This window comes from Micromonospora sp. S-DT3-3-22 (assembly GCF_015354745.1).
Lineage (GTDB): Bacteria > Actinomycetota > Actinomycetes > Mycobacteriales > Micromonosporaceae > Micromonospora > Micromonospora wenchangensis.
Map to the genome: position 1 here is coordinate 1 of NZ_JACGMO010000002.1, position 57,671 is coordinate 57,671.

Annotated in this window: 40 protein-coding genes, 1 tRNA gene and 1 pseudogene; 23 read left to right on the forward strand and 19 right to left on the reverse strand. The window is 69.4% G+C overall.

Translation table 11 applies throughout. The annotated features are described in order from the left end of the window. Positions 1–412: 412 nt before the first annotated feature. The 3 genes from H1A17_RS00595 to H1A17_RS00605 all read left to right on the forward strand — a co-directional run bounded on the left by H1A17_RS00595 (position 413) and on the right by H1A17_RS00605 (position 3,373). On the forward strand, positions 413–823 hold the full coding sequence (locus H1A17_RS00595; RefSeq protein WP_194820733.1) for a hypothetical protein: 411 nt from the start codon (positions 413–415) through the stop codon (positions 821–823). Continuing rightward, entirely contained in the window at positions 820–3,183 is a 2,364-nt protein-coding gene (fxsT, locus tag H1A17_RS00600) for an FxSxx-COOH system tetratricopeptide repeat protein (protein WP_194820734.1), read from the forward strand. Before H1A17_RS00595 ends, fxsT begins: the two co-directional genes overlap by 4 nt. 87 nt (positions 3,184–3,270) lie before the next feature. Next, positions 3,271–3,373: transfer RNA gene (locus H1A17_RS00605), tRNA-Asn, on the forward strand. A gap of 124 nt (positions 3,374–3,497) precedes the next feature. On the opposite strand, the gene H1A17_RS00610 is transcribed toward H1A17_RS00605, so the two are convergent. Then, positions 3,498–4,736, reverse strand: coding sequence for an FAD-dependent monooxygenase (locus H1A17_RS00610; protein WP_194820735.1), 1,239 nt, complete (start codon positions 4,734–4,736; stop codon positions 3,498–3,500). A 70-nt stretch (positions 4,737–4,806) separates the two neighbouring features. On the opposite strand from H1A17_RS00610, the gene H1A17_RS00615 reads away from it, so the two are divergent. Continuing rightward, entirely contained in the window at positions 4,807–5,430 is a 624-nt protein-coding gene (locus H1A17_RS00615; RefSeq protein WP_194820736.1) for a TetR/AcrR family transcriptional regulator C-terminal domain-containing protein, read from the forward strand. A 280-nt stretch (positions 5,431–5,710) separates the two neighbouring features. On the opposite strand, the gene H1A17_RS00620 is transcribed toward H1A17_RS00615, so the two are convergent. From H1A17_RS00620 to H1A17_RS00655, 10 genes and pseudogenes are all read right to left on the reverse strand, one after another. Continuing rightward, positions 5,711–5,920 (reverse strand): hypothetical protein, encoded by a 210-nt coding sequence (locus tag H1A17_RS00620; RefSeq protein WP_194820737.1) that lies wholly within the window; start codon positions 5,918–5,920, stop codon positions 5,711–5,713. A gap of 611 nt (positions 5,921–6,531) precedes the next feature. Beyond that, positions 6,532–6,792: a hypothetical protein gene (locus H1A17_RS00625; RefSeq protein ID WP_194820738.1), complete on the reverse strand. Its 261-nt coding sequence runs from the start codon at positions 6,790–6,792 to the stop codon at positions 6,532–6,534. 104 nt (positions 6,793–6,896) lie between these two features. Next, entirely contained in the window at positions 6,897–8,138 is a 1,242-nt protein-coding gene (locus H1A17_RS00630) for a cellulose binding domain-containing protein (protein WP_194820739.1), read from the reverse strand. A gap of 191 nt (positions 8,139–8,329) precedes the next feature. Next, positions 8,330–8,995, reverse strand: coding sequence for an RICIN domain-containing protein (locus H1A17_RS35390; RefSeq protein WP_309236657.1), 666 nt, complete (start codon positions 8,993–8,995; stop codon positions 8,330–8,332). After that, a pseudogene (locus H1A17_RS35750) lies at positions 8,978–9,229 on the reverse strand (prolyl oligopeptidase family serine peptidase); the annotation flags it as partial. The pseudogene H1A17_RS35750 and the gene H1A17_RS35390, both read right to left, overlap by 18 nt. A 15-nt stretch (positions 9,230–9,244) precedes the next feature. Next, a complete protein-coding gene (locus tag H1A17_RS35755; RefSeq protein WP_375372777.1) occupies positions 9,245–9,664 on the reverse strand; it encodes a PHB depolymerase family esterase in 420 nt (139 codons plus the stop codon). After that, positions 9,664–10,644, reverse strand: coding sequence for a carbohydrate-binding domain-containing protein (locus H1A17_RS00640; protein WP_309236650.1), 981 nt, complete (start codon positions 10,642–10,644; stop codon positions 9,664–9,666). Before H1A17_RS00640 ends, H1A17_RS35755 begins: the two co-directional genes overlap by 1 nt. Positions 10,645–10,813: 169 nt before the next feature. Continuing rightward, a complete protein-coding gene (locus H1A17_RS00645) occupies positions 10,814–11,932 on the reverse strand; it encodes a cellulose binding domain-containing protein (RefSeq protein ID WP_194820740.1) in 1,119 nt (372 codons plus the stop codon). Positions 11,933–12,369: 437 nt separating this feature from the next. Continuing rightward, positions 12,370–14,526, reverse strand: coding sequence for an alpha-galactosidase (locus H1A17_RS00650; protein WP_194820741.1), 2,157 nt, complete (start codon positions 14,524–14,526; stop codon positions 12,370–12,372). Between the two features lie 50 nt (positions 14,527–14,576). After that, positions 14,577–15,788, reverse strand: a complete 1,212-nt coding sequence (locus H1A17_RS00655; RefSeq protein ID WP_194820742.1) for an ROK family transcriptional regulator — start codon at positions 15,786–15,788, stop codon at positions 14,577–14,579. A 482-nt stretch (positions 15,789–16,270) separates the two neighbouring features. On the opposite strand from H1A17_RS00655, the gene H1A17_RS00660 reads away from it, so the two are divergent. Genes H1A17_RS00660 through H1A17_RS00695 form a run of 8 tightly spaced genes read left to right on the forward strand, consistent with a single transcriptional unit; the run spans position 16,271 to position 26,791 of the window. Next, positions 16,271–17,929, forward strand: a complete 1,659-nt coding sequence (locus tag H1A17_RS00660; RefSeq protein WP_228542666.1) for an ABC transporter substrate-binding protein — start codon at positions 16,271–16,273, stop codon at positions 17,927–17,929. A 37-nt stretch (positions 17,930–17,966) separates the two neighbouring features. Further along, positions 17,967–18,956: an ABC transporter permease gene (locus H1A17_RS00665; protein ID WP_194820744.1), complete on the forward strand. Its 990-nt coding sequence runs from the start codon at positions 17,967–17,969 to the stop codon at positions 18,954–18,956. Positions 18,957–18,970: 14 nt separating this feature from the next. Further along, positions 18,971–20,026: an ABC transporter permease gene (locus H1A17_RS00670; RefSeq protein ID WP_194820745.1), complete on the forward strand. Its 1,056-nt coding sequence runs from the start codon at positions 18,971–18,973 to the stop codon at positions 20,024–20,026. Further along, the gene (locus tag H1A17_RS00675; protein WP_194820746.1) at positions 20,023–20,946 is read left to right on the forward strand and encodes an ABC transporter ATP-binding protein; all 924 of its coding nucleotides are present in this window, start codon (positions 20,023–20,025) and stop codon (positions 20,944–20,946) included. The genes H1A17_RS00670 and H1A17_RS00675 overlap by 4 nt, the downstream gene beginning before the upstream one ends. Beyond that, positions 20,943–21,854, forward strand: coding sequence for an ABC transporter ATP-binding protein (locus H1A17_RS00680; RefSeq protein WP_194820747.1), 912 nt, complete (start codon positions 20,943–20,945; stop codon positions 21,852–21,854). The genes H1A17_RS00675 and H1A17_RS00680 overlap by 4 nt, the downstream gene beginning before the upstream one ends. 55 nt (positions 21,855–21,909) lie before the next feature. Next, positions 21,910–24,501, forward strand: coding sequence for a glycoside hydrolase family 2 protein (locus tag H1A17_RS00685; protein ID WP_194820748.1), 2,592 nt, complete (start codon positions 21,910–21,912; stop codon positions 24,499–24,501). Continuing rightward, the gene (locus H1A17_RS00690) at positions 24,498–25,811 is read left to right on the forward strand and encodes an AGE family epimerase/isomerase (RefSeq protein WP_194820749.1); all 1,314 of its coding nucleotides are present in this window, start codon (positions 24,498–24,500) and stop codon (positions 25,809–25,811) included. Before H1A17_RS00685 ends, H1A17_RS00690 begins: the two co-directional genes overlap by 4 nt. Continuing rightward, positions 25,808–26,791 (forward strand): carbohydrate kinase, encoded by a 984-nt coding sequence (locus tag H1A17_RS00695; RefSeq protein WP_194820750.1) that lies wholly within the window; start codon positions 25,808–25,810, stop codon positions 26,789–26,791. Before H1A17_RS00690 ends, H1A17_RS00695 begins: the two co-directional genes overlap by 4 nt. 76 nt (positions 26,792–26,867) lie before the next feature. Here the strand turns inward: H1A17_RS00695 and H1A17_RS00700 are convergent, their stop codons facing one another. Further along, positions 26,868–29,330: a glycoside hydrolase family 2 protein gene (locus H1A17_RS00700; RefSeq protein ID WP_194820751.1), complete on the reverse strand. Its 2,463-nt coding sequence runs from the start codon at positions 29,328–29,330 to the stop codon at positions 26,868–26,870. A 99-nt stretch (positions 29,331–29,429) separates the two neighbouring features. Then, positions 29,430–30,797 carry an ROK family protein gene (locus H1A17_RS00705; RefSeq protein ID WP_194820752.1) on the reverse strand — a complete coding sequence of 456 codons (1,368 nt, stop codon included), beginning with the start codon at positions 30,795–30,797 and terminating at the stop codon, positions 29,430–29,432. A gap of 59 nt (positions 30,798–30,856) precedes the next feature. On the opposite strand from H1A17_RS00705, the gene H1A17_RS00710 reads away from it, so the two are divergent. Together H1A17_RS00710 and H1A17_RS00715 are read left to right on the forward strand one after the other, a co-directional pair. After that, positions 30,857–32,341 carry a cellulase family glycosylhydrolase gene (locus H1A17_RS00710; protein ID WP_194820753.1) on the forward strand — a complete coding sequence of 495 codons (1,485 nt, stop codon included), beginning with the start codon at positions 30,857–30,859 and terminating at the stop codon, positions 32,339–32,341. Positions 32,342–32,520: 179 nt separating this feature from the next. Then, entirely contained in the window at positions 32,521–34,605 is a 2,085-nt protein-coding gene (locus H1A17_RS00715; RefSeq protein WP_194820754.1) for a beta-galactosidase, read from the forward strand. A 299-nt stretch (positions 34,606–34,904) separates the two neighbouring features. Here H1A17_RS00715 and H1A17_RS00720 read toward each other — a convergent pair whose 3' ends face one another. The 5 genes from H1A17_RS00720 to H1A17_RS00740 all read right to left on the reverse strand — a co-directional run bounded on the left by H1A17_RS00720 (position 34,905) and on the right by H1A17_RS00740 (position 42,755). Continuing rightward, complete coding sequence (locus H1A17_RS00720) at positions 34,905–36,356, reverse strand: ricin-type beta-trefoil lectin domain protein (RefSeq protein WP_228542667.1); 1,452 nt, start codon at positions 36,354–36,356, stop codon at positions 34,905–34,907. A 67-nt stretch (positions 36,357–36,423) separates the two neighbouring features. After that, positions 36,424–37,845 carry a ricin-type beta-trefoil lectin domain protein gene (locus H1A17_RS00725; RefSeq protein ID WP_307826171.1) on the reverse strand — a complete coding sequence of 474 codons (1,422 nt, stop codon included), beginning with the start codon at positions 37,843–37,845 and terminating at the stop codon, positions 36,424–36,426. Between the two features lie 430 nt (positions 37,846–38,275). Next, entirely contained in the window at positions 38,276–39,757 is a 1,482-nt protein-coding gene (locus H1A17_RS00730; protein ID WP_228542668.1) for a lectin, read from the reverse strand. A 47-nt stretch (positions 39,758–39,804) separates the two neighbouring features. Further along, a complete protein-coding gene (locus tag H1A17_RS00735) occupies positions 39,805–41,193 on the reverse strand; it encodes a glycosyl hydrolase (protein ID WP_228542669.1) in 1,389 nt (462 codons plus the stop codon). Between the two features lie 470 nt (positions 41,194–41,663). Then, the gene (locus H1A17_RS00740; RefSeq protein ID WP_309236651.1) at positions 41,664–42,755 is read right to left on the reverse strand and encodes an ROK family transcriptional regulator; all 1,092 of its coding nucleotides are present in this window, start codon (positions 42,753–42,755) and stop codon (positions 41,664–41,666) included. A 147-nt stretch (positions 42,756–42,902) separates the two neighbouring features. Between H1A17_RS00740 and H1A17_RS00745 the strand changes: the two genes are divergently transcribed. Further along, positions 42,903–45,152 (forward strand): alpha-galactosidase, encoded by a 2,250-nt coding sequence (locus tag H1A17_RS00745; RefSeq protein WP_194820757.1) that lies wholly within the window; start codon positions 42,903–42,905, stop codon positions 45,150–45,152. Here H1A17_RS00745 and H1A17_RS00750 read toward each other — a convergent pair. Next, entirely contained in the window at positions 45,135–46,157 is a 1,023-nt protein-coding gene (locus H1A17_RS00750) for a LacI family DNA-binding transcriptional regulator (protein ID WP_194820758.1), read from the reverse strand. The two genes, H1A17_RS00745 and H1A17_RS00750, sit on opposite strands and share 18 nt — an antisense overlap. A 294-nt stretch (positions 46,158–46,451) precedes the next feature. Here H1A17_RS00750 and H1A17_RS00755 point away from each other — a divergent pair, with 294 nt between their 5' ends. The 8 genes from H1A17_RS00755 (at position 46,452) to H1A17_RS00790 (ending at position 57,335) form a co-directional block, all read left to right on the forward strand. Then, positions 46,452–47,813, forward strand: a complete 1,362-nt coding sequence (locus tag H1A17_RS00755) for an ABC transporter substrate-binding protein (protein WP_194820759.1) — start codon at positions 46,452–46,454, stop codon at positions 47,811–47,813. A gap of 69 nt (positions 47,814–47,882) precedes the next feature. Then, positions 47,883–48,842, forward strand: a complete 960-nt coding sequence (locus tag H1A17_RS00760; protein WP_194820760.1) for a carbohydrate ABC transporter permease — start codon at positions 47,883–47,885, stop codon at positions 48,840–48,842. Next, entirely contained in the window at positions 48,839–49,699 is an 861-nt protein-coding gene (locus tag H1A17_RS00765; protein WP_309236652.1) for a carbohydrate ABC transporter permease, read from the forward strand. Before H1A17_RS00760 ends, H1A17_RS00765 begins: the two co-directional genes overlap by 4 nt. 23 nt (positions 49,700–49,722) lie before the next feature. Continuing rightward, positions 49,723–51,246 (forward strand): alpha-N-arabinofuranosidase, encoded by a 1,524-nt coding sequence (locus tag H1A17_RS00770; protein ID WP_309236653.1) that lies wholly within the window; start codon positions 49,723–49,725, stop codon positions 51,244–51,246. Positions 51,247–51,459: 213 nt separating this feature from the next. Then, entirely contained in the window at positions 51,460–52,851 is a 1,392-nt protein-coding gene (locus H1A17_RS00775; protein ID WP_194820761.1) for a glycoside hydrolase family 43 protein, read from the forward strand. A 21-nt stretch (positions 52,852–52,872) separates the two neighbouring features. Further along, the gene (locus H1A17_RS00780) at positions 52,873–54,513 is read left to right on the forward strand and encodes a ricin-type beta-trefoil lectin domain protein (RefSeq protein WP_309236654.1); all 1,641 of its coding nucleotides are present in this window, start codon (positions 52,873–52,875) and stop codon (positions 54,511–54,513) included. A 274-nt stretch (positions 54,514–54,787) separates the two neighbouring features. Continuing rightward, on the forward strand, positions 54,788–55,843 hold the full coding sequence (locus tag H1A17_RS00785; RefSeq protein ID WP_194820762.1) for an arabinan endo-1,5-alpha-L-arabinosidase: 1,056 nt from the start codon (positions 54,788–54,790) through the stop codon (positions 55,841–55,843). Positions 55,844–55,859: 16 nt separating this feature from the next. Further along, positions 55,860–57,335 carry a family 43 glycosylhydrolase gene (locus H1A17_RS00790; RefSeq protein WP_375372778.1) on the forward strand — a complete coding sequence of 492 codons (1,476 nt, stop codon included), beginning with the start codon at positions 55,860–55,862 and terminating at the stop codon, positions 57,333–57,335. The last annotated feature ends 336 nt before the right edge of the window (positions 57,336–57,671 follow it).

Sequence of the window (57,671 nt, forward strand, 5' to 3'; positions counted from 1 at the left end):
CGGCCGGGCCGCGCGGCCAGCAGCCCGCGCGGCGCAGGAGAGCGCACGGCGGGTCCGTCGGCGGCCGGCGGGCCGGTAGCGGGGTTGCGGTTACTGCGCCTCCGGCGGGGGCGCTCCGGCTCCAGGATGGCCGGGGCTCCGTCGGCGGCTTGCGGGCCGTGGGTGGTGGCGGTGGGGAGCCATCCCGCCCACCGTCGACCCGGGCGAGCCGAGCAGACCACCGCCCGACCCGCCAGCGTCCGACCGTGCGTCAAGGCCGTCTTGACGTGGCGGGCCGGGCGGAGGCCCGCTCCACAGGAGTGCGGGTCGACGGCAGACGGGATGGCGGTGGTTGTGGTTGTGCCGTGACGCTGTGTGCGTTGGTGTGGTACTGATCAGGGTCGCTGACAGAGGGCTTGGAGGGTGAGGGTTGATGGAGCCGGATGTGACTGCGTTGGCTGGTGTAGTGGTGCCGTACGTGGCGGCGGCTGCGGGAGCGTATGGGGCGGGTGTGGTGGCGCGGGTGCAGGAGGTGGCAGCGGACGCGACGGTGGGTCTGGGCGGGCGGTTGTTGCGTCGGTTGCTGGGGCGGAAGGAGTCCGCGCCGCTGGTGGAGGCGGCGGTGATGGATGTGGCCGAGGATCCGGCTGATGAGGATCGGTTGGCGGCGTTGCGGTTGCAGATCCGTAAGTTGGTGGCTGCCGATGCGCAGTTGGCTGCGGAGTTGTCGCAGTTGTTGGTGTCGGCGGGGGTGACGGTCACGGCGTCGGGTGAGCGGTCCGTTGCCGCGCAGACGATCAGTGGGGTGGTGATCACCGGGGATGGCGGCCAGGTGACTCGGTGACCGATCGCGATGCTGCCGGCCTTGGTGGGGTGAGCGCTGAGGGTGGCCGGTCGGTTGCGGCGGGTGAGATCAGCGGGTTTGCTATCACCGGGGATGACGCGAAGGTTGATGCGCGGAGGATCGAGCTGCATCGGCCCTCGACGGTACCCGATTTGGGGAGGCGGTTGCATAATCTGCCCAAGCCTCCGACTCGGTTGTTTGTGGGTCGTCAGGAGGAGTTCGCTGAGCTGGAGGAGGTGATGTCGGCCGGTAGTGGGGTGATCTGTCAGGCGGTGCATGGCCTAGGTGGGGTGGGTAAGACCGAGCTGGCGTTGCAGTACGCCCACCGGGGGCGTGATCGGTATCTGGTGCGGTGGTGGGTGACTGCTGATAGCCCGGGGGCGATCGAGAGCGGTTTGGCGACGTTGACGGCCCGAGTGAACCCGGAGTTGGTGTTGACGGCGACCACGGCGGAGGCTGCGGGGTGGGCGGTCGGTTGGTTGCAGAACCAGTCGGGTTGGTTGCTGGTGTTGGACAACGTGGAGCAGCGTTCGGATGTCGAGCCGTTGTTGGCGCAGTTGGACACGGGGCACCTTTTGATCACGACGCGGCGTGACGTGAACTGGGAGTCGCTGGTTGACGGGTGTCTGCGTCTGGACATGCTGGATCGTGAGTCGGCGGTGCGACTGTTGTTAGAGAGTGGCCAGCAGCAGGATTCCTTGTCGGCGGCGGTGTTGGCTGACGAGTTGGGGTATCTGCCGTTGGCGTTGCAGCAGGCGGCCGGCTATCTGAGGCAGACCCGCCTGCCGGTGTCGGTCTATCTGGATCGGCTTCGGGCGCAGCCTGCCGAGGTGTTGAACACGATCGCGGAGGGGGACCAGGCGGAGCGGGCGGTGGCGCAGGTGTGGCTGCTGACCCTCGACCGACTGCGCGAGGTCCGGCCGGCAGCGATCGACCTGCTACGGATTCTGTCGTGCTACGCGCCGGACGACGTGCCGCGCTCGATCCTGGCCGGATTTGCCGAGCAGCCGGGTGCTGTCGACCAGCTGCTGTCGGCGTTGGCCTCGTACAACCTGGTCACGCTCACGCAGACGACAGTCAGCACTCACCGGCTCCTTCAGACGGTGGTTCGCGGTCAGGCGCAGATGCGGGCCGAGGGCGACTACCGCGACGAGCACAGCGAGGTACCCGAGTCGTTGTGGCAGCAAGTCCTTGATCGCTCGTTGGCTCTGCTCGACCAAGCCAGTCCACGAGGCAATCCATCAGAGGACGTAGACATCTGGCCGCAGTGGAGGGCACTCGCCTCACACGTGGAAGCGTTTGCTCAACACATGCCCGAGGACACCGTAGATCTGACCTTCGCTTCCCTGCTAGGCCAGGTTGGTTTTTATCACTACACGCAGGCCAGGTACGGCCAGGCTCTCCAAGCTGATAAGCGGGCGTTGGAGATCAGCGAGGCAGCGTTGCCGGCGGGACACCCCACCATCGCGCTCCGGTTGGACAACCTGGCGGGCACGTTGGGGGATCTGGGGCGGGCGGAGGAGGCGTTGCCGTTGCAGCGGCGGGCGTTGGAGATCAGCGAGGCAGCGTTGCCGGCGGGACACCCGGACATCGCGACCCGGTTGGACAACCTGGCGGGCACGTTGGTGGGTCTGGGGCGGGCGGAGGAGGCGTTGCCGTTGCGGCGGCGGGCGTTGGAGATCAGCGAGGCAGCGTTGCCGGCGGGACACCCGGACATCGCGACCCGGTTGAACAACCTGGCGCACACGTTGGGGGATCTGGGGCGGGCGGAGGAGGCGTTGCCGTTGCAGCGGCGGGCGTTGGAGATCAGCGAGGCAGCGTTGCCGGCGGGACACCCCACCATCGCGCTCCGGTTGGACAACCTGGCGTACACGTTGGTGGGTCTGGGGCGGGCGGAGGAGGCGTTGCCGTTGCAGCGGCGGGCGTTGGAGATCAGCGAGGCAGCGTTGCCGGCGGGACACCCGGACATCGCGCTCCGGTTGGACAACCTGGCGTACACGTTGGGGGATCTGGGGCGGGCGGAGGAGGCGTTGCCGTTGCAGCGGCGGGCGTTGGAGATCAGCGAGGCAGCGTTGCCGGCGGGACACCCCACCATCGCGACCCGGTTGAACAACCTGGCGCACACGTTGGGGGATCTGGGGCGGGCGGAGGAGGCGTTGCCGTTGCAGCGGCGGGCGTTGGAGATCAGCGAGGCAGCGTTGCCGGCGGGACACCCCGACATCGCGATCCGGTTGGACAACCTGGCGTACACGTTGGGGGATCTGGGGCGGGCGGAGGAGGCGTTGCCGTTGCAGCGGCGGGCGTTGGAGATCGAGGCAGAAATTCAGCGTAGACGGTCTGCTTCGAATCATGCGGGCTGATTGCAGCAACTTGCCCAGCCCTGGCTCCGGCGAGTGACTAACTGAGTGACGACCAGGTCGCACCCTGGTGGACAACTACGGACTTCGAGGGACGTTCGGATCCAGCTCGATGATGTGTAATGGCTGGTGGGAGTGGCTTGGTTGTTGCCTGGGGGTCAAGGGGTCGTCGGTTCGAATCCGGCCGTCCCGACAGCACGAAAAGAGGCCGTCGACCGGGATATTCTCCCTGGTCAACGGCCTCTAATTCGTACTACAGCAGTAGGGATTCCGTGACCTAGACGGCGCGTAGCTGGGGACCACCTGGGGGCGGTCGCTCAGGCGGCGTGGATTGGTACCGGGTTCGCGGGGAGCTGCCAGCCGCCGCCGCGGTCTTCCTTCGCGAAGCGGGCGGTCAGGTCGGGGATGTGCAGGAAGCAGGCCAGCGCGGTGGTGGCCTGGAAGGCGTCGATCGCGGCCTGGCTCGTCGGCATGCCCAGGCGCAGCAGGCGCGGATTGACCTCTGCCTGGATCTGGTTGATGAACGGCCGCAGCGTGGTCTCGTAGTTGGCCAGGGCGGTGGTCAGGTCGTGCGGGCGTCGGTTGATCTCGCCGGCCAGGACGTAGGCGCCGACCAGGCCGCCGGAGATGCCCATGCCGCTGTAGGGGGAGGCGCAGTGGGCGGCGTCTCCGGCCAGGACGACCCGGCCGCGGGACCACGAGTCGATGCGGACCTGGGCGATCTCCTGGGAGTAGAAGAACGGGCTGGTCGTCATGCCGTCGATGAACCGTTCGGTCTGCCACCCCGCGTCGCGGAACCGGCCGGCCCAGAACTCCTGCTGGACCTCGACCGGCTGCCGGTGGATTGCCGAGGCTTCGGCGGACTCCTCCCGCATCACGAAGTACACCTGGGTCTCGGCCGGGTTGTGGCTGCGGCGCATGATCTGCCGGCCGCCCGGGACCATGTACGTGTCGCGGATGTTGCTGTCGGAGGCGATGCGCGGGACGAACCAGTAGGCCATGTGGATGCCGACCCGCCAGTACGGGTCGGCGCCGTCCGGGAGGATGGCCCGCCGCAGACGCGAGCCCTGACCGTCGGCGGCGATGAGAAGGTCGAACTCGCCGGTGGATCCGTCGGAGAAGTGTGCGACGACGCGGTGTTCGTCCTGTTCGAAGCCGTCCACGCTACGGTCGAAGAGGTATTCGGTGTCGTCCTTCGTCGCGTCGTGCAGGATACGCACCAGGTCACCGCGCATGATCTCGTACTCCGAGGTGAGGGTCTGCCGGCCCCGGCCGGAGGTGTTTGCCATGATCGTGGCTTTGGCCCGGCCGTGTGCGTCGATGAAGGCGACGCCCGCCTCGTCGACCAGCTTGCCGCGTACGGCTTCGAGCAGTCCCATCCGGCGGATGGCCTCGATGCCCTGACCGCGCAGGTCGACCTGAGCCCCGCTGGCCCGCAGGGCGGGGAAGCGTTCGGCGACGGTGACCCGGTGTCCGCCGCGCGTGAGCCAGAAGGCCAGGGCCTGCCCGGCGACGCCACCACCGGCCACGAGGATGCGCAGAGAGTGGTTGGTCATGTCCCTCACCCCGAATTCTATCGGTGAATGATTCTCTTCGAGGTTATCTATCGGCGATAGACTTGGCAACGTGACAAAAATCCGCCGCGAGATCGTGGTCGCCGAGGCACTCGCCCTACTGGACGAGGCCGGGCTGGACGGCGTCAGCACGAGGCAGTTGGCGAAGCGGCTGGGCGTCGAACAGCCCACGCTCTACCACTACTTCCGCACCAAGAAGGACCTGCTCGCCGCCCTGGCGCAGGCGGCGATGGCGCCGCACGCCACCGCACCGCTGCCGGCACCCGGTGACGACTGGCGCGCCTGGTTCCTGGAAAACACCCGAAGCTTCAGGCGCACCCTGCTGCTGCACCGCGACGGCGCGCGGCTGCACGCCGGCAGCGCACCCACCGGCGACCTCGACCGGATCCGTCACAAGATGGCATTCCTGGTCGCCTCCGGCCTCCCCGAACGCGACGCGCAGATGGCGATGCTGACGGCAAGCCGTTTCACCGTCGGCAGCGTGCTGGAGGAGCAGGCCGACACAGGATCAGGTGCGGACCTACCGCCCGACATCCCCACGATCGATCACGAGTCAGCCTTTGAGGCCGGTCTGTCCCTCATCCTGGTCGGCCTGAGCGACACCAGCCGACCCGCCGGACCCATTCCGTGTGAAATCCGGCGCAGCGACCTACGTAGCGCCACGAGCATTCCCTAGCGGGCTATACGGCCGGTGAGCCTGCGATCGATGCGCCGCAACGCGTGTACGCCGACAGCCGACTTCTGACCCCTAAGCACCCCTGAGTTCGTTCACAAACCCCCAGAGAAGCGACGAACTCCGGGGAAGTGACGGCGAGCGTGTGTTCGGTAGCCGATCCGATGCTGCGGAAGGGGATCCGGCTGCGGCCGGCGACGAGTAGACCCTCGCCCCTGGGCGCAGACAGCAGTAGCCGTGATTCCCCGGCGGTCAGGCCGAACGCCTCGCTGACCGCGTCGATCTACTGGGTGGACTGGCACCGCGCCTGTACGAACGTGACCGCCTCGGTGGTCGGTGCGGACACCCCGACCATCGACGCCGTCAGCGCATTCGCGACGTCGATGAGTGCCCCCGTCGCCGGGACCGCGAACGCCGACAGAACGAACCCGACCACCAGCCGGGGCAGCAGTTGCTTCACCTGGTAGCGGGTCTCCACCGCGTCACCGACCATCACGGTGACGCGCGCCGACCGTGCCGAACCGTGGACCTCGCCGCCCCGAAGGTGGTCCCCACCGGGCGGGCATGCCGTGGATGACATGCACCACCCAGATCTCGGCTGTCAGGCCGATCGAACCCGCCGCAGGCCTGTCACGCCCTGACCGAACCGATCAACAGGGGGTTCCCGGGCCCGCGCACCGCACAGACCGGCGGGTCCTCGACGCCCCTGCGGTGGTCTCTCGACTCACCGGCGGTCCCGCTTCGCCGCACGCAAATGAGACCGGTGCGGCGCATCCGGTACGCCGAAAACAGTTGTCTATCGAACCTCTGTGGTAGCTGCTCGGTGAGGGGAAGGTAAAGAGCAGCAGTTCAGGGCCTTGATTTACTTCGATGGGTCGAGGCTTCTCTGCTATCCCGTCTCACAATCCGGCGCGTACGCTTGTACTGCTGATTTTCGAGGTGTGGGAGTCACCCGAGGATGCCTGATTCGAGGTGCTCGGCTGCCGCCTTCGAGTGGCTGCTGTCGGGGTGGGCATAAACGCGTTTGGCGAGCGTGCCGCCGTCCGCGTGACCGGCCCACGCCCACCAGCACGACGTCGGGGACTCCGGTGCCGGCCAGGTAAGTCAGGCAGGCGTGCCGAGCAACCTTTCGGCCCCGACCTTGGAGTGCCTCAGGGCCTTCGTGACTGTCGTGGGCATCGGTAGGCCGCCTTTGCCGGCCGCCGACTCCCCGATCTCACCGTCGAAGAGCGTCCCGGTGTTGTCTCCGGCCGCGATCGTTTCGGCCGCGAAGTCGATATCGGACCAGCGCAGCCCGCACACCTCGGCTGGCCGCAGGTCCATCAGCGACGGCAAGCAGGGGGGCGTAGAGGCGTTCGGCAGCACCCCCGGCATCCTGATCGACCGCGCGTAGGACGGACACCGGGGGTCACGCCGGCTTTCTGAAATTCGTTTGGTGAGCGTCCCACTCGGATGCCCTGATCGCCGTGCTACGGCGTCGTGACGGTCAGCGGGGGCGTCGCCGGTGCGCCGTCGACGAGGAATCCGAACGTGGTCGAGGCGTCAGCGGCCAGCGATCCGTTGTAGCCGGCATTTCGGACCGTCACCGACGAACCGCTGGTGCTCAGCGTGCCGTTCCACAGTTGGCTGATGGTGGCGCCGCCGGCCATGGTCCACCGCACGGTCCACCCGTTGATCGGTGCGCTGCCCGCCGTCACGGTCACTTCGGCCTGGTACCCGCCCGACCACGTGTTGACGATCCGGTACGTCGCGCCGACCTGCCCGGTGGGTGCCGGGGTGGTACCCGTGGGTGACGGCGTCGCCGGCCCGGTTGTCGGAATGGCCGGGCCCGGGACGAACTCCCACCTGGTGCCGGATGAAGTAGCGTCGGTGGCGAGGCGGTCGCGGGCGGTGGTGTCGCCGTACAGGCTCCACCGCATCCAGTCGAGGTAGGTCCTGATGGCCCGGTTGTCGGAGAAGTAGCTGCTGTGGTCCCCGCCGATGAAGGTGAGGAACGCCTTGGGCGTGGGCATCTCGGCGTACGACTGGCGGGCCGAGGAGTACGTCGTCAGGGTGTCCCGGTCGCCGTGGACGAACAGCACGTTGGCGCGAACCACCGGGCTCGGACCGCCCATCCTGATGCTGGACATGGCGACCGCTGCCTTGATCCGCGCGTCGGGGAACGCGGTGAGCAGCGCGTTGGTGGTCATGCCGCCCATGGAGTAGCCGGACACGCCGACGTTGGCCGTGTCGATGTGGCCGGCCAACGGGTCACTGCCGGTGTTCAGGGCGAGTGTCCGGGTGATGGCTTCGGAGACGTCCCGGGGCAGCTCGCCGTTGTAGGTGTCACCGATGCTGGCCTTGGTGAAGACGGGGGCCGGGACGATGAAGCCGGCTGCGGCCATCGGTCGGATGTGTGCCAGGGCGCCCTGTGGGCTGGCGCCACTGCCGTGCGTGTACTGGCAGACGGGGAAGACGCCCGGGGCGACCGGTGCGTTGGTGGTGGGGCCGCTGCCGGATGGGCCCGTGGAGGGGTAGTACACGAAGGTGGTCACCTGACGGTTGCCGCGCATCCAGTTGTACTGGCGTACGCCCACCGCGAGCGGTGTGGTCGGTGCGGTCCGTAGCGGGCCGACCGTGTCGGCCTCTGCCTGCCAGGGGCCGAGCAGGGACGCCGCGCCCAGGCTTGCCGCGCCGGCAGCGCTCAGCCGCAGAAGGTTCCGTCGTCGCATGAGTGTCACTCCAGTTCCGTGAGAAGTCGTCACCGTGGGGTCCGCGTACCCGGGCAGGCCGGCCTGCCGGGAAGGCGGTCGGACGCCGTCGCCGGGCTGCCGCCACGTCCGGCCCGTGGGCGTGGACGTGGCGGCGTGGGCCGGCGTCGACGAATCGTCGTCGCGGCGGGTCCGCCGGCCCTACCTCGATCTCAGCGGATGCTCCATCGCTGGTTCGACCCGCCGGCGCAGGTCCACAGGATCACCCGGGTGCCGTTGGCGGTCCCGCCCGACTCGGCGTCCAGGCACAGGCCGGACTGGGCGCCGCTGATCGTGCCGTTGGGGTTGACGTTCCACCGTTGGTTGGCACCGCCGGTACAGTCCCAGATGATGGCTCTCGTGCCGGGGGACGTGCCGCCGCCCTCAGCGTCGAGGCACTTGTTGCCGTACACCCGCAGTTGTCCCGCGCCGGTGCGTTCCCAGCGCTGATTGGATCCGCCGTTGCAGTCCCAGAGCGCCACCGCGGTGCCGTTCGCCTGGGCCGCGTTGATCACGTCCACGCAGCGGCCGGAGGCGGTGCCGACGATCGCACCGGCCGTCGAGGGCGGCGACGAGGGCGGCGGGGTGGTCGAGGCGTCAAGACCGAAGAAGTGGATGGTTTCGTCCGCGAGAATTTGCAGGTTGTGTGGTTGGCCGGTTTCCTGGATCGCTTCGACCCCATTGCCGTAGCGAGTGCGGACCCAGCCGGAGCGGGGTTGGTTCTGTTCTGTGGATGTCGGCGTCTGGCTGACGCCGAGCACGTTGGTCCACTGCTTGATCTCTTCGCCGAAGTTGGGGAAGCGCAGGGTGTCGTCGTTGGTGCCGTGCCACAGTTGCATCCGTGGCCGGGCGCCGGAGTAGCCGGGATATGCGGCCCGCACCGCGTCACCCCACTGCTGGGCCGACCGGATGATCTGTCCGTTGGCGCAGGCGGTGTTCCACGAACTGGGGCCGGCGAAACATCCGAACGGCACGCCGGCGTACGCCGATCCCGAACGGAATACGTCAGGATAGGCGCCGAGCAACACATTGGTCATCATGCCGCCGGACGAGTGACCCGTCACGAAGATGCGCCCCGGATCCGCGGCTTACCGTTGTTTGACATAGTTCACCATCGACACGATTCCGAGGGAGTCGCCGCCACCGTTGTGGCTCAGCGAGGCGGTCGAGTGGACGTCCCAACATCCGTCACTGCTGGGGGCCGACGGGTAGATGACGACGAATCCGTACCGGTCGGCCAGCGATGCGTAGCTGGTGCCGCCATAGAAGTCCTGTGCGGTGCCGTGACACCAGTGCACGCCCACCACGACTGCCGGATTCGGTTTGACGCTCGCCGGGACGTACAGGAACATCCGCGCCCCGCTCGGATTGGCTCCGAAGTTGGTGATCTCCTGGAGCGAGGCGGCAGCCGCAGGCGGTGCCACCGTCAGCGCGCCGAGTACGACTGCGACGATGCTAGCGGCCCCGACGGCGATGGCACGGAGCCGGTTCACGGTTCGCCGGCTCATCAGTGATCCGCCTGGCTGCCCCGGACGACGCACGAGCGGTTGTTCTCCCAGCCCCAGCCGTCGCCGTCCGGGTCGCTGCCGGCGCTGGCGCAGTACGGGTAGCCGTTCGGGGCGGTGGCGCTGGGAGTCGGCGCGCCGCTGTCCGCGCGGCCACCCCGCACCACGCAGGACCGGTTGTTCTCCCAGCCCCAGCCGTCGCCGTCCGGGTCGCTGCCGGCACTGGCGCAGTACGGGTACCCGTTGGGCGCGGTCGGCGGCGGGGAGGTCGGGGTGGAGGTGCCCAGCAGCGTCGTCAACGCCGGGAAGAACCTCGCTTCGATCTTGCGAATGCCGGTGGTGTCGTTGGGGTGCACGCCGTCGACGGTGTCCTGCGCCGTGTTGAAGCCGGTGTACTGGTCCACCACCCGCACCGGTGACCTGCTGGTGCTGTTGGTCGCGGCCCACCCCGGAATACCGGCGTTCAGGCTCTGCACGTTGGCGTTGCAGGTGCCGCACCCCGCCGGGGTCATCGGCAGGATCTGCGCGACCAGCACCTTGACGTCCGGGTTGTTGGCCCGCATCTGCGCCAGCAATTTCGAGTACGCGCTCAGGATCGCCGGAGTTCCCTTGTTGCTCCAGACGTCGTTGGTGCCGAGCATCATCACGACGACATTCGGTCTGGTGGCGGACAGCCACCCGGGAAGGAGATTGCCATCGGCGATTCCCGTCGCGAGGAAGCCGCCGTGGCCCTCGTTGTCGACGTCGAAGGTGCCGGAGCAGTACGGGTTCCGCAACGTTCCGACAAAGTCGACGTTGGAGTATCCGGAGGACTGGAGGTGTTGCCAGAGCAGCGAACGCCAACAGCCGTTCGATCCGGTGATCGAGTCACCGAGGAGCATGACCCGGGTGGATGCCGCCGCGCTCGCCGACGGCTGAACGAGGAGGTACGGGGCCAGGATCGCCAGGAATGCGACGAGGGCGTAACACCATTTCTTCTTCACGGTAGCTCTCCTTGAGGATCGTTTTCGCCGCGTCCGGCCTACGGGTCGACGGGGGCCTGACCGGCCTTCTCCGGCGTCGACCACGGCCAGGGCGGTCCGGGTACGGGCATGGCTGATCGTTTGATCGGGTGGCGTGGGCGCGTCCGGGGTCTCGGCCACCCGCTGGTGGTCAGCTGACCGCGCAGTTGACCACCGGTGTCGGGTTGCTGCCGGTCGAGGACGCCAGGAAGCCGAAGCTGGTCGTGCCACCCGGTGCCAGGCCGCCGTTCCAGCTCACGTTCCGTGCGGTGACCGTCGCCCCGGCCTGCGTGACCGTGGCGTTCCATGCCTGCGAGACCTGCTGGCCGCTGCCGAGGCTGACCGTTGCGGTCCACGTCGATGTGGCCGCCGTCGAGCCGTTGCGGACGCTCACCTCGCCCTGGAATCCTCCGGACCACTGGGAGACCACCTGGTACGTCGCCGTGCATCGCCCGTTGCCGGGCGGGGGTGTCGACGGTGGCGGGGTCGGGGTGGCGGAGGGGGCCGGGCCCGGCGGCGAGGTGGGCGGTGGGGTACCGCCGAGCACCCGGGCGAGCGCGGGGTGGAAACGGTTGGCCATTTTGCGGAAACCCGATTCGTTCGGGTGCACCCCGTCGCCGGTGTCCGTGGCTGCGTCGAAGCCGGTCCACTGGTCCACGACGACGATAGGTGACTGGATGGTGGTGAGACCGGCGGCCCAGCCTGGAATCCGGTTGTTGAGCGTGATGGTGTCGGCGGGGCAGGTGGTGCAGCCGTGGTGCGGGATGATCTGCGAGACGATGATCTTCATGCTGGGGTTGTTCGCCCGCATCTGCCCGACCAGTTTGGTGAACGCGGCGAGGATCGTGTCCATGGACTGCCAGCCGCCCCAGAGGTCGTTCGTGCCCAGGTGCATCACGACCACATCCGGCCGTGCCGCGCTCAACCAGGGCGGGAGCTGGTTGTTGTCGGCGATGCCGACTGCGGAGAAGCCGCCGTGGCCCTCGTGGTCCGCGTCGTAGGAGAAGCCGTAGTTGCAGCTTCCGCCATCCGAGGCGCTGCCGACGAAGTCGATGTTCGAGAAGCCGGCGGTCTGCAACTGGTTCCAGAGCAGGGCGCGCCAGCAGCCGGGGCCCGCGGTGATCGAGTCGCCGAGCGGCATGATCCTGGTCGGCACCGCCGCCGACTGGCGGGGGGCCGACCGTACAGGGGTGCCGGGAAGCACCATGGTGAGCGCCAGGGTCGTAATGATCGCGGCGAGCACCGCGTGACGAAGGGGTTTCCGCGACATCGGGGACTCCCTATCGCGTCGCAGTGAGCAGGTGGTCGCGGCCGAGGCGGGCAAGCGTGGCCGCGGTCAGGCTGGCGGCCATCGGCGAGTCGGCTGGAGCCGACGCCGGCAGGGCATGGTGACGTGTCATGGATGCTCTCCTGAACTGGAGGGGAGCGTCGATGGGAGCGCATCTAGGAGCTTTATTCATTAACATGATTAAGTCAAGCGGGTCGATGTGTGAAGCGTCGTCGAGGCGGTGACGCTCAGCTGCGGCGAGCGAGAAGGAGTTCGGTAGTCGGCCGTGCCACGCGGCGGCGGGTCACGCCGCCCGTGCTCCAGCACGCCTCACGTACTCTCCGGCATGCAGGATCTCCCATGCCGGCGACCACCGCCGTGAGTTGACCGGCACGGCGATGCGGCAGAGCCCACCACAGAACGCACTACCGCTGCGGTCGTCAGGCTGCGGTGAGGTGCAGCACGAGCGCCTGTACCGGCCAGAGGGCGGGCAGCTGCAGGCCGACCTCGGTGAGCACCCGGCCCGGGACGACGACCGGTGTCTTGCCCACCCACGCCGGGGTTGCCCATCCCCACTGCGGCGCGCCGATCTCGTCGCGGAGGCGCACCGAGTAGCGGCGCTCCGGGTCCAGACCGTCCAGCCGCAGCCGTTCGACCAACGCCTCCTCGAACGAGCTGACCGTGCACACGGTGAATAGTGCCTCGTCCCGGCCGGGGGCGACCACGCCGCGCACCCGCAGCGCCGGATCGCGCACGTCCGGGTGCACCACGGTGCCGGTGTGCAACAACCCGCGGAGTTCCTTGTAGAGGTCGGCGAACGCGGTGATCGCGTCGACCTCCTCGTCGGTACACCCCACGATGTCCCACTCGAACCCTGCCGAGCCCTGCAGGGCGGTGGCCATGCGGTAGGACAGCGTGGTGGCGCGACCCGACGAGTGTGCGGGCGAGGGGCCCACATGAGCGCCGACAAGCTCCGGTGGCAGCAGGAGTTCCGTCCAGCGTTGGATGTCCTGCCGCTCGACGGGGTCGTTGGAGTCCGACGCCCACACCCGGTCGGTACGTTCGAGGATGCCGAGGTCGGCGCGGGCCCCGCCCGAGGAGCACGACTCGATTTCGAGGCCCGGGTGGTCGGTTCTGAGGCGCTCGATCAGCCGGTACGTGGCGAGCGTCTGCGCGTGCGTGCCGGGTACCCCGTCGTGCACCGGCTCGACCAGGTCCCGATTGTGGTCCCACTTGATGAAGTCGATGCCGAGCCGGCCGATCAGCGCGGACATGTGGGCTTGCACATGCTGCCAGGCCTCGGGATGGGCCAGGTCGAGCACGTACTGGGTGCGGAAGGACAGCCCCGCGGGCGACGGGACCGACGCCGGGTTGGCGAGCAGCCAGTCCGGGTGCGCGCGGGCCAACTCCGAGTCGAGGTTGACCATTTCGGGCTCGAACCACAGCCCGAACTGCATGCCGAGTGAGTGGACGAGGTCCGCCAGGGGTTCGAGGCCCTGTGGCCACACGGTCGGGTCGACCTGCCAGTCGCCCAGCCCTGCGGTGTCGTCGCGGCGGCCGAGAAACCAGCCGTCGTCGAGCACGAAGCGCTCCACGCCCACGGCGGCGGCCCGGCGTGCGAGCTGCTCCAGGCGCGCGGGGTCGTGCCGGAAGTAGACCGCCTCCCACGTGTTGAGCACGAGCGGCCGGGGGGTACGGGGATGCTGGGGCCGCGCCCGTGCCCAGGTGTGAAAGCGGTCCGTGACGCCGTCGAGACCTGCGGCGGACCACGCGAAGTACGCCGTGGGGGTGCGGTACGACTCGCCGGGCGTCAGGCGCACCTCCCCGCGACGCAACAGCTCGCCGACGCCGAGCAGTGTGACGTGCTCCGTGACCCGGTCGGTCCGGTGACGGACGTCGGCACTCCAACCGAGGTGGACCGCCCACGCCTCACCCCGGCGGTTGCGCGGCGCCCCGATCGACGCGATCGTCACCCAGGGTGCGTCGTGCCCCCCACGGCCGCGGCGCGACTCACGGGTGGTCGTCCCCCGGGGCATGGCCGTGGTGAGCGGCGCCTTCTCCCGGGTCCAACGCCCGGAGAAGGCGGTGAGGTGGTCGGCGGTCTTCGGCACCGGGAGCGTCGCCTCCAGCCATTCCACCTCGACCTCCCCGGCACCGTCGTTGATCAGCTCGTGCTGCAGGAGCGCCAGCCCGCCGGCACCGAGTTCCACCTGGATGCGCAGGGTCAGGCCGGCGTCGGTGTCGGTCGCGGTGACACGCACGGACCCGGAGTCCTCGTGCTCTACCTGCGACGACCAGCGCGGATAGAGGGGACGGCCGTCGCGGGTGGCGAGCAGACCCGGTCGGCCTGACCAGCCGTTCGCTTCCTCGGGCACGACCGGTAGCCGCCAGGCGGCGTCCAGCGTGCCGGGCGTCGTCTGCCGGCTGGTGGCCAGGTCCAGGGCGTCGAGGTCGCCGGCCTCCAGCGGGCCGAGGTCGGCGCCCCAGTGCAGGACGGCGGGCAGGCCGCTGGCGGTATGGGCGAGGATGATGGCCACGCCGTCGCGGCGCAGTGTTGTCCAGGCGGTGTGCGGTACGGGGGTGTGTGGAGACGACATCTCTCTCCTGGATCTCGTCGGGCGGGGACCGGGCGGGGTGGGTGGGGACGTCAGGCGGGCGTCCTGGCCATGTGCTCCACGGTGACGCTGCGCAGGACGTGGAGGGCGCCGCCGATGGCGGCAGCGGTGTCCACGTTGGCGGACAGCAGGACGCGGGGCCGGCTGAGCTCCCGGCTGAGCGCGTGGCGGGTCAGCTCCGCCTCGATGAACTGCTGGTAGAGCGGGCCGGCGCTGATGAGGGCGGGTCCGGCCAGCACGACGGTGTCGAGATCGAAGAGATTCACCATGGTCACCGCCGTGCGGCCGATCCAACGGGCGGACTGCTGGAGGATCGTCGTGGCGTCCGGGTCGCCCGCCTGCCAGCCGCGCACGACGCGTCCGAAGTCGGCGAGGGTGTCCTCCTCGTGGGCCCTGATGCCGAGGCGTTCGGCGAGGTCGGGGCGGGCGAGCACCTGCGCGACGACCGTGCGCGGGCCCGCCTCGGCCTCGGCGCAGCCGCGGTTGCCGCAGACGCAGGGGGCGCTGGCGCCCATGAGCCCCACGTGCCCTATCTCGACGGCGTTCGAGGCGCGACCGCGGTAGGCGTTGCCGTCCGCCACGATGCCGCCGCCCAGGCCGGAACCCAGGTAGATGAGCCCGAACGTGTCGGTCGGCACCGTGCCGGACCACTGCTCGCCGGTGGCCGCCGCCGTCGCGTCGTTCTCCAGCAGGACGGGTAGCCCGAGCCGGTTCGACAGTGTCGACGTCAGGGGGTACTGGAGCCAGTCGGGCGTGGGGTGGGCCATCAGCAGCATGCCGCGCTCGCGGTCCTGAGGCCCGTGGGTGACCAGGCTGACGCCGAGGACCCGCCCGCGCGGCACGCCCGCGCGGTGTACCAGGTCGTCGACCTGGTCGGCCAGGGTGGAGACGGCCGCATCCGGCCCGCTGGTCCCGGTGCCGCGGAAACCGGCGGTCGCAACCCGCCGGCCGGCGAAGTCGATCACAACTATCGTCGTCGTGGTGCGGTCGAACTGGACGCCGACGGCGTACCAGGCATCGGCCTCCAGCTCCAGCAGACGTCGGGGCTGGCCCCGGCCCTGCTGCTCACGACCCACCTCGCGCACGAGGCCCCCGTCGAGCAGGCGGCGGACCACATGGGTGATCCTGGCCTGCGTGAGGCCGGAGAGTTCGGCGAGCTCCACCCGGCTGAGCGTGCCGCGGGTGCGCAGGAGATCGAGCATTCGCCCGGCCGTGGTGACGCGGCCATCGTCGTTGCGGAGCATGCCGGGAGCCCTCCTGGATCCGATCGGGAGCTGGAGCCGGGTTGATCACTCCCGCTCATATGTTCATCCGATCAACTAAATAGCGCAAGGGTCGACGAGGGTGACCTCGTTGGCCCGGCGAGGCCGATGGGTCGAGATCGGCGCGGTGGGGTCGGGCTGGACGACGGCGGCATGCCAGGTGACGGCGTCCAGCTCGGACGGACGCCGGCGATGATCCAGGTGTATCCGCTGTTCATGGCCCGTTTAGGGTGTTGCGAATCCTCGGCGGGGTGGCCCGTCCCTGATGGTGGTCGGGGCGGGGCTGGGCGGCTGTGACCAGCTGCCCGCCGGTTCCGGAGCGAGAACTTATCGAGATCAATCCGCCCCATGCATTGACTGAGTAAATTTAGTCGCTTAAGAATACATGTCAGGCCCGTCCTGGGCCATGGCGGGCGAGCATCGCCCCCGCGCGTGAAAGGACCAAGATGTCTCTTCTCACCGGCATGTCGCGTCGCACCGCGGCGCTCGCCGGCGCAGCCGCGCTCGGCCTCGTGCTGACCGGCTGCTCCGGCGGGACCACGTCCGCCGGCTCGGAGGCCACGCTCGTGGCCTACACCGGTCAATCGGGCGACTACCAGATCAACTTCAACCCGTTCTCGCCGTCCCGGATCGGGGGTCTCGGCACCATCTACGAGACACTGTTCTTCGTCAACAAGGCCAAGGTGTCCGACCTCGTACCGCTGCTCGGCACGCAGCAGTCCTGGAACACCGACGGCACCGTCCTGTCGGTGACCCTGCGCGACGGGGTGACGTGGAGCGACGGTCAGCCCTTCACCGCGAAGGACGTCGCGTTCACCTTCAGCCTGTTGAAGAACAACGCGGCCATCAACAACATCGGTTTCGACGGCACCGCCACCGCGGTGGACGACACCCACGTCACCTTCACGTTCAAGGCACCCGCCTTCGTCAAGGGCCCCGACCTGCTCGGTGCCGTACCGATCGTTCCGGAACACCTGTGGAAGACCATCAGCCCCACCGAGGACGTCGTCGAGAAGCCGGTCGGCACCGGTGCCTACCTGATCGGCGAGTTCAAGCCGCAGGCCTTCACCTATGCGGCGAACCCCAAGTACTGGGGCGGCGAACCGAAGGTCAAGAAGATCCGTTTCGTCGCGCTGTCCGGCAACCAGGCCGGCGCCGACGGCATCGCGGCCGGCACGGTCGACTGGTTCACCGGACCGATCCCCGACATCAAGAACACCAAGAAGAACTTCCCGAAGTACGACGCGTACACCCAGTGGCAGAACCAGATGGTGCTCGCCACCTGCTCCAGCGTGCAGATGGGCTGTAAGGGCCCGCAGACCGACCCTGCCGTCCGGCACGCCCTCTACTCCGCCCTCAACCGGACGCAGCTCAACAAGCTGGCGTTCCAGGACACCGCCAGTGCCATCTCCCCTGCCTTCACGCTCACCCCCAGCCAGGACCGCTTCGCCGCCGCCAGCCTGGCGGAGAAGGTGGCACCGATGGCCGCCGAACCGCAGAAGAGCGCGCAGGTTCTGGAGCAGGCCGGCTGGGTCAAGGGCTCCGACGGCATCTACGCCAAGGGCGGCCAACGGCTGTCCCTGACAGTCGAGGTGGTCACTGGTTGGACGGACTACATCACCGCGATCGACACGATGGCCTCGCAGGCCAAGGCCGCCGGGATCGAACTGCAAGCCGCCCAGTCCTCGTGGAACGAGTGGACGGAGAAGAAGGGTTCCGGCAACTTCCAGCTCGTCATCGACTCGTTGGGGCAGGGCCCCGCGCCGGATCCGTTCTACCTCTACACCTACTTCTACGATTCCGGCACCGGGGCCAAGGTGGGTAAGTCCGCCGGAAACAACTTCTCCCGCTACGCCAACCCCGAGGTCGACAAGGCGCTCGACGACCTGGCCGCGCTCCCGCTCGACGACCAGGCGGCCCGGCAGCCCTACTTCGACACCATCCAGCAGGCGATCGTGCGGGACATGCCGTACGTCCCCGTCCTGACCGGTGGGACGACGAGTGTGTGGAACACCGCGAAGTTCAGCGGCTGGCCCTCGGACCAGGACCTGTACGCCTTCCCCGCGGTGTGGTCGTCCCTCGACGCTGCGGAGATTTTCAAGCGGCTCAAGTCCCAGAGCTGACCGCCCCGGACGTCGCCCCCGAGGAAAGAGCGCTGCCGTGAGTTATTTCCTTCGCAAGCTGGGTTTCTACGCGGTGGCCCTGTGGGCCGCCCTGACCCTCAACTTCGCCATCCCGCGACTCCTGCCCGGCAATCCCGTCGACATCCTGCTGGCCAAGCTGCAGCAGCGGGGCGGCACGGTCAGCCCGGAGACGCGCAAGGCGTACGCGCTCCTCCTCGGGGGCGACGACACCGGCCCCCTGTGGAGCCAGTACCTGGACTACCTCAAGAACCTCGCGCGCGGGGACCTCGGGGTCTCGGTGAGCTACTACCCGGCCAAGGTCTCCGACGTGATCCTGGGGTCGCTGCCCTGGACCCTGGTGCTCGTCGGGGTCGCCACCGTCCTCGCCGCGCTGCTCGGGGTGCTCCTCGGCGCGATCGTGGGGTGGCGCCCCGGCACCTGGCTCGACTCGTTGGTCCCGGCCACGACGCTGCTGGCGGCCATCCCGTACTTCTGGCTCGCCCTGATCCTCACCTACCTGCTGGCCCGGGTACTCGGCTGGTTGCCGCTGCAGGGCGGCTACGACGTCGCACTCACCCCCGGCTGGAATGCGGAGTTCATCCTCTCGGCGGTGCGGTACGCGATCCTGCCCGCCCTGACCATCGTCCTGGCGTCGATCGGCGGATGGCTGCTCGGCATGCGGAACATGATGGTCTCCACCCTGTCGGAGGACTATGTCCTGACGGCGGAGGCCAAGGGCCTGTCGCCGAGGAAGATCCGACGTTCCTACGCGGCGCGCAACGCCGCCCTTCCCTCCGTGGCGGGGTTCGCCATCTCCCTCGGGTTCGTGGTCTCCGGCTCGGTCATCACGGAGCAGGTCTTCTCCTATCCCGGGATCGGCGGGCGTCTGCTCGGCGCCGTGACGAACAACGACTATGCGCTCATGCAGGGGGTCTTTCTCTTCATCACGCTGGCCGTGCTCGGCGCCAACCTGATCGTCGACCTGCTCTACGGCCTGATCGACCCGCGCACCCGCGCCCGGCACTGACGGGGGACACCACGATGACGAACCTCACCCCCGCCAGCGCGCCGACCATGGCCGACGCCGCCGACACGCTGATCCAGCCGCCCGGCTCGACGGGCCGTCCCGTCCGGGCAGGCTGGCGCATGCTCCTGCCCTCCATGACGCCCTGGCTGGCCATCGGTCTCGCACTGGTCGTCGGAATCACGCTCTTCGGAATCCTTGCCGTCTATGTCGTGGGCGACCCCAAACAGATCCGGGACCAAGGGCTCACGCCGCCGTCGGCGCAGTTCCTGCTCGGCACCACCCAGACCGGACAGGATGTGCTCGCACAGCTCGCCTACGCCACCCGCGGCTCGCTGCAGATCGGCGTGCTCGTCGGCATCCTCGCCACCGTCCTGTCGGCGTTCTTCGGCATCTACGGCGCCTACCGGGGCGGGATCGTCGACGAGGCGTTCTCCCTGTTGTCGAACGTCTTTCTCGTGATCCCCGGTCTGCCCCTGGTCATCGTGATCTCGGGCTTCGTGCCCCGCGAGAGCCGTGGCGTGTGGACCATCGTCGTGGTGCTCGCCCTGACCAGTTGGGCCGCGTCGGCGCGGGTGCTGCGCGCGCAGACGCTCTCGGTGCGAAACCGCGACTACGTCGCCGCGTCGAGGGTCGCTGGCGAGAGACCCTGGCGGGTCATCGTCGTGGAGATCCTGCCGAACCTCCTGCCCGTCATCGCGTCCCAGTTCGTGTTCGCGATCATCGCCGCGATCCTCGGCGAGGCCGGTCTGGCCTTCATCGGCCTCGGCGCCTCGAACTCCGCAACGCTCGGCACGATGCTCTTCTACGCGCAGAACGGGTTCGCGCTGTCGCTCGGCGCCTGGTGGTGGTTCGTGCCCCCGGGCCTGATCATCGCGCTCTTCGGCATGGGCCTGTCCCTGGTGAACTTCTCGATCGACGAGACCATCAACCCCAAGCTCAGGAACCTCCGCCTGCACCGCAGGCGCGCGCGGCAGGCCGCGCGTAGGCAGCGGCGGCTGGCCCGACGCGGCCCGGCCGCCGCAGGCACCCCGGCCGCCCGCTCGACCGTCTCGGAGGTGCCCCCGCGATGAACACGGTGCTCCTGAACGACAACACTCCCGCTGGCGGCGTGCCGAGGGCCGACGCCGTTCTGACGGTCGAGCACCTCACCGTCGTGTACGAGGCGGACGCGCCGGTCACGGCCGTCCGGGACGCGAGCCTGACTCTGCACCGGGGGGAGATCCTCGGCCTGGCCGGTGAGTCCGGGTGCGGCAAGACCACCCTGGCGTACGCGATCAACCGTCTGCACCGCCCGCCCGCCCGGATCGCGTCCGGCCGTGTGACGTTCCACGACGGCGGTGGCGAAGACATCGACGTGCTCGCGCTGACGGACGCCGAGCTGCGCGCGTTCCGCTGGGAGAAGCTCTCCATGGTGTTCCAGGGGGCGATGAACGCCCTCAACCCCGTCACCACCGTGCGGGCGCAGCTGCGTGACACCCTGTTGGCCCATCGGCCCGGCCTGTCGCGGGCGCAGGTGCGCGAGCGATCCGAAGAGGTGCTGCGACGCGTCGGGGTGGACCCCCGGCGGCTGGGCTCCTACCCGCACGAGCTGTCGGGAGGGATGCGCCAACGAGTCATGATCGCGATGGCGATGCTGCTCCAACCGAAGGTCATGATCATGGATGAGCCCACGACGGCTCTGGATGTGGTCGTCCAACGCGAGATCCTGGGCGAGATCATGCGGCTCCGCGACGAACTGGACTTCGCCGTCGTCTTCATCACGCACGACCTGCCGCTCCTGCTGGAGATCAGCGACCGCATCGCCGTCATGCTGGCAGGCGAGATCGTCGAGCTCGGTGCGGCCGGCCTGCTGTACCGGCATGCGCGGCATCCGTACACCCGCCGGCTCCTCGGCTCGTTCCCCAGCCTGTCCGGAGCGCGCGGGGCGTTCATCCGGTCCGGCGTCGACGAGACGACCGTGGCCGACGGCACCATCGAGGAGCGGGCATGACCCTCGTCCACGTGACCGACCTCGTCAAGGACTACGGACTCCGTACGGGCCTACGTCGCACGCGGCTACGCGCCGTCGACCACGTCAGCTTCGACCTGATCCCCGGGCGCACCGTCGCCCTCGTGGGGGAGTCGGGGTCGGGGAAATCCACCATCGCCAAGATCCTCACGCGGATGGAGAAACCTACGTCCGGCATCGTCGACGTGCGCCTCGACGACGGCACCCCGGTGCACGGGTCGCTGTACCGGCGGCAGGTGCAGATGGTCTTCCAGGACCCGTTCGCCTCCCTCAACCCGTTCCACTCGATCGAGCACCACATCGCCCGTCCGCTGCGCATCCACCGGCGCACCCGCACCGCCGCCGAGACACACGCGCGCGTGCTGGAGATGCTCGAACGGGTCAACCTCACACCTGCCGAGACCATCGCGCCGCGCCGCCCGCACGAACTCTCCGGCGGCCAGCGGCAGCGCGTCGCGATCGCCCGCGCGCTGGCACCGGGGGCGCAGGTGCTCATCGCGGACGAACCGGTGTCCATGCTCGACGTGTCGATCCGCCTCGGGGTGCTCAACCTCATGGGTCGCCTGCAGCGGGAGGACCGGCTGGCTGTCCTGTACATCACCCACGACCTGGCCACCGCACGGCATTTCTCGGACGAGATTCTCGTGCTCTACCGCGGTCGGATCGTGGAGCGCGGGCCGTCTGACGCGGTGATCCTGGACCCGCACCACGACTACACCAAGTTGTTGGCGAGTTCGGCACCAGATCCCGAGCGCCTCGACCGGGTCACGGCCGCGGTCACGGTCGACCGCGACGCGATCGACAACGGCGTCTGCTACGACCACCGCACCCGCCGGTGGGTGGAGGCCGGGGTGCCCTCGGTCACGGCGACCGGCATGCCCGCAGGCTGACGCTGGCGGGCACGCCCCAGCACGTCGTATTCGCTTTCGGACCCGAGGACACCGCATGGCTCACCTCCCTTCCACCTTCCGCGCCCTGCACCACGGTTGGACCCTCACCGCCCCCGACCTCCCCGACGACGTCCCCGCGACCGCCGCCGCGACCCTCGTCGACGGCGTAGCCGCCGTCGTGCCCGGCGAGGCACACCTGGATCTGCGGCGCGCTGGTCTGATCGATGACCTGTTCGACGGTGCCAACGAGGCCACCCAACAGTGGATCGGCGACACGACGTGGCGTTTCTCGACGACGTTCACGTGGTTTGACGACGCCTCGGCGCGCCACGACCTCGTGGCTCATGGGCTGGACACCGTGGCCACCGTGGAGCTCAACGGTGAGGTGACAGGGCGGACGCAGAACATGCACCGCTCCTATCGCTGGGACGTGCGTGGGGCACTGCGCCAGGGGGAGAACACCCTCACGGTGACGTTCGCCGCTCCGGTGCCCGAGGCGACGGCGCGGGCCCAGCGCGACGGCGCCCTGCCGCGCGTGAACCACCACGACTACAACCAGCTGCGCAAGATGGCGTGCTCGTTCGGCTGGGACTGGGGCATCGACGTCGCCGGTGCCGGCATCTGGAAGCCGATCGGGCTCGACTCGTGGTCCGGGGTACGCATCGCCTCGGTGCGGCCGCTGGTCGACGTGGTGGCGGCCGGGGGCACCGACGGTGCCGGCCGCCGCGACGACGGTCTGCTGAGGGTGCACGTGGACGTGGAGCGCGACGGCAGACGCGCCGACCAGGACGTCTCGCTCACCGTCACCGTTACCGCCCCCGATGGCGGGACGCTGCACACCGACTGCACCGTGCCCGCTGACGAGACGTCCGCCGTCGTCCTCGTCACGGTGCGCGACGTGCGGCGCTGGTGGCCCGTCGGACACGGCGACCAGCCGTTGTACGGCGTGCAGGTCGAGGCGAGGGCCGCGGGTGACGTCGCGTCCTGGTACGGGCGGGTCGGCTTCCGCACCGTGGAACTCGACACGACGCCCGACGAGGCCGGGGCCCCGTTCCTGCTCCGGGTCAATGGCGAGCGGGTACTCGTGCGGGGCGCCAACTGGATCCCGGATCACGCGTTCCTCACCATGATCGACCGTGAGCGGTACGCCCGCCGGGTGGCCGACGCGCTGCAGGCCAACATCAACCTGCTGCGCGTGTGGGGCGGCGGCATCTACGAGTCCGACGACCTGTACGACCTCGCCGACGAGTACGGCCTGCTGATGTGGCAGGACTTCCCGTTCGCCTGCGCCGCGTACAGCGAGGACGCACCGATGCGGACGGAGATCGACGCCGAGGCCCGCGAGAACGTGACGCGGCTCAGCCCGCACCCGTCCCTCGTGCTGTGGAACGGCAACAACGAGAACACCTGGGGCTCGGTGGACTGGGGGTGGCCCGGCCGCCTGGACGGTCGGGGCTGGGGCGACCTCTACTACCGCCACCTGCTGCCGCGCGTGCTCGCCGAGCTCGACCCGACGCGCCCGTACTCACCGGCGAGCCCGTACTCGTTCGGCGACTACCGGCACCCCAACGACGAGCGGTACGGCACCATGCACGTCTGGGACGTGTGGAACCGGGCGGACTACACAAGCTACGCCCGGTACAAGCCGCGCTTCGTCGCGGAGTTCGGCTTCCAGGCGCCGCCTGCCTGGTCCACTCTCACCGCCGTGGTGCACGACGAGCCGCTCGACCCGTTCGGCCCGCAGATGCTGGTGCACCAGAAGGCCAACCTCGGCAACGCGAAGCTCGAGCGCGGATGGCAGGGCCACCTGCCCGACCCCGTCACCATCGAGGACTGGCACTGGACCACCCAGCTCAACCAGGCGCACGCCATCCGGTTCGGCGTCGAGCACTTCCGCTCCCTGACGCCCCACAACACCGGGACGATCCTGTGGCAGCTCAACGACAACTGGCCGGTGGTGTCCTGGGCCGCCGTCGACTTCGCCGAGCGCCGAAAGCCCCTCTGGTACGCCCTGCGGGCCGCATACGCCCCACGGCTGGCCACCCTTCAGCCGCGCGCGTCGGCCGAGGCGTGGGCCGCCGCGTGGGAAGGTCTCGAACCGGACCCGGACACTCTCGCGCTGGTGCTCGTCAACGACACCGCCGGGGCGTTCCGCGGCACCTTCACGGTGACGCGGGAGACATTCGACGGCACGCTCCTGGCCAAGGCCACGATCGAGGCGTCGGTGCCCGCGCGCGGCGCGGTGTCGGTCACGGTTCCGGACGACGTCGCCGCGTTCGGGGATCCCACCGCCGAGGTGATCGTGGCCGAGTCGGACGATGGCACCGCAGGGTTCGCACCGGCTTTCCGGCACGGCGTCGAGGTGGTCGACCAGCGCCTCGACCCCCGGCCGCTGCGGGTCGAGGCCGTACCCACGGATGACGGCTGCCTGCTGCACGTGGCCGCCACCTCATACGCCCGCGACGTGTTCTGCCCTGCCGACGTGGTGAATCCCCTGGCCTCGGTGAACGACGGCATGGTGAACCTTCGGGCCGGTCGGTCCGTCACCATCCGTGTGACGTCGCCGGCAGGTGATCCACAGGCCTTCGCCGCGGCCGTGCGCTGTGCCAACACCCTCCTGGACCCGGCAGAGAGGATCTTTCCATGACCGCCGTCCCGGCTGTCCCCAGGCAGTTGCCCGCCCACCACGCGTGGCTCGATGCCGAGTGCCGTCGGCTGATCGCCTTCGGCGCGCGGTCCGCGCTGCCCGACGGCGGCGCGGCCTACCTGGACACCACTGGCGTGCCGGATCCCACCCACGGCGTGCTCACCTGGATCACCGCCCGCACCACGCACGCGTACTCGCTCGGCGTGCTGCTCGGCGTGCCCGGTAGCGCCGCCGTCGCCGACGCCGCACTCAAGGCGCTGACCGGCCGGCTGCGCGACGCCGAGCACGGTGGGTGGTTCCACGCGCTCACGCCGGACGGCACTCCTGACCGCGCCGCCGGCAAATCCTGCTACAACCATGCCTTCGTGCTGCTGGCTGCGTCGTCCGCGGCGCTCGCCGGCCGGCCCGGCGGTGCCACGCTGCTCGCCGAGGCCGCCGATGTCTATCTCACGTGGTTCTGGGACGACGCCGTCGGTCGCCCGGTGGACACCTGGGACGCCGGCTTCACCAGGGCCGACGACTACCGCGGTCTCAACGCCACGATGCACTCCGTCGAAGCGTTGCTCGCCGTGGCCGACGCCGTCGAGGTGCTCGATGCTTCGGACGCGCCCGGCGTCGGCGGGGAAGCGTCTGCCTGGCGGGACCGGGCCGCGCGGGCGGCACGATTCGTCGTCGAGCTCGCCGCCGCACACGACGGACGCCTGCCGGAACACTTCGGGCCGGACTGGGCCCCGGTTCTCGGCTTCAACCGCAACCAGCCGGACGACCCCTTCAAGCCGTACGGCGCCACACCCGGACACGGCCTGGAGTGGTCGCGGCTGCTGTTGAACGTCGAGGCCACGATCGGCACCGACGAAGCCCTCGCCGCAGCAGCGGTGCGGCTGTTCGACCGGGCCGTCGACGACGGCTGGGCTGCGGACGGTGCGGAGGGGTTCGTCTACACCACCGACTGGGACGGCACGCCGTTGGTGCGCCAGCGGATGCACTGGGTGGTGGCCGAGGCGATCGCCGCCGCCGCGGCACTGCACCGGCGCACCGGCGAGCGGCGGTTCGCCGACAGCTACGCCGCCTGGTGGGACTACGCCGAGCGTCATCTGCTCGACCGCACAGGCGGCTCGTGGTGGCACGAGCTCGACCCGCACAATATTCCCGCCACGACCGTGTGGCCCGGTAAACCCGACGTCTACCACGCGTTGCAGGCCACGTTGCTGCCGCGCCTGCCGCTCGCGCCCACGCTCGCCCGGGCGCTTCGGGCGGGGCTGCTCGTCTCGTCGCCGGAGGGCACCGACGGTCGAGGGCAGCCGGCATGAGCGGGCACGGACCGTCGGTGGGGGCGGTGACGGTGATCGGCGAGACGCTGATCGACGTGCTGCCGGCCAGCCGCGGCGACGGTGCCGATCTCGGCGTACGCGAGCTACCCGGCGGCAGTCCCGCGAACGTGGCGGTGACTCTCGGGCGGCTGGGCCGGGGGCCGGTGCTCGTCACCACCCTCGCCGACGACGCGCGCGGCGCCGCCGCGCGGGACTGGCTCGAGGCGTCGGACGTCACCGTCGTGGCGCAGCCGCCGGCCACCGGGCGGACGTCGGCTGCCGCCGTCCGGCTCGCCGCCGACGGGTCCGCGACCTACGACTTCGACCTCACCTGGGACCTTTCGCCCGAGATTCTCGCCCGCGCCACCGCGGCGGGCGGGATCGCGGTCCTGCACGCCGGCTCGATCGCCACCGTGCTCGACCCGGGGGCCGACACGGTCGAGGCCGCGCTGCACGGGGCCCGCGGGCGCTCCCTGGTGACGTTCGATCCCAATGCGCGCCCGGCGGTCACGCCGCACGTCGCGCGAGTGCTGCCGCGCGTCGAGCGGTTGGTGGGCCTCAGCGATGTCGTCAAGGCCTCCGACGAGGACCTCGCCTGGTACCACCCCGGCGTCAACCCGGTGGAGGTGGCCCGTACCTGGGCTGGGTCGGGGCCGGTCCTGGTCGTCGTCACCCGGGGCGCGGACGGCAGCGTGTTCGTGCGCGGCGACGACGTCGTCACCGTGCCGGGCAGGCCGGTGACCGTGGCCGACACGATCGGCGCCGGCGACACCTTCATGGGGGCGCTCATCGACGCGCTCGTCGGCGTCGGGGTGCACGGGCCGACCGCACGCGGGGCGCTCGCCGCGCTCAGCAGGGAGAAGTTACGCCAGGTGGGATCTCGGGCGGCGAGCGCTGCCGCGATCACGGTCTCCAGGCCGGGTGCCGATCCACCGACGCCGGCCGAGCTCGACGCGATGGCGCGGGCGGCCACCGGCTGAGGTGGCAGCCTCACCACGACGACTGCGGGCGCAGAGGCGGGCCCGCAGCCGTTCCGGCGGTGGAGGAGGGACGCGGTCAGTCCTTGTCGGGCCGCTCCTCGGCCCGAGCTGCCGCATTGGCGGAGCGCAGCACGCGGGGATGCTGTAGAGCGGACGAGTCGGCCAGGGACGCCGCAGTGCGTACGGTGAAGGTGTGGGTCTCGCCCGCGAGCAGTGAGACGAGCATGTCGTCCACGACCGCGTCGGGGGCCACCTTGTCAGCGAGCAGAGCGAGGTCGCGGACGTACGACGTGGCCCGCACCTCCACCCGGTAGCCGCCGGTCACGCGCGTGACCTCGGCCGTGAAGGGGGTCGGGTCGTAGGCGAGGTCGCGGTCCTCGGCGAACTGGTGGTGGACGCGGATGCCACCGGCGGCGACGGTCAACACCTCGCTTCGCGGATCGACCGGGGTGAGCAGATCGTCGGTCAGGTCGAGCAGGGCGACAGACCGGGGCGCGACATCGAGCGGCATCTCGACGGTCGCCAGCAGGTCGCCGGTGAGGGTCTGCCGCGCGGCGCGGACCGTACCCGTCCACGGCCGGTCGTGATCGTTGACCGCGACCAGGGTGGGCCTTCCGTGGCGGGGCTGCACGGTCAGCAGCCGTGGCGCGAACGCGTGCTTGAGCGCGTAGTAGAGGGGCTTGGGTCGTTCGTCGCTGTCCACGGCGGCCCAGGAGGTGACCGGCCAGCAGTCGTTGAGTTGCCAGACGAGGGCCCCGGCGGTGTAGGGCCACCAGGAGCGGAAGTGCTCGACGCCGAACGCCACCGCCCGTGCCTGGTTGAGCTGTGTCGCCCAGTGCCACTGCTCGAAGTCGTCCGGGACCGGCAGGTGGGGTGCGAGGCCGCGGTCCAGCTTGCCGTTGCCGTCGCCGGCCTTCTGGTGCAGCAGAAACGCGGGTGAGGTGGGTGTCAGTGGCTGGTCACGGATCCAGCGGGTGAGGGTCGCCCAGGTGGGTGGGCCCTGGAAGCCGAACTCCGCGCAGAACCGCGGGATGTGATCGCGGTAGTGGGTGTAGTCGAGCATGTTCCAGACGTCCCACTCGTGGCGGGTGCCGTGGAGGGCGTCGTTGGGCGGGAGATCGCCGGGGCTGTACGGGCTGCCGGGCGCGTACGGGCGGGTGGGGTCCAGTGCGGCGACGAGTGCGGGCAGCAGTTCGGTGTAGTAGCCGAGCCCCCAACTGCGTCCGTCGAGGGCCTCCCGCCAGCCCTCCCAGTCGGTGTAGGCGGGCAGGTTCTCGTTGTTGCCGTTCCACAGCACCAGCGACGGGCGGGCGACCAACCGGGTGATGTTCTCCCGCGCCTCGGCCTCGACCTCGCTCCGCAGGGGCTCTTCCTCGGCATAGAAGGCACACGCGAAGGGGAAGTCCTGCCACACCAGCACGCCCCGTTCGTCGCAGGCGGCATAGAAGTCGTCGGTTTCGTAGATGCCGCCACCCCAGATCCGCAACATGTTCATGTTCGCCCCGACGGCCTGGTCGATCCGGCGGGCGAGCCGTTCGGGGGTGACCCGGGTGAGGAGGTGGTCGTCCGGGATCCAGTTGGCGCCCTTGGCGAAGACCCGGGTGCCGTTGACGACGAACACGAACGGCGTGCCGGTCCCGTCGGGCTCGGTGTCCACGGCAACGGTGCGGAAGCCGATCCGACGTCGGTCGGTGTCCACCGGCTCGGCGTCGGCCAGGAGCGTGACGGTCAACTCGTAGAGCGGCTGCTCGCCGTAGCCGACCGGCCACCACAGCCGGGCGTCCGGCACGAGGACGGTGACGTGGGCGGCGTTGCCGGAGACAGCCGTCCGTTCCTCGCGGCCGGCTACGGTCACCACCGCGGTGTAGTCGCGGTCCGCGGCGCGCTCCACGTCCAGGTGTACGTCGACGCGACCGGTGCCGTCGGCGTCGACGGTGACCAGCGGCCGCACCTGGGCCAGCCGGGCGGTGTCCCAGCGTTCCAGCCGTACCGGCTTCCAGATGCCGGCGGTCTGCAGGTCCGGTCCCCAGTCCCAGCCGAAGGAGCAGGCCATCTTGCGGATCGCGTTGTACGGGTGCGGGTAGGCGCGCTGCCGCCAACCGAGCTGGCTCTCTGCCTGTTCGGCGTAGGGGAGCGCCGCTGCCAACGTCACGGTCAGCTCGTTGTGTCCCTCCCGCAGGGACTCGCGGACGTCGAACCGGTAGCCGCGGTGCATGTTGGCGGTCCGGCCGAGCGTGACGCCGTTGAGCTCGATCGTGGCGATCGTGTCGATGCCGTCGAAGACCAGATCCACCCGCTCACCCACGCCGGGCGCGGACGCCTGGAAAGCCGTCGCGTACTGCCAGTCGACGCGGTGCATCCAGGTCAGCGACGCCTCGTTGCTGTCCAGGTAGGGGTCGGGGATGAGCCCGGCGGCCATCAGGTCGAGGTGGGTGCTGCCCGGCACCTGTGCGGGGATGTCCCGTCCGGCGAGGGCGTCCGGCGCGGGGCCTCCGTTGGCGCGTAGCCGCCAACCCTCGTGCAGGGTGGTGCGCGTCATCGGGTCCTCCTCCTTGTCGGCGGCAGGGGGTCAGGCCCGAGGAGCATCCTTACGTAGGTAAACGAAGTAAGTCAATGCGCCAGGTGCGCCGGGCCCCATCTACCCTGCGTCGCCCGATCCGGCGGTGCGTGCCCTGTCCTGCGGATGGGGATGGCCGAGGGTCAGCTCGCTCCGTAGGACGAGGACCGCGCCGCCGATCGCCGCCGCGTCCGACCCGTTGACCGACGGCACGATCCGTACCTGGTGCGCGCGCCGTGCGAACAGGCGGCGGTCCACCTCCTGCTGGATCATCGTCTGGTAGATCGAGCCGGCCACGGCGAAGCTCGGCCCGGCCAGGACGATCGCCTCCAGGTCGAACAGGCACGCCATGGTGACGGCCGCGTGACCGAGGTAGCGGGCCGACTGCTCGACGAGCCCTCGTGCGCCAGCGTCGCCGGTGTTCGCCGCGGCCGCGATCCGCGCGAACTCGGCGAGGACGTCGGTGGCGGCCGGGTCCAGTGCCAGCCGGCGGCCGAGCCCGGGTGTCGCCAGGGCCTGCCGGACCAGGGCCGACGGGCCCGCGTAGTTCTCCAGGCAACCGACGTTGCCGCACGGGCACTCGTCACCGTTGACGTCGATCGAGATGTGGCCGATCTCCACGCTGTTCGACGAACTTCCCCGATAGACCTCGCCGGCGACCACCACGCCGCCGCCGATCCCGGTGGCCATGTAGATGCAGCCGTAGGTGCTTCGTGGGTCGACCGTACCCATCCAGTGCTCACCGATCGCCGCCGCGGCCGCGTCGTTTTCGAGCAGGACGGGCAACCCGAGAGCCTCCGCCAGCCGCCGCGCGACCGGGTGGTCGAGCCACTCGTCGGTCGGCTGCGGCGTCAACAGCACACCCGCGCGTCGATCCTGCGGTCCGTAGCTGACCAGGCCGACCCCCAGCACCCGGTCGCGGTCGACAGCCGCCGTGGCCAGCAACGCGTCGACCTGCGCCGCCACCAGTGGCAGCGCCCGCTCCGGTGGCATCGTCGCCACGCCCTGGAACGACGTCCGGGCCACCTGTCGACCCGCCAGGTCGATGACCACGATCACGCACGTGTTGCGCTCTAGCTGCACCCCGACGCTGTAGCGGGCCAGCGGATTGAGCTGCACCATGGTGCGTGGCTTGCCACCCGTCGGCGCACCCCGACCGGCCTCGACCACGAGGTCGTCGCCGATCAGTTCCCGCACGACCTCGGAGATCGTCGCGCCCGTCAGACCCGTCGCCGCCGCGAGTTCCACCCGGCTGATGCTGCGTGCCGACCTGATCACGTCCAGCACCAGGCCGCGCGTCTTCGGTCGGCTGGCCCAGATCGGGCTGCTCGCCACGGTCCCTCCCAGTTTCCACCCGGCCCGCCAGGCTACTTCACTCAGCACCTCGTTGGTCACCGCCCTGTCTCCGCATTCGCACCGGTCCTGACATGTATTGACTTTCGTAACCAAGCTAATAAAGGATGGCCCGAAGCGCTCCCATCGATCTCTCACCAGCACGAGGAGATCAGATGAAACATCGACATGCACTGCTGGCCACCGGTACCGCCGGTGTGCTGATGCTGGGCGGCATGGCAACGTCCACGCCCTCCGCTGCGGCGGCCGCCACCGGTTGCGCAGTCACCTACACGGTGCAGAGCCAGTGGCCGGGCGGGTTCACCGCCAACGTCGCCGTCACCAATCTCGGCGACGCGGTGTCGAGCTGGAAGCTGACCTTCGACTTCCCCGGCGCAGGCCAGAAGGTCACCCAGGGCTGGAGTGCCACCTGGACCCAGGCCGGCACCCGGGTGACGGCCGCCAGCATGAGCTGGAACGGCGCACTGGGCACCGGTGCCTCGACCTCGATCGGGTTCGGCGGCTCGTGGAGCGGCGCGAATCCGGTGCCCGCATCGTTCACGCTCAACGGCACCAGGTGCACCGGGTCGGTGACCACACCGACCCCGCCGCCGACCACCCCGCCGCCGACCAGCGGGTCGGCACCGGCGCTGCGGGTGTCCGGGAACACGATCGTCACCACGGCGGGCAAGCCGTACCGGCTGCTGGGCGTGAGCCGGTCCGGCGGGGAGTTCGGCTGCGTGCAGGGTAAGGGCCTCTGGGACTCCGGACCGGTCGACCAGGCCTCGATCGATGCGATGAAGACCTGGAACATCCACGCCGTGCGCGTTGCGCTGAACGAAGAATGCTGGCTCGGCGTCAACGGCTCGCCCAGCGGCGTCACCTACCAGCAGGGCGTCAAGGACTACGTGAACCGGCTCGTCGCCAACGGCATCAACGTCATCCTCGACCTGCACTGGACCTGGGGGGCCTACCCCAACAGCCCGGAATGGCACTGCAAGGACGAGCATGCCACCTGCCAGAAGCCGATGCCGGACGCGCGGTACGCCCCGCAGTTCTGGACGGGCGTCGCCAACGCGTTCAAGGGCAACGACGCGGTCGTCTTCGACCTGTTCAACGAGCCCTACCCGGACATGCCCGCCGATTGGAACAAGACCCTGGGCTGGCAGTGTCTACGTGACGGCGGCAGCTGCGCCGGCCTGCCGTACGAGGTGGCGGGCATGCAGGACCTCGTCGACGCGGTCCGCGCCACCGGTGCCACCAACCTGCTCATGATCAGCGGTCTGGAATGGACCAACGACCTGCGGGAGTGGCTGACCTACAAGCCAAACGACCCGCTGAACAACCTGGCCGCCTCGTGGCACGCGTACAGCTTCAACGCCTGCGCCACCGAGTCCTGCTGGGACAGCCAGATCGCTCCGCTGGCGCAGCAGGTGCCCATCGTGATCGGGGAGTTCGGCCAGGACAACTGCGGCTTCGACTACATGCAGCGACTGGTGAACTGGGCCGACGAGCACGACCTGAGCTACCTGGCCTGGACCTGGAACCCGTGGGGCTGCACCGGCGGCGCCGTGCTCATCAAGGACTGGGCCGGCACCCCGGAGCCCGGCATCGGCGAGGGCTTCAAGGCCCACCTGCTGACCCAGAGCCCCTATCTCTGAGCAATCTCGTCGGCCGGCCAGCGCTCGCGGCGCTGGCCGGCCGACGACCCACCCACCCGTATCCCGAGGGGATGGCATGCGCAGGAAATCTCGACTGACGTCACCGAACACGCCGGGGGCAACACATCCGGGGTCCGAGGTGCGACGGCCGTCGGCGGCGGTGACCGGGAGGATCGGCGATGTCTGACCTCCCACCGCGTGTGCTGTTCGGCGCGGCCTATTACCACGAGTACCAGCCGTACGAGCGGCTCAAGACCGACCTCGACCTGATGGCCGCGGCCGGATTCACCGTCATCCGGGTCGGTGAGTCGGTCTGGTCGACGTGGGAACCGGAGGACGGCCAGTTCGACCTCGACTGGCTCCAGCCGGTCCTCGACGGCGCCCACGAACGCGGGATCAGCGTGGTCCTCGGCACCCCGACGTACTCGGTGCCCCCGTGGCTGGCCCGCCGGTACCCCGAGATCGCCGGGGAGCTCCGCACGGGTGAACGGATGGGGTGGGGCGGCCGGCAGGAGGCGGACTACACCCATGCCGCCTTCCTGTTCCACGCCGAGCGCGTGACCCGGGCGGTCGTCGCCCGGTACGCCGACCATCCGGCCGTCATCGGGTTCCAGGTCGACAACGAACCCGGCCTGTGGCTGTTCCGCAACCACGGCGTCTTCCAACGATTCGTCGACGACCTGCGCCGCACGTACGGCAGCGTCGAGGCCCTGAACCGGGAGTGGGGTCTGGTCTTCTGGTCGAACCGGCTGACGACCTGGGCCGACCTGTGGCGGCCGGAGGGCAACACCCATCCGCAGTACTCGCTGGCATGGCGGCGCTTCCAGGCGCGGCTGACCACGGAGTTCATCGCCTGGCAGGCCGGCATCGTGCGCGAGTACGCCAGCCCGGGACAGTTCGTCACCACGTGCATCGACTATGGGCGGCCGGCGGTCGAGGACGACGAGCTGGCAGCCCGGCTCGACGTGACCGCGGGCAACGCCTACTACGAGCCGCAGGACGCGTTGACGCTCCCCGACCCCCGTACGCCGCCGCCGGACCGGGTGGGCAACGGGGCCTGGACGATCCACCAGCACGCCGACCGGATGTGGAGCTCGCGCCAGGAACCCTTCCTGGTCACCGAGACCAACGCCAACCACCGGATCGCCCCGCACAGCCGCGCCGCCTACGACGGGCAGTGGCGGCAGGCCGCCTGGGCCCTCGTCAGCCGCGGCGCGCAGATGATCGAATACTGGCACTGGCACACCATCCACGCCGGCGCGGAGACCAGCTGGGGCGGGATCATCCCGCACAGCGGACGGCCCGGACGCGCCTACCGGGAGATCGCCCGCATCGGCCAGGAACTCGGCACCGCCGGCGATCTCGTCGCCGGGCTGATCCCCGACGCCGACGTCACCCTGCTGCACTCCCTGCCCACCCGGTGGCTGATGCAGGAACACCCCCCGCTGGCCCGGCAGGACGGCAGCGGCGACACCGACTCCTATCACGCGTTCTTCGACGCCTTCCACCGCGGGGCGTTCGACGCCCGGCTGCAGACCCGCATCGTCCACGTCAGCCAGCTCGTGGCGCAGCCCGTCGAGCAGGCCGTCGAGGGTCACCCGGTGCTTGTGGTGCCCGGACTCTACGTCGCCGAGGACGCCACCCTGGACTGGCTGAAGGCGTACGCGCACGCAGGCGGGCACCTGGTGGTCGGTCCGCGCACCGGCTACAGCGACGGCGAGACACGGGCCCGTGTCGACGTGCAGCCCGGACGCCTGGCCGACGCCGCCGGAGCGTGGTACGAGGAGTCCGCCAACCTGCTGGACGAGGTGCCGGTGACCGCGCGGGACGCCGGACTCACCCTGCTGGGGCGGCCCGCCGCGACCCGCTGGCTGGACGCGCTGATCGCCGAGGACGCCACCGTGCTGGCCGGGTACGACCACCCGCACTTCGGGCAGTGGGCGGCCGTCACCACCAGGGTGGCCGGACGCGGACGGGTCACGTGCGTCGGGGCGCTGCCCAACGTCGACCTTGCCCGGGGCATCATGCGCTGGCTGCTCGTCGAGCGGTCGGACCAGTGGTACGCCGTGCCCGACTCCGTGACCAGCACGGGAGCGACCGCCCGCACCGGGCAGCGGTTGCGCTTCCTGCACAACTGGTCGTTCACCCCGGTGGATGTCCGGGTCCCGGTCGCGGTCACCGACGTACTCGACGCCACCTCATACGCTGCGGGCGACGAGCTGCCGCTGGGGGCGTGGGACGTGCGCGTCCTCGTCGAGAACTGACCGGTCCTGCGGACCGGATCGCCCCGGGCCTGGTGGGGGACACCAGACCCGGGGCGATTCCGTGGCCGCCCTGCCGTGGGTGGGACGGGCCGACCGCCGGGGGCGGGTTGGGACCCCGGTGGCGGTGCCGGCCGTGGCAGCGGCCGGCTGGCTGCCGGAGGGAGTGCCGGGGATTCCGCCGGGGCCGTGCCGCCAGGCGTCGCCGGGTCGGTGACGCCTGTCGGCACGGCCGGCGGGTACGACGGCGGGGGACCGGGTGCCGCGCCGAATCGGCACCCGGTCCCGGCGTTGCCGGCGAACTACTGCCGGGTCCACTTCTGGTTGCTGCCGCCCGTGCAGTTCGAGGTCTGCACGGTGCTGCCGTTCGCGGTGCCCGCGCTGGTCACGTCCAGGCACAGCCCGGATTCGCGGCCGACGACCGTGCCGTCACCGTTGAGGGTCCACTGCTGGTTGGTACCGCCGTTGCAGTCCCAGATCTGCACCTTGGCACCTGCGGTGGTGGAGTGACCGGGGACGTCGAGGCACTTGTTGCCGTACACCTGCAGGGCGCCGTTGGGCAGCGCGACCCAACGCTGGTTGCTTCCGCCGGTGCAGTCCCAGATCGCCAGCTGCGTGCCGTTGGTGGTGCTGGCGCCGGGCACGTCCAGGCACCGCTGGGAGCCGACACCGCGCAGCACGTTACCGGAGCCGGTCGGCGGCGTCGTCGGGCCGTCGAGTCTCCAGCCGTACCGGAGCCGGTCGAGACCGGACTGGTTGATGACGGTCAGTGACAGGTTGGTGCCGCTGCCGGTCAGCGACGTGATGGCGCAGGAGGCGTTGAAGCAGGGGCCGGGGCCCTGGGTCTGGTTGGCCTCCTTGACGCCGGTCCAGACCAGCGAGCCCATGCCCAACTCCCGTACCGTGTCGGTGAGCGCGTAGAAGTACGACACGTTGTTGTTGCCGTCGCGGGGCCCGTTGTAGTTGACGCCGGTGTTCATCGGCACGCCGAACTCGGTGAGAATGGCGCGGTCGGCGTATCCGCACAGGCGGGCCTTGAAGCTGTTGATCCACTCCGCCTCCGTCGGGTGGGTCTCGCCCCCCAGGGTGTACATGTGGATCGACAGCAGGGTGCCGTTCAACCGGGAGTCCGCCCCTACGGCGCACAGGTCGATGTCCGACCAGAGCCCCGGCACCACGATCCGGCCGCGCGGGATGTTCGAGTAGCGTTGCAGGAACGCTGCCGCGAGATTGGTCAACTCGGTCGCGCTGTACCCCCACGGCTCGTTCACGATGTCGAAGTAGAACCGGCTGTTGCTGCCGTACTTGGCGATGACCGTGTCCCACATCCGGTAGAACGCGTTCATGTCGCTGATCCGGCCGCCGGTCGGGGGCCAGGGTGCGATCATCACGTTCATGCCCATCGCGCTGGCCGCGTCGTACGCCGCCGTCAGGCTGCCCCACCACGGGGACGACGTGGTCTGCGGGTTGATCCCGAACCGGATCGTGTTCGAGCCGAGGCCCTGGAATCCCCTGAGGATCGCGGTGGCCTTCGTGTAGGTGGTCGCATAGCTGTCCGACTTGGACAGCCCGATCGGGACGTTCTCGTCGTACAGGAAGTTGTCCCTGGCGTCCGCCCAGTTGACTCCGCGGAACTGGCTGGTGGCGGCCTGCGCCGGTGCGCTGGTGGCCACATGGACGCCCAGTGAGCCCAGCAGCACGGTAACGGCCGCGCCGATCGAGGCGAGACGCCACAGGCGTCTACGAACAGTCATGACATCCTCCATGCCAGTTGCCGATGGTGATCCAGCCGCCGTGCTGGCCCCGGTTGCCGGGTGCCGCCTATCCGAGGCGCCACTGCTGGTTGTTGCCGTTGTTGCAGGCCCAGAGTTGGGTCAGGGCGCCGTTGGCGGTGGAGCCGCCGCTGACGTCGAGGCAGAGGCCGGACTGGACGCCGGTGATGGTGCCGTTGGCGTTGACGTTCCATTGCTGGTTGGCGGTGCCGGTGCAGTCCCAGATGATGACCCGGGTGCCGTTGGTGGTGCCCTGACCGGCGGCGTCGAGGCATTTGTTGCCGTAGACGGTGAGTTGTTTGCCGGCGGTGCGGGTCCAGCGTTGGTTGGTGCCGCCGTTGCAGTCCCAGATCGCCAGTTGGGTGTCGTTGGTCTGGGAGGCGTTGGGCACGTCCAGGCACTTGCCCGCGCCGACCGCGCGGACCGGCCCGCCGGAGGTCGGCGGCGGGGTGGACGGCGGAGACGTCGGCTGGCCGGTGGATCCGTACGGGCATTCGCTGAGGTACCGGGAGACTCCGGTGTTGTCCGCGAGTGACGGACACAGGAACTGCGTGTAGCGGTTGTCGTTGTCGAGGAAGATTTTCAGCCAGGGGATCTCCCGTCGGGTCACCTGGGAGTTTCCCCAGGTGGGGAATCCGTGGCCGCCACCGGTGAGCTCGACGTAGGCGCCCTTCGTGGTGGCCGGTTTGGTGGCCCACAAGCTGTTGATCGAGGACGGGGTGACCGTGCCGTCGTCCCGGGCGCCCATGATCAGCGTGGGTACCCGCACGGTGGAGAGGTTCTGCGAGAACGAGGCCGGGGCGAGGGGGATGGCCGCCTTGAGGGTGGGACGCCGCATGGCGGCGCTGATGGCGCCGCCGCCGCCCATGGAGTGACCGAGCACGGCGAGCCGGTTGGGGTCGACCCGGTCACGGACCGCGCTCTGCCCGGTGAGGTAGTCCAGCGCGGCCAGCAACTGGGTGCCCCGGGCGGTGTCGAAGTCGGTGGGGCTGTTGGTGTCGATGCCGATCACCACGAAGCCGAAGGACGCCAGCCAGGGCCCCATCCAGGCACCCTCGGCAGCCCAGGATGCCGTGTAACCTGGTACCGCCGCGATCGCGCCCCAGGTCCCCTGACTGGTGTCGGTCGGGTAGTAGATCTTCCCGCCGTTGAAGCCGTAACCACGTGGCACGGTGATCTCCGCGGTGGGGAACGTGCCGCGGTTGGCGGCGACGCTCTGCACCGTGGGATCCGGCCCCCGCTGGTACGACGCCGCGGCAGCCGAGGGGGAACTGCCCACCACTGCGGCTCCGGCCATCGCCACGCCCAGCAGGGCCGCGGCCCCGCCCGCCATGATGCGCCAGCCCCGCCGGGGCGGGGAACTGCGTTCCTGCCGACCGGCCCCGGCACCGTCCGGCATGCCGGACCGGGGATCTGCGGCCGGCACCGGCCGGAGATCCCCGCCGAGTCCATCGCGCGCGTCTGCTTTCACGATGTTCACACCTTTCGTAGGATCCTGCTCCGCACCTTGGCCACCGGCCCTTCGGCGATGACCTCAGTGCGAATTGGTTTCGAATGGGGCACCTGCGTGCTGCGGGCTCGGCCCGGAGAGGGGGCCGGCGCCGTGACGGCCGGCGCTTGCCGGCGGATCTCCGATGAACGCCCACCGGTAGTTGCTTCGGATCGGTGGCAGTCGGGCGGGGTGGCGCTGGCCTCAGCCGATCCGGCTGCCCGCACCGGACGACTGTCCGTTCTCGGCGCGCCTTCGGCGACCCGGTTTCCACCCGCCCGGGAACCGGTGGGCGGAAACGACCCACCCGGTGCCCACCGGACGGTCGGGTCCGTCGCTCAGGAGGCGAGGAGGCGAGGAGGCGACGGCTCCTCCGGGCCATGCCGGTCAGACATGGCCCGGAGGGCCGCACTCATCTCAGGTTCGGCACCTCGTCGCGGGTGACCACGTACGAGCTGTTGTAGACGGTGTTGATGAAGGATGGCGGGTTCGTGCTGCCGTCGCTGATGAAGCTCGTGTGCCAGGTGTTGAACAGCACCCACCGGGCACCGGAGGACTGCAACTGCGCCGGGTCGGGGATGCGGCCGTTCTCGTGCAACGCGATCGGGATCGTCCCGCCGTACACGCTGCGGGCGGCGTTGAACATCGACGTCAATGGCCCGTGGTCACCGGCGTACGTGTCGGCGCCGCCGATGTCGACGTACTGCTTGCCGGGGTACCAGGCGGCGCTGGGGGAGCCGTTGAACGGGTGCAGGTAGACCAGGTTGTGCACCCCCTGGGCACGCATGAAGTTGTAGGTGTAGACCCACAGCCGGTTGTACTGGCCGGCGCCCTCCATGCTCCACCAGAACCAGGTGCCGCTGGCCTCGTGCCAGGGGCGGAACAGGACCGCGCCGCCACCGTTCTGAATGACCTTCAACTGGTTGGCCCAGGCGGTGAGCCGCTGGTTGAGCCGGCCGTTGTCGGCGGTGCCGGAGGTCAGTGCCGCGTTGATGTTCGCCCGCATCAGGGAGCCGTTGTAGCCGTCGGTGTTCTGCGCGGGCGAGCCCATGTGGTAGCCGACCATCGGGATACCTCCGGCGTTCCACCAGGCCAGCCCACGGGCACCGAAGTCCGGGGCGTCACCCATGTCCTGGCCGCGGACTGCCGGGTACTTGCCGGAGGCGTTGCGGATGATGTTCATCTCGTAGTCCGGCCCGCTGACCCAGGTGGACTCCTGCTGCCCGGACAGGATGTGGTTGCCGTACTGGCTGTAGACGTAGCAGAGCAGCCGGCGCGCGGCGGCGGTGGCGTTGGGATCGACCGGGGCAACGGCGCAGCTACCCGGGGTGGTCGGCGGGGTGGTAGGCGGGGTGGTCGGATTGCCGCCGGTCTGCGACCAGCGCTGGTTGGCCTGGCCGTTGCAGTTCCAGAGGGCGACCAGGGTGCCGGCGGTGGTGGCGGCACCGGAGACGTCGAGGCACAACCCGGACTGCACGCCGGTGATGCTGCCGTTGGAGTTCAGCCGCCATCGTTGGTTGGCCGCCCCGGTGCAGGACCAGATGACCGCAGCGGTGCCCGGGCTGGTCTGGCCACCCTCGGCGTCCAGGCAGAGGCTGTTGTTGAACACTCGCAGCTCACCGGCATCGGTGAAAGTCCAGGTCTGGTTGGCCTGGCCGTTGCAGTCCCAGATCTGCACGCGGGTGCCGGTGGTCGGGGCATTGCCGACGACGTCGAGGCAGCGCCCGGACGCGGCACTGACCAGTCGTCCGGTCGACGCGGCTTCGGCATCGCCCGCGGTCAGCCAGAGCGCGGACACGCTGACGCTGCCAGCTGTCACCGCGGCGAGTACCAGGCTCATCCACCGGGTGCGGCGGCGCCGCACCACCGGGATGGGATGGGCAGTGATCGTCATGGAGGGCCTCCGGGGTGAGGGACGGATCGGGTTCGACGGGGACGGGATCACCGCAGATTGGGAACCTCGTCGCGGGTGACGACATAGCTGTGGTTGTAGACGCGACGCAGGAACGGGATGTCCTGGTTGGTGAGCCAACTGCCGTTCCAGGTGCTGAACAGCACCCATCGGGTGCCGGTGGACTGGAGTTGGTCGGGATCCGGGATGGGGCCGTTCTCGTGCAGGGCGATCGGGACGGTGCCGCCAACGATGTCGCGGGTGCGGTTGAACAGCGGCGTCAACGGGTTGTGGTCGTTGGCGTAGGTGTCGGCGCCACCGATGTCCACGTACTGCTTACCGGGGTAGAACGAGGCGTTGGGTTCGCCGTTGTACGGGTGCAACCAGACCAGGTTGTGGATGCCCTTGGTGCGGGTGAAGTAGTCGAACTGGAACCGCCACAGCCGCTGGTACTGGCTGCCGCCCTCCTTGCTCCACCAGAACCAGGTGCCGCCGGCCTCGTGATAGGGCGCCCACAGCACAGCGACGCCGTTGGACTGCAGGCGCTGCAACTGGGCTGCCGCGGCGTCGAGCTCGGCGAGATAGGAGCGGTTCTCGGCGGTGCCGGGCGTGAGGGTGGCGTTGATGGACGCGGTGCCGCCGTAGTTGCAGGAGCTGGTCGCGGGCGCGCCGACATGCCAGCCGATCAACGGGATGCCGCCGGCGTTCCACCAGGCGAGGGCCCGGTCGACGGCCCCGGGGCGGTCACACATGTCGAGGCCGCGGATGGCCGGCTGCTTACCGGTGTTGGTCAGGATGTGGTTGAACTCGGCCTCGCTGCCGTTGGTCTCCCGCTGGCCGGACAGGATGTGGTTGCCGTACTGGCTGTAGAGGTAGCACAGCAGCTTCCGAGCCTGGGTGGTGGCCTGCGGATCGACCGGGGTGGCGGTGCACGTGGTCGGCGGGGTGGTGGGCGGGGTGGTCGGCCCGCCGGACTGGCTCCAGCGCTGGTTGGGCTGGCCGTTGCAGCCCCAGACCACCACCCGGGTGCCGTTGGCCTGGTTGTTTCCCTCGACGTCGAGGCACAGGCCGGACTGGGTGGCCGTGATGCTGCCGTTGGTGTTCCACCGGAACCTCTGGTTGGTCTGGCCGGTGCAGTTCTGGATGGTGAGCGGGGTGCCGGCCGTGGCGTTGGAGAGGTCCAGGCATCTGGTCTCGTTGAAGGTGCGCAGTTCACCCTGGCCGGTGAAGACCCAACCCTGGTTCTGCTGCCCGTTGCAGTCCCAGATCGCGACCGGGGTGCCGGCCGTGGGGCTGTTGCCCGACACGTCGAGGCAGCGTCCCGACGCGGCGCTGACCAGCGGACTACCGACTGCGGCCGAGGCGGTGCCCGCCCCCAGTAGTGCCGCGCCCCCGCTCGCGGCCACCATGGCCGTGGCGAGCATGATCCTCCATCGCATGACTTCTCCTCTCGGGTTTCGTGGGGCGTCCAACCCGTCCGGCTCAGCGGGTGGTGACGTGGTGAGCCACGGAGCCGGACGTGCCCGGTGGCCCGGCCCCATGGAGCAGTGCGGACAGGTGCGGGTAGCTCGATACGAGTTACCGGGAGAGCTGTGCGTGTCGTTGACCCTGTGGGCCGCGCCGAGGTGGGCCTTGAACAGGTAAGGTTCCAGCGCTGCGGTCGGGGCGGTGTGGATGTCGGTGCAGCGGGCGCCACCCAGGAGTCGTCGCGGTGCCCAGGCTCCATTCGCCGGGCTGCGGCGACGAGGCCGTGGTTAACATGCCGGAATCATGTGCTTAATTCATACACGATGTCAAGTATTTCGATGTGTTGCGGCGCTGCAAGGCCCTGTTTGGGGGCGTAGTTAGTTGAACACGGCAAGAAACTTCGGCCGGGTATCCGCCTGGCCGGGCGCCCGGAGGATGGACGTCAGCGACCGAGGATGCGGTGCTGGAGGGCGATGACAGCGGCGCCGCGGGCCCATTCGCTGAAGGTGAAGGGCTTGACCACCACGTCGACGGGCGTCGAGGTCCAGTGGGTGTGCGCGGTGAGCGCGGCGTCGAACGCCTCGGCGCACACGTCGTACATCGCCACCGCCTCGCCGGACAGGATGACCAGCTGCACGCCGGTGATGTTGGCGACCGTGGCGACCACCTGCCCGAGGGCGCGGCCGGCCTCCTCGAAGATCCGCCGGGCCACCGGCTGGCCTTCCCCCGCCAGCGCCAGGCACGCCTCGAAGGTCAGGTCCGGACGGTCGAGGGTGCCAGCGACGGCCCGCCGGATCGCCGCCGAGCTGGCGTACGCCCGGGCGCAGCCGCGGTGGCCCATCTCGCACAGTGGCCCGTTGTCGTGTATCGGCAGGTGGCCCACCAGACCGGTTCCCCGGCCGGCGCCACTGACGAGGCGGTCGCCGATCACCAGGCCGCAACCGAGGCCGGCACCCACCGTGACCAGCGCGAACGAGCTGTGGCCCACGCCGGCGCCGAACCACTGCTGGGCGGCGGTCAGCGCCCGTACGTCGTTCTCCACCACCGCCGGCAGGCCTGTGGCCGCCGCGACGAGGTCGCCCAGGGGCACGTTGCGCCAGCCCAGGAACGGAGAGGTGGGCACGACCGGGTCTCCTCCGGAGGCCGTGCCGGCCAGGCTTATCCCGAGGGCCGCGGCCGGCTGCCCCGACCCGGTCAGTTCACGCACGGCGTCGCCGATGCGGGTCACCACGTCGTCGACGGCGTGGCTGACCAGGGGGCGACGCAGCTCGTGCTGGATCTCGGCGCGAAGATCGGTGCGGACCGCGAACAGTGCGTCCTCGGTCAGCTTGACCCCGATCAACGCCGCGCGGGCCGGATCGACCGCCAGGGGCTGCGAGGGGCGACCCATCGTGCTGCGGTCGCCGAGCGGCTGATGGAGCAGGTAGCCGTTCTCCAGCAACGGTTTGGTCAGCTTCGTCACGGCGGACGGTGAGAGGTCCAACCGGCGTGCCGCCTCCGCCCGGGACAGCGGCCCGTGTACGAGCAGTTCCACGAAAACCGATCGCATGCCCTCGGTCAGATGCGCATCGGACAGCACACTGGACATCTTGGACAAATTTGTTGATGATGTCAAGGAATGAACCCTGCCTGGCCCCTCGGCCGCCGGACGCTCTGCCCGATTTAATGCACGGAGGACGTAGTGTCGCTGGTGTCCCTCGATCAAACCGGCCGGTTGTGGGCACTCAATACCCGCGACTCCACCTACGTGATCGGCATCGAGATCGACCAGGCGACCGGCGAGGCACTGGTGCTGCAGAAGTACTGGGGCCCGATCCTACCGCCGCAGGCCGCCCGGGAAGCCGCCGCCATGTCGGCCGGGCCCGATAGCCCCTCAGGTGCAGGCCGGCACGTGACCAGCTTCTCCCGCCCCGTCGAGGTCGAGGAACTGCTGCCGGTCGACGGCGGCCTGCGGTGGGGCCTACCGGCCCTCCAGGTCGCGGTGGACCAGGTGCGGTCGCTGGAGCTGCGGCTCGTCGGCGTCGACGCGGCCTCCGGGGACGGGGTGGACCAGCTCGACATCGCGCTGGAAGACCGCACCTTCCCGATCGACGTGGTGCTGCACGCCCGCCCGTACGCCGACTCGAACGCCATCGCCCGGTGGGTGACCGTACGGCACCGGGCCGGCGGCGACGCGGCCGTGGAGATCAGCCGCCTGGACTGCGGCAGCTGGTTCATCCCCGATGCCGAGGACTACCGGTACCGGGCGGCGTCCGGGGCCTGGGCGGAGGAGAGTCAACTCCAGCAGGGCCGGCTGCCGGTGGGTGAGCTGACCTACACCAGCCGGCAGGGCATCACCGGCCACCATGCCAACCCCTGGATCATGATCGACGCCGGGGACGCCGGCGAGGAATCCGGTGAGGTGTGGAGTGTCGCCCTGGCCTGGAGCGGCAGCTGGCGGATGACCACCACCCGCCGGCCGGAGGGCGGGACCGCGGTGACCGCGGGATTCGGTCACGATGGATTGCGGTGGCCGCTGCCGGCCGGGGCCGAGCTCGTCACCCCGACGGTCCTCGGCCTCTACAGCGCCCACGGGTTCGGTGGCACCAGCCGTGGCTGGCACGACCACATCCGTCGGCACATCCTGCCCGCCGGCGATGAGGACCGTCCGGTGCTCTACAACTCCTGGGAGGCGACCGGCTTCGCGGTCACCGAACCGGAACAGCTCTCGCTCGCCCGGCAGGCGGCCACGCTCGGCGTCGAGTTGTTCGTCGTCGACGACGGGTGGTTCGGCCGGCGCGACGACGAGCACAGCTCGCTGGGCGACTGGTGGCCGCACCGGGATCGGTTCCCCGACGGGTTGCAGGGCCTGTTCGACGGCGTCCGCGCGCTGGGTATGAAGGCCGGGCTGTGGGTGGAGCCGGAGGGGGTCAGCCCGGACAGCGACCTCTACCGGGCACACCCGGACTGGACACTGCACCTCGACCACCGCCGTCGCGACCGCAAACGTCACCAACTGGTCCTCAACTTCGCCCGTACCGACGTGCGCGACTGGGCCCTGGGGTGGCTCGACCGGCTCGTGACCGACCTGCGCCTCGACTACCTCAAATGGGACATGAACCGGCCGTTCACCCAGGCGGGCTGGCCCGGTCAGGGTCAGGGCCAGGACCATGTCTGGATCGATCACACCCGGCACGTCTACCAGGTCATGGCCCGGCTGCGCGCCCGGCATCCGGGACTGCGGATCGAGTCGTGCGCCGGTGGGGGCGGCCGGCTCGACCTCGGCATCCTGCACCACATCGACCAGGCGTGGCCGTCGGACAACACCGATCCCGTCGACCGGCAGACCGCGCAGCACGGCGTCTCCCAGCTCTACCCGGCCAACGTCATGTCCGCGTGGGTCACCGACTCGCCGAACGCCAACGTCGGCCGGTCGACGCCGTTGCGCTACCGCTTCCACGTCGCCATGGCCGGTGTGCTCGGCATCGGGGTCGACCTGGCCCGCTGGTCCGCCGCCGAGTTGGACGAAGCCCGTGCACTGATCGCGCAGTACAAGATGGTGCGCCGCACCATCCAACACGGCCGGCAGTACCGGCTCGGTGGACGGCCCGGAGTGGAGCGGTCCGCCCTGCAGTACCTGCTCGACGACCAGGTCGTCGTGCTCGTCTACCACCCGTACGGAAACGCCAAGAGTGGTCGCCGGTGGTTGCGGCTGACCGCCCTGGATCCGGACGCGTGCTACGAGGTGGTCGCCGGGGGCGACACCGACGGCGTACCCGGCCGGCTGGCCGCCGGGTCGCGCTGGCAGGGCAGGACCCTGATGGCCGTCGGCATCCGCCCCACCGCCTGGGAACCCATCGGCGCCGACCACCGCAGCGACCTGATCGTGCTGCGGAGCACCGCCGGTTCGGCAGCCGGCAACGCCTTCATCCGGTCACGAGACGTCCCGTAGCGTGCTTTCTCGGGGTATGAGCTTGTGGGCGGCGCGGAGTTCCATCCCGAGCACCGGCTCGGTGCTGCCGATACGCATGATGAGCCGCTCGACGGCGAGTTGGGCGATGGCCTTCTTGTCGGGCGAGATGGTACTGATCGTGGGTCGACCGTACCGTCCGTCCTCGATATCGTCGTAGCCGATCACGGCGATGTCCTCGGGAACACGCAGCCCGCGCTGGAGTGCGGTGTGGATGGCGCCCGAGGCGACCAGGTCGCTGTAGCAGAACACCGCGTCCGGCGGATCCGGTCGGTCCAACAGGGCGGCCATGGCGGTGGCGCCGTCGGCCCGGTTGAAGCGTGAGGTGCTGATGATCAGTGACTCGTCGACCGGCAGGCCGGCGGCGGCGTGGGCCGCCCGGAAGCCTTTGGTACGTAGCTGTGCCGCCTCCCCGGTGGGGTAGGGCTGGTCGCCGATCGCCGCGATCCGACGTCGCCCGATGCTGATCAGGTGGCGGACGGCCTCGGTGGCGGCGGCGACGTCGTCGATGCCGACGTGATCGAAGGTGCCGTCGGAAGGGCGTTCGCCGAGGACCACCAGGGGCAGGGTCGGATCGCGGAGTGAGAGATCCTCCTGGGACAGGCCCAGCGGACTGATGATCATGCCGTCGAACAGGAAGCGCCGTGGCCCGCGTCCGATCAGTTCGACTTCGTGGTCGCGGTCGCCGTCTGTCTGGTCCACCAGCACGTTGTAGCCGGCCTTACGGGCTGTCGGGATGATCGTTTGGAGTAGTTCCGCGAAGTACGGGGTGTCAAGGTACGGCACCACGACGACGATCTGCCCGGACCGGCCGGTGGCCAGGTTGCGGGCGAGGACGTTCGGGCGGTAACCGAGCACGGCGATGGCACGCTCGACCTTGTTCCGCGTGGCGTCGGTGACCCGGGCATAACCGTTGACCACGTTGGACACGGTGCGGGGCGAGACTCCGGCCAGCTCCGCGACGTCCCGTAGCGTGCTTTCCCCCATGGGCTCCTCTCCGCTGGGCGGGTGGAAGGGTCTCCCGCAGTGACGATCGTATTTTCTTCAGGCCGCCTCTTGCCAGAGCCAGGGCCCCGGTGCATAGTCCTTTGCAGCGCTGCAATGTAACCTAGACGACACATGCTCATCGATGCGTTGTCACCTCGCTTCTGCCAACGAACCCCCGAGTAGCGCCTCGCCACAGCCTTTGCGCCGTGCCCGCGTACGGCCATGTCGTCCTGCCCAGGAACGTGGCGACCGGTGCGCGACCCGGTTTCGAAGTCCCCCAGGAGGCTCGCAGCAATGCGTACCAGCAAGAATCTGCCCGCGTTCCTCGCCGCTGTGGCGGTCGTCCTCGGCCTGTCCGCGTGCAGTGGCGGTGACGGCGGTGCTGGCACGCCCCGCGCGAAGCCCACCAACTGCACCAACAAGATCGTTCACGAGGACGCGACCCGCGTCTCGGTCTGGGCCTGGTACCCGAACATGGCCAAGGTCGTCGACAACTTCAACAACGCCCACACCGACGTGCAGGTCTGCTGGACCAACGCCGGCCAGGGCCAGCCGCAGTACGAGAAGTTCCAGACCGCGATCGCGGCCAAGAAGGGGGCCCCCGACGTCGTCATGCTCGAATCCGACCAGCTCGTCGGCTTCGAGATCCAAGACGCGCTGGTCGACCTCGCGCCGTTCGGTGCTGATGCGGTGAAGAAGAACTTCAGCGAAGGTGCCTGGAAGGACGTATCGCAGGACAAGGCCGTCTACGCCATCCCGGTCGACGGCGGTCCGATGGCCCTGATCTACCGCACTGACGTGTTCCGGAAGTACGGTGTCACGACCCCGCCGAAGACCTGGCCCGAGTACGCCGAGGCGGCGGCCAAGGTGAAGGCGGCCGGCGGCCCGGTCTTCGGCGACTTCGGCAGCAACGTGCCGGCCGTGACCACCGCGCTGATCATGCAGAAGGGCGCCCAGCCGTTCGCCTACGACCTGTCCGACAAGCAGAACATCACCATCAAACTGGACGACCAGGCCACCAAGGACGTCCTCACCTTCTGGGGTGACCTGGCCCGCAACGGCCTGGTCGGCAAGGAGGACCAGTTCACCACGGACTACATCTCCGGCATGGTCGGCGGCAAGTACGCCACCTACGTCTCGGCTGCCTGGGCGCCCGGCTACCTCACCGGCGCAGGCGTCGGTGGCGGCACGGAGAAGGGCACCTGGGCCGTGGCACCGTTGCCGCAGTGGGACCCGGCCAACCCGGTCGAGGTGAACTGGGGCGGCTCCACCTTCGCGGTGACCAGCCAGGCGAGTGACAAGGCGGCCGCGGCCAAGGTCGCGATGGGCCTGTACGCCGACGAGCCGTCACTGACCGACGGCTGGAAGTCGCAGACCATCTTCCCGCTCAACACCGGCGTGCTGACCTCCACGGAGTTCGTCGACGCCAAGAGCGACTTTTTCAACGGCCAGACCGCCAACCGGGACGTCTACATCCCGGCGGCGAACGCCTACCGGGGTGCCGTCTACAGCCCGTTCACCGTCTACTACTACGCCCAACTCCAGGCCCAGATCGTGAGGCTCAATGCGGGTCAGACGACCGGTGCGCAGGCCGCCACCGATCTGCACAACGAGATCGTCAAGTACGCCAAGACCCAGGGCTTCACCGTTCGGTGATCCGGCCCGGGTGGTCGCCGTGCCCCGCCGGCCACCCGGGTCCCCGCTCGGAAAGAAGGGAGACGCTCCGTGTCCGCCACCGTCGACACCCGGCCGGGCGCACCCCGCGCCGTCGTCTCCGATCCGCCCGGCACGGCACGGAACCGCCGCCGGCCCTCTCGACGTGGTGCCCTGGGCTGGCTGTTCATCCTCCCGTTCCTCGTCGTGTTCGTGGTCTTCCTGATCGGACCGTTGGTCTACGCGGGCTACCTCAGCCTCTACACGAAGGGGCTGGCCACGGGCACGACATTCGCCGGCTTCGACAACTACACCCGGGCCTTCGGCGACCCGTCGTTCCGCCGGGGCCTGTGGTTCGTCCTGCGGTTCAGTCTCGTCGTCATCCCGCTACAGGTGATCGTGGCGTTGGTCGCGGCCCTGGTGCTGGACGAGGTGACCGGCCGGCTGGCGCGCTTCTCGCGCCTGGTCATCTTCCTGCCGTACGCGATCCCGGCGGTCCTCGGCGCGCTGATGTGGGGCTTCCTCTACAGTCCCAGCTTCGGACCGATCGAGCAGCTCGCCTCGGCATTCGATGTGCGGGCGCCGTTCCTGCTCAGCCAGGGCAACATCTTCTACGGCCTGCTCAACGTCGTCACCTGGCAGTGGGCCGGCTACTACATGATCATCATTTATGCGGCGCTGCAAGGTATCGACTCCTCGGTCTACGAGGCGGCTCGGATGGACGGCTCGAACGCCCGCCAGATCGCGTTGCGGATCAAGGTGCCGATGGTGACCTCGGCGTTGACCCTCATCCTGATCTTCTCACTGATCGGCACCCTGCAGTTCTTCACCGAGCCGCAGATCCTCGGCCCGATCGCGAACGGAACCGTCACCCCGGACTTCACCCCGAACATCTACGCGTTCAACCTGGCCTTCCGCTACGCGCAGTTCAACTACGCCTCGGCGATCTCCTTCGCGTTGGGCTTCGTGGTCTTCGTGGCGGTCGCCGTCTTCATGATCGTTACGCGCAAGAAGGGGAGTATCTTCACGTGAGCGACGTGCGGCGCCGGCCCCGCCACGTCTGGGCGAAACTGTTGTTGCTGGCGATGGTGTGCTACTTCCTCGTGCCCGTCTGGTGGCTCGTGGTTGCCAGCACCAAGGACGCCCCGGGCCTGTTCGCCGGCTCTGGAGCTCTGTGGTTCTCGGGCTTCCACCTGTTCGACAACCTGGGTGACCTGTTCACCTTCAACAACGGCGAGTATCTGCGCTGGCTCGGCAACTCGGTGCTGTACGCGCTCGCCGGTGGCGTCGGCTGCACGATCGTGTCGGTGCTGGCCGGCTACGGCTTCGCCAAGTTCGACTTCCGTGGGCGGGGCGTCGTCTTCGCGCTCGTCCTGGGCTCGGTCATGGTCCCGCTCACCGCGCTGGTCATCCCGACCTTCGTCATGATGAGCAACGTCGGGCTCACCGACACGATCTGGGCGGTGATCCTGCCGTCCCTGCTCAGCCCGTTCGCCGTCTACCTCATGCGGGTCTACGCGGCCGTGTCGGTGCCGGACGAACTGTTGGACGCCGCGCGTATCGACGGTGCCGGTGAGCTGCGCACGTTCCTGCGGGTGTCGCTGCCGCTGATGCGGCCCGGCGTCGTCACCGTGCTGCTGCTGTCGGTGGTCAGCACCTGGAACAACTATTTTCTGCCGCTGACCATGCTGTCCAGCTCCAAGCTCTATCCCCTGACCGTGGGGATCGGGCTGTGGTCGCAACTGGCCAGCTCCAACAACGGCGGGGGCCAGTCGCTGTGGAATCTGATCATTGTCGGTTCGCTGGTGTCGATCATTCCGCTGGTGATCGCCTTCCTGACCCTGCAGCGGTACTGGCGGGGCGGGCTGGCCGTCGGCAGCCTCAAGTAACGCGCTCTAGCCTGGGGAGATCCGTGTTCGCCGCTTCGTTCAGCCTTGACCCGTCCTTCACCGTCGCACCGGTGTCCCGGCGTATCTTCGGTTCCTTCGTCGAACACATGGGCCGGTGTGTCTACACCGGCATCTACGAGCCGGGGCATCCGACCGCGGACGCTGACGGCTTCCGGGGGGACGTCCTGGCCCTGGTGCGCGAGCTCGGGGTGTCCCTGGTGCGCTATCCCGGCGGCAACTTCGTCTCCGGGTACCGCTGGGAGGACGGCATCGGCCCGGTCGCGGACCGGCCGGTCCGCCGTGACCTGGCCTGGCGCAGCCTGGAGACCAACGAGGTCGGGATCGACGAGTTCATGCGCTGGGCGGGCAAGGCCGGCGTCGAGGTGATGTACGCGCTCAACCTGGGCACCCGCGGGGTGCAGGAGGCGCTCGATGTCCATGAGTACCTCAACCATCCCGACCGTACCCGCCTGGCCGAGCGGCGTCGGGCCAACGGCGTGGAGAAGCCGTACGGGGTGCGGATGTTCTGTCTCGGCAACGAGCTGGACGGACCCTGGCAGACGGGACACAAGACCGCCCAGGAGTACGGCCGGCTGGCCGCGCAGACTGCCCGCGCGCTGCGCTCCGCCGAACCGGAGTTGGAACTGGTCGTCTGCGGTAGTTCCAGCTCGTCGATGCCGACCTTCGTCGCCTGGGAGGCGGAGGTGCTGGAGACGGCGTACGACGCGGTGGACTACATCTCGGCGCACGCCTACTACGAGCCGGTCGACGGCGACATGGCCAGCTTCCTGGCCTCCGCGGTGGACATGGACCACTTCGTGGGCAGCGTGGTCGCCACTGCGGACAGCGTCGGCGCCCGGCTCAGGAGCACCAAGCGACTGAACATCTCCTTCGACGAGTGGAACGTCTGGTACCTGCGCGGTTTCCAGGAACGGCTGGACACCGGGTCCACCGAGTGGCCGGTGGCGCCGCGCGTCATCGAGGACTGCTACAGCGTCGCGGACGCCGTGGTGGTCGGGAGCCTGCTGATCTCGCTACTGCGGCACAGCGACCGGGTGACCGTCGCCTGTCAGGCCCAACTCGTCAACGTCATCGCACCCATCCGCACCGAACCCGGCGGAGCGGCCTGGCGGCAGACCATCTTCCACCCCTTCGCCATCACCTCGCGCCTGGCCCGGGGTGAGGTGCTAAGGGTGGAGCCCCGCTGCCCGACGTACGAGACCGCGCGGTACGGCGCGGTGCCGGCACTCGACGCGGTCGCCACCCACGACGCGGACACCGGTGACGTGACCGTCTTCGTGGTCAACCGGCACCAGTCACAGGCGGTGACGCTGACCGTGGCGGTGACGGGCTTCGGCGTCGACCTGCGGGTGGCGGAAGCGTGGACGGTCGCCGACGACGATCTCTTGGCGGTGAACACGGCGGACTGCCCGGACCGGGTGGTCGCCCGGCCGGCGGCCGACGTCGAGGTGACCGACGGGGTGCTGCGCGCGACCCTGCCGCCCGTGTCGTGGACCGCTGTTCGGCTCTCCGTGCCGAACTCCTGATGTTAGCGCTAACAAACTAAGTTAGTCATCTTCAGATACTGCACGAGAGGGGTCTGGACAAAGTATAGATATAAGTCTATGTTAGCGATAACACTCAGGAAGCGCGAATTCGGCGTCTTCGAGATGCTTCCGTCGCCGCGTGCCCCGGCGTCGTTGAGCCGGAGACCCCCGCTGGAACCGGCCACCACCGAATCACCAGAGAGGCATACCGCTGTGTCCCTGTCCCGGAGAGATTTCACCCGCCTCGCCACGTTGGGCACGCTGACCGCCGTCGGCGGCGGCGCGGCCGCGTTGGTCGGGCCGTCGGCCGCCTCGGCCGCCAACAGTGCGTACGTGTTCGGCTACTTCAAGGAGACGCCGGACGAGAGCGGTGACAGCTATGCGCTGCACCTGGCGGTCAGCGCCGACGGCCTGAACTGGCGCCCGCTGAACCAGAACAACCCCGTGGCGACCCCGACCGCCGGCACGCTCGGGCTGCGTGACCCGTTCATCCTGCGCAAGCAGGACGGCACGTTCGTCGTGCTCGCCACCGACCTGCGGGGACGCATCTTCAACCAGAACAACCAGTACCTGCACGTCTGGGACTCAGTCGACCTGCGCAGCTTTACCGGCTACCGCCGGATCCGGATGCACGGCCTGGCCACCCACACCTGGGCACCGACCGCCTTCTGGGTGCCGTCGCGCAACCAGTACGCGATCGTCTACTCCGCGTACAACGGCGCCGACGTCTTCATGGTCAACTACACCTCGGACTTCCGGACGGTGAGCGCCAATCAGGTCTACTTCAGCCCCGGCTACCCGGTACTGGACGCCGACATCGTGGCCGACGGATCGACCTTCTACATGTACTACAAGAACATGTCCAACGGCCTGATCTACGGCGCCCGGTCGTCGACCGGTGCGCCGAACAGCTACACCAACTACACCAGCGGCCTGCGGCAGGGCAACGCGATGGAGGCGCCGCTGCTGATCAAGAACAACACCGGCAGCGGCTGGCGGTTGTGGGGCGACTCGTTCAGCCCGGTCAACAACGACTACTACGCCTGGTCCACCTCCAACGTGGCGGGCAACTCCTGGACGCTGCTCAACCAGCGCGACTACACGCCGCCGCTGAGCGCCAAGCACGGCTCGATCGTCGGTGTCACCTCGGCCGAGTACGACGGGCTGGTGTCCCGCTGGGGCCTGCCGTCCTGGGTCCGGCTGAAGTCGTACAACTTCCCCGACTACTACGTGCGGCACGCCGGCGACGTGGGCCGAATCGACGCCTACCCCTTCGACCCGCACCAGGACCAGCTGTGGCGCATGGTCGCCGGCCTGGCCGACTCTACCGGCGTGTCGTTCGAGTCGGTCAACTCTCCCGGGCGCTACCTGCGGCACAGCGACTACGCGATCCGACTGGCGGCCAACGACGGCACCGCGACGTTCCGCGCCGATGCGACCTTCCGGCGGGTCCCCGGCCTGGCCGACTCCACCTGGTCGTCGTTCCGGTCCTACAACTTCCCGGACCGCTACCTGCGCCACTCCAACTACGTGCTGCGCATCGACCCGCTCAGTGCGAGTTCCAGCGCCAGTGATCGCCAGGACGCCACCTTCCGTGTCTCCTGATCGACGAAGGCAGAGGAAACTGTGCGATCTCGGATACGAACACTGCTGGCCGTCCTCGCCACCACCGCCACCGTCGCGGCGGGCACCGCGCTCACCCACGCCTCGCCCGCCTCGGCGGCGCCCGGCAGCCCGGCCGTCCGTCCGCCCCTGGGCTGGAACAGCTGGAACAGCTTCGGCTGCAACATCAACGAAGCCAAAATCCGCGGCGCTGCGGACGCCATGGTCAACTCCGGTATGCGCGCGGCCGGCTATCAGTACGTGGTGGTCGACGACTGTTGGCAGGCCACGACCCGCGACGCCGCCGGCAACCTGCGCTCCGACCCGGTGCGATTCCCGTCCGGCATGAAGGCGCTCGGCGACTACATCCACTCGAAGGGCCTCAAGTTCGGCATCTACCAGGCACCTCGTGAGGAGACCTGCGCCCAGTACTTCAACGCCCTCGGCGGGGCCACCGGCGCGCTGAATCACGAGCAGCAGGACGCCAACACGTTCGCGTCCTGGGGGGTCGACTTCCTGAAGTACGACTGGTGCTCGCCCTGGGGCACCCTGAACGACCAGATCGCGGGCTTCACGAAGATGCGCGACGCGCTGCGTGCCACGGGACGGCCGATCGTCTACTCGATCAACTCCAACAGCGCGCACTCCAACACCGGTCCGTCCTACAACTGGAGCAACGTCGCAGACATGTGGCGTACCACCGAGGACATCACCGACCGGTGGAGCACCGGCTGCCGGGCCGACTGCTTCATGGGCGTCACCGAGATCCTCGACGTCCAGGCGCCCCTGGCCGCGTGGGCCGGCCCGCAGCACTGGAACGACCCCGACATGCTGGAGGTCGGTGTCCGCGGCACGTTCACCCCGACGCAGAACCGGGCGCACTTCAGCATGTGGGCCATGATGGCCGCGCCGCTGATCGCCGGCAACGACATCACCACGATGTCCGCCGATGTCCGTGACGTGCTGACCAACCCCGACGTACTGGCGGTCAACCAGGACAGCGCGGGCCGGCAGGCCCGGCGGGTGCGCGACTTCGGCGAGACCGAGGTGTGGGCCAAGACCCTCGCTGACGGCTCGGGCGCCGTCGCCCTGCTGAACCGCTCGGGCAGCACCGCGACCGTGTCCACCACCGCCACCGAGATCGGCATGCCGGCGGCCAGCAGCTACACCCTGGCCGACGTCTGGACCAGAGCGTCCCGCAACACCGCCGCGGCGATCAGCGCGACCGTCCCGCCGCACGGTGTGGTCATGTACCGGGTCCGGACCGGCTCGTCGACGCCCACCACCTCCTTCGGCCTGCGCGGCGTGGGCTCCGGTCGCTGCCTGGACGTGCTCGGCGGCGCGCCGACCGACGGCGCCCAGGCGGTCATCTGGGATTGCAACGGCGGCATCACGCAGGTCGTCACCGCGGCTTCGGGGCAACTCCGCATTGGCGGGAAGTGCCTCGATGCCGAGAGCAACGGCACCGCGAACGGCACCAGGGTCATCCTCTGGGCCTGCGGTACGGGCACCAACCAGCAGTGGACGAGCCAGGCCGACGGCACCATCCGAGGAGGGCAATCGGGGAAATGTATCGACGTAAGTCAAGCGGGTACGGCCGACAACAGCCCGTTGGTCCTGTGGACCTGCTCCGGCGCGTCCCACCAACGATGGACGCGCGTCTGACGGGCAGGGACGGGCTGCCCCGCGCGGAACGAACGACGCAGCGGGGGAGCCGTCGGACCGGTGTCCACCGTGCCGACCGGTGGGCCGACGCCGACCGAGCCTCCCGCTCGTGAAACTCCGGGCATCCATGGCCCCCTGACCCCGTCTCCGACATCCATCCGCACCCGACCACCGATGCGCGCTGATCCACCGCAAGCCACCGAACGACATACCACCCATCGCGCCGTTCCCGCAGGCCATCGGGCTGCCCGGCGCCCCGTCCCCAGGAGTAGTCGTGACAACTTCAGTTTCACCCGTACGGAAAACGCCCACCCTCCGCCGCCTGGCGGTGCTGTCCCTGTCCGTCGCCGTTCTGGCGGCCGGCGGGGCCTCGGCAACGCAGTCCTCGTCGGCCGCCTCCCGGACTGCGGCGCCCCGGGCGGCGGCGACGCCCACCACACCGCCTGGGTCCTACCCGGGTCCGGGCCGGGTCACCGGCGACGTCGGGGTGCACGACCCGACGATCGTGGTTCGTCCCGGTGGTGGTTACCTGTTGGCGCACACCGGTGACAACATCGCTCTCAAGACGTCCAGTGACCGGACCGCGTTCCGTAACGCGGGTGCGGTGTTCCCGGGCGGTGCGCCGTGGACCACGACGTACACCGGTGGCAGTCGCAATCTGTGGGCGCCGGACCTGTCCTACCGTGATGGCCGGTACTGGCTGTACTACTCGGCCTCGACGTTCGGGTCGAACCGGTCGGCGATCTTCCTGGCCACGAGCACGACCGGTGCCTCCGGGAGTTGGACCAACCAGGGTTTGGTGATCGAGTCCCGCACCTCTGACAACTTCAACGCGATCGACCCGAATCTGGTGGTCGACGCCTCCGGCAGGTGGTGGCTCAGTTTCGGGTCGTTCTGGTCGGGCATCAAGATGGTGGCGTTGAACCCGGCCACCGGGAAACGCTCCGACACGACGGTGCGCAGCATCGCGGGCCGCAACGGCGGCGCGATCGAGGCCCCGGTGATCGTCCGGCATGGCAACTACTACTACCTGTGGGTGTCGTTCGACAGGTGCTGCCAGGGTGCGGCGAGCACCTACCGGGTCATGGTGGGCAGGTCGACCTCGGTCACCGGGCCGTACGTCGACCGCAACGGGGTGGCGATGACCGCCGGGGGCGGCACCCAGGTGCTCGCCGGGCACGGCAGCATCCACGGACCCGGGCACCAGGCGGTGTTCACCGACACCGACGCCGAGGTTCTCGTCTACCACTACTACGCAAACAACGGCGCCTCGTTGCTGGGCATCAACCTGCTCGGCTACGACAACGCCGGCTGGCCGTTCGTCTACTGACCGGGAAGGGGATCCGATGATGCGCAGAATCCTGGTCACCGGGGCGGTGGCGATGCTCGCCGTGGCGGGCACGGCGGTCGCCACCCCGGCCGCCGAGGCCGCCACGGTGCAGCCGAACGTGTCCTACGTGCTGGTCAACCGCAACAGCGGCAAGGCCCTCGATGTCTACAACCTGGCAACCACCGACGGTGCCGCCATCAACCAGTACACCCGCAACGACGGCGCCTGGCAGCAGTGGCGGTTCCTCGACTCCGGCAGTGGCTGGTACCGGCTGCAGTCGGTGCACAGCGGCAAGGTGCTCGACCTGCCCACCACCGCTGACGGCGTCCAGCTGGTGCAGAACACCGACCGCAACGACGCCCGCCAGCAGTTCCGGCTCGCCGACTCGGCCGGCGGTCAGGTCCGGCTGATCAACCGCAACAGCGGCAAGGCCCTCGAGGTCTGGGAGTGGTCCACCGCCGACGGTGCCAAGGTCTCGCAGTACCAGGACCTCGACGGCGCGAACCAGCAGTGGCAGCTCGTCGCCCTCGGCACCGGCACCGGTACCCGCACCTTCACCAACCCGATCAAGCGCAACGGCCCGGACCCGTGGCTGCAGTACCACAACGGCTACTACTACCTGGCCACCACGACCTGGAACTCCACCATCACCATGCGCCGGTCGACCACCCTGGCCGGGTTGGCCACCGCGCCCGACCAGGTCATCTTCAACCTGTCGAGCCGGCCCAACGGCTGCTGCAACATGTGGGCGCCGGAGTTCCACCTGATCAACGGCCCGAACGGCAACCGCTGGTACTTCTACTACACCGCCGGCCGGAACGTCCCCGACTACAACCCCACCCAACGGCTGCACGTCCTCGAATCGGCGGGCACCGACCCGATGGGCCCGTACACCTTCAAGGCCGACCTCGGCAGCGACTGGTCCCTCGACGCCAGCGTGCTGAAGGTGGGCAGCAGCCTCTACCTGATGGCAACGTATGGCGGCGACGGTGCCGGGCAGAGCAACTCCATCCAGCGGCTGTCCAACCCCTGGACCCTGCAGGGCTCCCGTGCGCGGCTCTCCTCGCCGACGCTGTCCTGGGAACGGCAGACCGGGGCGGTCAATGAGGGACCCGAGCCGCTCTACCACAACGGCAAGGTGATGGTCGTCTATTCGGCCTCCGCCTGCTGGGGTCCGGACTACAAGCTCGGGCTGCTCACCCTCACCGGCACCGACCCGATGAACCCGGCGCACTGGACGAAGAAGTCCACCCCGGTGTTCCAGCGCAGCGACGCGAACGGTGTGTTCGCGCCCGGCCACAACGGGTTCTTCAGGTCACCGGACGGCACCGAGGACTGGATCGTCTACCACGCCAACGACTCCGCCTCCGGCGGATGCGACATGAACCGCTCCACCCGCGCCCAGAAGTTCACCTGGAACGCCGACGGCACGCCCAACTTCGGGACTCCGGTACGGCTGGGCACGACGCTGACCGCACCCTCCGGCGAATAGCACGCGCAGGTCCCGGTCGCTACCCGCACCCCGCAGTCCCTCCGGGCGCGGGTAGCGACCACCGGACCGGGTCGCCCCGCGCCGCCTGGCCGGGCGTCAGCACTCATTCGTGTCGTCGCTGAACAGGAGCGGCCTTCACGGGACGTCGGATATGGACGCGCCCGGGACTCCGCTTGGCCGGCGAACAAGTGTTTCACGGTGGCCATACGCCGGTGACGGCAATCTCCCCAAAGAACAAACATTGACGGTCATTGACGCGTTTTGTTAAGTTGATGAAGTAACTGGTGGTGCCGAAAAGAATGACGATTCCCGCCGTCATCGTGCAGCGAAAGGGCG

Excerpts from the sequence above, each read along its gene's own strand:
- H1A17_RS00595 (WP_194820733.1), top strand. The coding sequence starts at position 413 with ATGGAGCCGGATGTGACTGCGTTGGCTGGTGTAGTGGTGCCGTACGTG.
- H1A17_RS00610 (WP_194820735.1), bottom strand. The coding sequence starts at position 4,736 with ATGACCAACCACTCTCTGCGCATCCTCGTGGCCGGTGGTGGCGTCGCC.
- H1A17_RS00620 (WP_194820737.1), bottom strand. The coding sequence starts at position 5,920 with ATGGTCGGTGACGCGGTGGAGACCCGCTACCAGGTGAAGCAACTGCTG.
- H1A17_RS00630 (WP_194820739.1), bottom strand. The coding sequence starts at position 8,138 with ATGCGACGACGGAACCTTCTGCGGCTGAGCGCTGCCGGCGCGGCAAGC.
- H1A17_RS35390 (WP_309236657.1), bottom strand. The coding sequence starts at position 8,995 with ATGCAACTGTGGCACGGCACCAACGACGACACCCTGCGCTTCCCCAAC.
- H1A17_RS35755 (WP_375372777.1), bottom strand. The coding sequence starts at position 9,664 with ATGAGCCGGCGAACCGTGAACCGGCTCCGTGCCATCGCCGTCGGGGCC.
- H1A17_RS00645 (WP_194820740.1), bottom strand. The coding sequence starts at position 11,932 with ATGTCGCGGAAACCCCTTCGTCACGCGGTGCTCGCCGCGATCATTACG.
- H1A17_RS00650 (WP_194820741.1), bottom strand. The coding sequence starts at position 14,526 with ATGTCGTCTCCACACACCCCCGTACCGCACACCGCCTGGACAACACTG.
- H1A17_RS00655 (WP_194820742.1), bottom strand. The coding sequence starts at position 15,788 with ATGCTCCGCAACGACGATGGCCGCGTCACCACGGCCGGGCGAATGCTC.
- H1A17_RS00660 (WP_228542666.1), top strand. The coding sequence starts at position 16,271 with ATGTCGCGTCGCACCGCGGCGCTCGCCGGCGCAGCCGCGCTCGGCCTC.
- H1A17_RS00670 (WP_194820745.1), top strand. The coding sequence starts at position 18,971 with ATGACGAACCTCACCCCCGCCAGCGCGCCGACCATGGCCGACGCCGCC.
- H1A17_RS00675 (WP_194820746.1), top strand. The coding sequence starts at position 20,023 with ATGAACACGGTGCTCCTGAACGACAACACTCCCGCTGGCGGCGTGCCG.
- H1A17_RS00680 (WP_194820747.1), top strand. The coding sequence starts at position 20,943 with ATGACCCTCGTCCACGTGACCGACCTCGTCAAGGACTACGGACTCCGT.
- H1A17_RS00685 (WP_194820748.1), top strand. The coding sequence starts at position 21,910 with ATGGCTCACCTCCCTTCCACCTTCCGCGCCCTGCACCACGGTTGGACC.
- H1A17_RS00690 (WP_194820749.1), top strand. The coding sequence starts at position 24,498 with ATGACCGCCGTCCCGGCTGTCCCCAGGCAGTTGCCCGCCCACCACGCG.
- H1A17_RS00695 (WP_194820750.1), top strand. The coding sequence starts at position 25,808 with ATGAGCGGGCACGGACCGTCGGTGGGGGCGGTGACGGTGATCGGCGAG.
- H1A17_RS00700 (WP_194820751.1), bottom strand. The coding sequence starts at position 29,330 with ATGACGCGCACCACCCTGCACGAGGGTTGGCGGCTACGCGCCAACGGA.
- H1A17_RS00710 (WP_194820753.1), top strand. The coding sequence starts at position 30,857 with ATGAAACATCGACATGCACTGCTGGCCACCGGTACCGCCGGTGTGCTG.
- H1A17_RS00715 (WP_194820754.1), top strand. The coding sequence starts at position 32,521 with ATGTCTGACCTCCCACCGCGTGTGCTGTTCGGCGCGGCCTATTACCAC.
- H1A17_RS00720 (WP_228542667.1), bottom strand. The coding sequence starts at position 36,356 with ATGACTGTTCGTAGACGCCTGTGGCGTCTCGCCTCGATCGGCGCGGCC.
- H1A17_RS00730 (WP_228542668.1), bottom strand. The coding sequence starts at position 39,757 with ATGACGATCACTGCCCATCCCATCCCGGTGGTGCGGCGCCGCCGCACC.
- H1A17_RS00735 (WP_228542669.1), bottom strand. The coding sequence starts at position 41,193 with ATGCGATGGAGGATCATGCTCGCCACGGCCATGGTGGCCGCGAGCGGG.
- H1A17_RS00750 (WP_194820758.1), bottom strand. The coding sequence starts at position 46,157 with ATGGGGGAAAGCACGCTACGGGACGTCGCGGAGCTGGCCGGAGTCTCG.
- H1A17_RS00755 (WP_194820759.1), top strand. The coding sequence starts at position 46,452 with ATGCGTACCAGCAAGAATCTGCCCGCGTTCCTCGCCGCTGTGGCGGTC.
- H1A17_RS00790 (WP_375372778.1), top strand. The coding sequence starts at position 55,860 with ATGATGCGCAGAATCCTGGTCACCGGGGCGGTGGCGATGCTCGCCGTG.